Origin of the sequence: Citrobacter sp. NCU1, assembly GCF_010231475.1 — a bacterium.
Classification (GTDB): Bacteria; Pseudomonadota; Gammaproteobacteria; order Enterobacterales; family Enterobacteriaceae; genus Citrobacter_D.
In genome coordinates, this window is record NZ_NRDO01000052.1 from 1 (window position 1) to 57,598 (window position 57,598).

Here is a 57,598-nt window from a genome sequence, read left to right on the forward strand (position 1 = left end):
GAAAATTGCCGACGTGTTTCCGTAAGGCCGGGGGAACCCGCAGGGATGCGGGTTCAGGGCGCGTTTTACAGGGACGTTACCTCGCGCCCGACCCGGTAGCCTGGAGGAATAAACGGAGGGGGACCGCGAAGCGGCAATTTTCCTGCCGGGAGCCGGGATTGTTAAGGGAGCGGCGATAGCTCCCTTAACCCGTTCACGGGGTATGAAATGCCAGAGAAGCGAAGCACATGAAGTGAACGGAACCGTTCGCAAAACCAGCATGTTGCCATTTCAGGGTAAATGCCAATCAGTTTGCCAATGCTTTACCGATTGGCATTACCACAGCATGTGATGGCTTTTATCGAACAACGATCAATTAATAGAAATCACAGGTGGCTTTTTCAGCCTGATCCATCCACACCGGTTTATCACTGGTTTTCGACCAGACACGATGCAGATAGCTATAAAAACGGGCGCGGTCTTTCCAGAACAACATCACCGGCAGCGCCAGTACACCCGCCACAACGGCAAAAGTACGGCGTAACAAGACAATGTGTGCAGGATATTCTTTATAGAGTTCCATACTTTTCTCCCCTTTAACTGGCCGGTGAAACGCACCGGAAAAATGAACTGGGTTAACTGATGAAAATAGTATCGCTTTTCGTGTAATTTTACTACTCATCCGACCACTTATTTTTGGCTATTTAGGCTTTATTTACGTTCTTCGCCGTAATTAAGTTACAAGAAAGTTAAATTAAAACTAACCATTAGTTAAATAATGGTCTTTTTCATTTTTATACTTTTTTTATACTCGCCCCCCGGATTTTTGCGAAATCTTTGCAACCAAAAACCTACCCTCTGGATATCAAAACAAAATGCCACGGGAGGTGCTCTGTGAGTACAGGCGTGATAATCGGCATCGGGCTGGTTTTCTTGTTATTGGTTTATCTGGTGTATGCCTTGATTAATGCGGAGGCATTCTGATGGTTGCTTCAGGATTTTTACTCATTGCCAGCTTTTTACTGGTGCTGTTTGTGGTCGCCAGGCCTTTAGGGGCTGGACTGGCCAGACTTATCAATAATACGCCGCTACCGGGCGTGGGCAGCGTCGAACGCCTGCTCTGGCGGTGTCTGGGTATTTCGACTGAGGAGATGAACTGGCTGCGCTATTTGCAGGCCCTCCTCATGCTGAATTTACTGGGTCTGGCTATCTTATTTTTGATGCTGCTTGGGCAAAACCTGCTGCCGCTCAACCCGCAGCAATTGCCGGGGCTCTCCTGGCATCTGGCGCTGAATACGGCGGTCAGTTTTGTCACCAATACCAACTGGCAGTCTTACAGCGGGGAAACCACCCTGAGCTACTTCAGTCAAATGGTCGGTCTCACGGTACAAAACTTTCTCTCCGCTGCGACCGGTATCGCGGTGATCTTCGCGCTGATCCGCGCCTTTATGCGCCAGAACATCAGCACGCTGGGCAACGCCTGGGTGGATCTGGTCCGCATCACACTGTGGATACTGCTGCCCATTTCACTGCTCATTGCGCTGTTTTTTGTTCAGCAAGGGACACTGCAAAACCTCTCCCCATACCAGCCTTTTGTCACCCTCGAAGGGGTAAAACAGATCTTGCCGATGGGCCCGGTAGCCTCGCAGGAAGCGATAAAAGTACTCGGCACCAACGGCGGTGGGTTCTTCAATGCCAACTCCTCACATCCGTTTGAGAACCCCACAGCACTGACCAACATGGTACAGATGCTGGCGATCTTTTTGATCCCCACCGCGCTGTGCTTTGCGTTTGGCGATGTCGTGGGCGATCGCCGCCAGGGACGCACCCTGCTGTGGGCGATGTCGTTGATTTTTGCGGTCTGCGTGGCGGTGGTGATGTGGGCGGAAGTCCAGGGCAATCCTCATCTGTTGTCGCTGGGCGCTGACAGCAGCATCAACATGGAAGGAAAAGAGAGTCGGTTTGGGATTCTGGCCAGCAGCCTGTTTGCGGTGGTGACAACAGCGGCATCCTGCGGCGCGGTGGTTGCCATGCACGACTCCTTCACCGCTCTGGGCGGTATGGTGCCGATGTGGCTGATGCAGATTGGCGAAGTGGTCTTCGGCGGCGTAGGGTCTGGCCTGTACGGCATGTTGTTGTTTGTGCTGCTGGCGGTATTTATCGCCGGGCTGATGATTGGCCGTACGCCGGAGTATTTGGGGAAAAAAATCGACGTGCGCGAAATGAAAATGACCGCGCTGGCGATTCTGGTCACGCCTGCGCTGGTTTTGCTCGGCACCGCGCTGGCCATGATGACGGACGCCGGACGCAGCGGCATGTTAAACCCGGGTCCGCACGGTTTCAGCGAGGTGCTGTATGCCATCTCGTCTGCCGCAAACAATAACGGTAGCGCCTTCGCAGGCCTGAGCGCCAACACCCCTTTCTGGAACTGCCTGCTGGCTTTCTGCATGTTTATGGGCCGGTTCGGCGTCATTATTCCGGTCATGGCGATTGCCGGTTCGCTGGTGAGTAAAAAAATCCAGCCAGCCAGTCCCGGCACATTACCCACACACGGCGCGTTATTTGTCGGGCTGTTGATCGGTACGGTGCTGCTGGTCGGTGCGTTGACCTTTATTCCTGCTCTGGCGCTGGGTCCAGTGGCAGAACACCTCTCTTTACGTTGAGCGATGTGGAGCACATTGTTATGAGTCGTAAACAACTGGCGCTGTTCGAACCTTCCCTGGTCGCTCAGGCGCTTCTCGATGCCGTGAAAAAGTTAAATCCTCACGCACAATGGCGCAACCCGGTGATGTTCATCGTCTGGATTGGCAGTCTGCTGACTACCCTGATAACGGTGGCCATCGCAACCGGACATATGCCGGGCAACCCGCTATTTACGGGCGCCATCAGCCTGTGGCTATGGGTGACGGTACTGTTCGCCAATTTCGCCGAGGCGCTGGCAGAAGGACGCAGCAAAGCCCAGGCCAATAGCCTGAGAGGCGTCAAAAAAACCGCGTTTGCCCGCAAACTGCGCGAACCGAAATATGGCGCAAAAATGGATCACGTCCCGGCGGATGAACTGCGCAAAGGCGACATTGTGCTGGTAGGAGCAGGCGATATTCTCCCCTGCGACGGAGTGGTGATAGAGGGTGGCGCGTCGGTGGATGAAAGCGCTATCACCGGGGAATCAGCGCCGGTTATCCGTGAGTCTGGCGGCGATTTCGCCTCCGTAACCGGCGGGACGCGTATTCTTTCCGACTGGCTGGTGATTGAATGTAGCGTCAACCCTGGCGAGACATTCCTTGACCGGATGATCGCAATGGTGGAAGGCGCCCAGCGGCGCAAAACGCCCAACGAAATTGCGCTCACCATTCTGCTGATTGCCCTGACCATTGTCTTTTTACTGGCGACAGCCACCCTGTGGCCCTTTAGCGTCTGGGGGGGAAATGCAGTCAGCGTGACGGTACTGGTCGCCCTGCTGGTGTGCCTGATCCCCACCACCATCGGTGGGCTGCTCTCGGCCATCGGGGTCGCAGGGATGAGCCGAATGCTGGGGGCGAATGTGATCGCCACCAGCGGTCGTGCGGTGGAAGGCGCCGGTGACGTAGATGTTTTGCTGCTGGATAAAACCGGCACCATTACCCTCGGCAACCGTCAGGCTTCCGATTTTCTCCCCGCCCAGGGGGTGGACGAAAAAACGCTGGCCGACGCCGCGCAGCTTTCTTCTCTGGCGGATGAAACACCGGAAGGCCGCAGTATCGTCATCCTCGCCAAACAGCGTTTTAATCTGCGCATCCGCGACGTTCAGTCATTGCATGCCACCTTTGTGCCGTTTACCGCTCAAAGCCGCATGAGCGGGATCAATATCGATAACCGAATGATTCGTAAAGGTTCAGTGGATGCGATTCGCCGCCACGTTGAAGCCAACGGCGGTCATTTCCCTGCCGATGTCGAACAAAAGGTGGAAAACGTCGCCCGCCTTGGCGCCACACCGCTGGTGGTTGTCGAAGGCTCCCACGTGCTCGGCGTGATTGCGCTGAAAGATATCGTCAAAGGGGGAATCAAAGAACGCTTCGCCCAACTGCGTAAAATGGGCATCAAAACGGTGATGATCACCGGTGACAACCGTCTGACGGCGGCGGCGATTGCCGCGGAAGCGGGTGTTGATGACTTTCTCGCGGAAGCCACGCCGGAAGCGAAACTGGCGCTGATCCGTCAGTATCAGGCGGAAGGTCGTCTGGTGGCGATGACCGGCGATGGCACCAACGATGCCCCCGCGCTGGCTCAGGCCGACGTCGCGGTGGCGATGAACTCCGGTACCCAGGCAGCGAAAGAAGCGGGCAACATGGTGGATCTGGACTCTAACCCCACCAAGCTGATTGAAGTGGTCCACATTGGTAAACAGATGCTGATGACGCGCGGTTCGCTGACGACGTTCAGTATCGCCAATGACGTAGCGAAGTATTTCGCGATTATTCCGGCGGCTTTTGCTGCGACCTATCCGCAGTTGAATGCCCTTAACGTAATGCACCTGCATTCACCGGATTCCGCGATCCTCAGTGCGGTCATATTTAACGCGCTGATCATTGTTTTTCTGATCCCGCTGGCGCTGAAAGGGGTGAGCTACAAGCCGTTATCCGCTTCAGACATGCTACGCCGCAACTTGTGGATTTATGGTCTGGGCGGTCTGGTTGTGCCTTTTATCGGCATCAAGGTGATTGATTTACTGTTGACCCTGCTGGGTCTGGTGTGAGGTTTCTGATGACTGGGTTACGTCCTGCATTTTCCACATTACTGTTTCTGATCGTTATCACCGGCGGCGTTTATCCGTTGCTGACGACCACCCTGAGCCAGTGGTGGTTCCCTGGCCAGGCCAACGGTTCGCTCATTCGCGATGGCAACAGCGTGCGCGGTTCCGCGCTGATAGGTCAGGCATTTACCGGCACAGGTTATTTTCAGGGACGTCCGTCCGCCACGGCTGAAATGCCCTATAATCCAATGGCTTCGGGTGGCAGCAATCTGGCTGTCAGCAACCCCGAACTGGATAAACAATTGCAGAGCCGTATTGCCGCGTTGCGCGCCGCCAACCCGGATACCAGCCCAACGGTGCCGGTGGAACTGGTGACCGCCTCCGCCAGCGGTCTGGACAACAATCTGACGCCCGCCGCAGTGGCCTGGCAGATCCCGCGCGTCGCGAAAGCGCGTCAGCGTTCTGCTGAGGAGGTGGCGCAACTGGTTGAAAAATATACGCAAAAGCCGCGGGTGAGCTTTATCGGACAACCGGTGGTAAACATTGTTGAACTCAACCTGGCGCTGGATGCGTCACAGGGGCACTAAGCGACATGAACGACGAACCCTTGCGTCCTGATCCGGATCGCCTGCTGGAGCAGACCAGCGCTCCCCACCGGGGAAAGCTGAAAATATTCTTCGGCGCCTGTGCGGGCGTCGGAAAAACATGGGCGATGCTGGCAGAAGCACAGCGGCTACGGGCGCAAGGGCTGGATATCTTGATCGGCGTGGTGGAAACCCACGGACGCAAAGAGACCGCTGCGCTGCTGGAAGGACTCGCCATTCTCCCGCTCAAGCGCCATGCGCATCGTGGCCGGCATATCAGTGAATTTGATCTCGATGCCGCCCTCGCCCGCCGTCCGGCGCTGATATTGATGGATGAACTGGCGCACAGTAACGCGCCAGGCTCACGTCATCCCCGTCGCTGGCAGGATATTGAAGAGTTGCTGGAAGCGGGAATCGACGTTTTTACCACCGTGAACGTTCAGCATCTGGAAAGTCTGAACGATGTCGTCAGCGGCGTGACGGGGATTCACGTCCGTGAAACCGTCCCCGATCCGTTCTTTGATGCAGCCGATGAAGTGGTGATGGTCGACCTCCCTCCTGACGATCTTCGCCAGCGCCTCAACGAAGGCAAAGTCTATATCGCCGGTCAGGCAGAACGGGCGATCGAGCATTTCTTTCGTAAAGGTAATCTCATAGCCCTGCGTGAACTGGCGCTGCGCCGTACCGCCGACCGGGTAGACGACCAGATGCGCGCATGGCGCGACCGTCAGGGGGAAGAAAAGGTCTGGCATACCCGCGATGCCATACTGCTGTGCATCGGACATAATACCGGCAGCGAAAAGCTGGTACGTGCCGCGGCCCGACTGGCCTCACGGCTTGGGAGTATCTGGCATGCAGTGTATGTGGAAACCCCCGCGCTGCACCGGTTGCCGGAAAAAAAACGACGGGCGATCCTCAGCGCCCTGCGACTGGCTCAGGAGTTGGGTGCTGAAACCGCGACGCTCTCCGACCCTGCTGAAGAAAAAGCCGTAGTGCGATATGCCAGAGAACATAATCTCGGCAAAATCGTTATGGGGCGCCCAACCACACGCCGCTGGTGGCGCAGCGACTCCTTTGCCGAGCGACTGGCAAAACGCGCGCCGGACCTGGATCAGGTCATTGTTGCGCTGGATGAACCGCCTGCCCGCACGCTGACGCATACCCATGACACCCGCCCCTTTAAAGACAAATGGCGGGTACAAATCCAGGGCTGCATCGTCGCTGCCGCACTTTGTGCCTTCACTACCCTTATTGCCATGCAGTGGCTGGTGACATTCGACGCCGCTAACCTGGTGATGCTGTATCTGCTGGGTGTGGTGGTGATTGCCCTCTTTTATGGTCGCTGGCCGTCAGTGGTCGCGACCATTATTAACGTTGTCAGCTTTGATCTCTTTTTTATTGCGCCGCTCGGCACCCTCGCCGTGTCAGACGTCCAGTACCTGTTGACCTTTGCCGTGATGCTGACGGTCGGTTTGTTAATAGGGAATCTGACGGCCGGGGTACGTTATCAGGCACGCGTCGCCCGCTACCGGGAACAACGCACCCGCCATCTTTACGAAATGTCGAAAGCGCTGGCCGTCGGGCGTAGCAGGCTGGATATCGCGACCACCAGCGAACAGTTTATCGCCTCCACATTTCAGGCCCGCAGCCAGGTGTTATTGCCCGATGAAAACGGCAAACTAACGCCCCTGACGCTCCAACAGGGTATCACCCCGTGGGATGACGCCATCGCCCAGTGGAGCTTTGATAAAGGCCAACCTGCCGGTGCAGGTACAGATACACTGCCGGGGGTGCCGTATCAGATCCTGCCCTTAAAAAGCGCTGACAAAACGCACGGGTTGATGGTCGTCGAGCCAGACAATCTTCGCCAGTTGATGATCCCTGAACAGCAGCGACTGCTGGAAACATTTACCCTACTGGTCGCCAGCGCGCTTGAACGTCTGACGCTCACGGCCAGGGAAGAACTGGCCCGGCTCGCCAGCGAGCGCGAAAGCCTGCGTAATGCCCTGCTCGCCGCGCTTTCTCATGATTTACGCACACCGTTGACCGTGCTGTTTGGCCAGGCGGAAATCCTGACCCTCGATCTGGCGAGCGAAGGATCACCCCATGCCCGCCAGGCCAACGAGATCCGCCAGCATGTGCTCAACACCACACGGCTGGTCAATAATCTGCTGGATATGGCGCGCATTCAGTCTGGTGGGTTTAATCTTAAGAAGGAATGGCTGACGCTGGAAGAAGTGGTTGGCAGCGCACTGCAAATGCTGGAGCCGGGATTGACCCATCCGATCAATCTTTCGCTGCCGGAGCCGCTCACGCTCATTCATGTAGATGGCCCGCTGTTTGAACGTGTGCTGATCAATCTGCTGGAAAATGCCGTCAAATACGCGGGCGCGCAGGCAACGATCGGCATTGACGCTCACATTGAGGAGGGCCGCCTGACGCTGGATGTGTGGGATAATGGCGCAGGCATCCCGCAAGGGCAAGAGCTCAGCATCTTTGATAAGTTCGCCCGCGGGAATAAAGAGTCCACGGTGCCGGGCGTTGGACTGGGGCTGGCAATTTGTCAGGCGATTGTCGAAATACATGGCGGCACCATTGCGGCGCAGAATCGACCGCAGGGCGGTGCCTGCTTCCGTGTTACACTGCCACAAGAGTCTCCCCCTGAACTTGAAGATTTTCATGAGGATATGTGACAAACGTTCTGATTGTTGAAGATGAGCAAGCCATTCGCCGTTTTCTGCGTACCGCGCTGGAAGGCGACGGGCTGCGTGTCTATGAAGCCGATACGCTGCAGCGCGGCTTGCTGGAGGCCGCAACGCGAAAACCCGACCTGATCATTCTCGATCTTGGCTTACCGGATGGCGACGGTATTGATTTTATTCGCGATCTGCGTCAATGGAGCGTTATCCCCGTCATCGTGCTTTCTGCCCGCAGTGAAGAGAGCGACAAAATCGCCGCGCTGGATGCCGGTGCCGATGATTATCTGAGTAAACCCTTTGGCATTGGCGAACTGCAGGCGCGTTTACGTGTCGCGTTACGTCGCCATTCCGCCAGCCCTTCCCCTGATCCCATCGTCTGTTTTTCCGACGTGAAGGTGGATCTGACCTCAAGACTTGTGCATCACGGCGATGAAGAGATCCACCTGACGCCGATTGAATTTCGCCTGCTGGCGGTGATGTTGAATAACGCGGGCAAAGTGTTAACCCAGCGACAGTTGTTGAATCAGGTCTGGGGGCCAAATGCCGTCGAACACAGCCACTATCTGCGTATTTATATGGGGCATTTACGTCAGAAGCTGGAGCAGGATCCCGCCCGCCCCCGTCACTTTATTACCGAGACGGGAATCGGTTATCGGTTTATGCCATGAGAATGGGATAAAAAAAGGAGCCATATTGGCTCCTTTCTTCGTTTAAGCAATTGTGTGTTTAGGCGTTTTTCAGCACTTCACTCACAATTTCAACGGCTTCTTTCTCGATCTGTTTGCGATGTTCTTCACCGAGGAAACTTTCACAGTAGATCTTGTAAGCGTCTTCAGTACCAGACGGACGCGCGGCAAACCAGCCGTTGTCAGTCATCACTTTCAGACCGCCAATGGATGCGCCATTACCGGGCGCTGCTGTCAGACGCGCCGTGATCGGATCGCCCGCAAGCATGCTGGCGCTGACCATTTCCGGGGACAGTTTGGACAATGCCGCTTTCTGAGCTGACGTTGCACCAGCCTGCAAACGGTTATAGCTCGGCGCGCCAAAGCGAGCCGCCAGTTCGTTGTAGTGCTCTTGCGGGTTTTTACCGGTGACTGCGGTGATTTCCGCCGCCAGCAGACACATAATGATGCCGTCTTTGTCAGTGGACCACGGCGTACCGTCAAAACGCAGGAAAGATGCCCCTGCGCTCTCTTCGCCACCGAAACCGAAGCTGCCGTCGAACAGACCGTCAACAAACCATTTGAAACCGACTGGCACTTCCACCAATTTACGGCCCAAATCGTTCACCACACGGTCAATCATCGCAGAGGACACCAATGTTTTACCAACGGCGACATCTTTGCCCCACTGCGGACGATGCTGGAACAGATAGTTGATGGCGACTGCCAGGTAATGGTTCGGGTTCATCAGCCCTGCCGGAGTAACGATGCCGTGACGGTCATAGTCCGGATCGTTGGCAAACGCCAGATCGAACTTATCGCGCAGTGCCAACAGACCCGCCATCGCACATTCGGAGGAGCAGTCCATACGGATCGCGCCGTCTTTATCCAGGTGCATAAAGCGGAAAGTCTGATCAACCTGATCGTTCACGATGGTCAGGTTAAGCTTGTAATGCTCAGCGATACGCTTCCAGTATTCGATACCAGAGCCGCCCAGCGGATCAACGCCCAGCGTCAGACCCGCTTTCTGAATCGCCGCCATATCGACGATATCCGCCAGCCCTTCAACGAACGGCTGTACCAGATCCTGCTCTTTTACATGGCCGGAGCTCATTGCCGCATCCAGTGACATGCGCTTCACGCCTTTCAGACCATCCGCGAGCAGCGCGTTAGCCCTGTCTTCCACCACTTTGGTGACGTTGGTATCTGCCGGGCCGCCATTGGGTGGATTGTATTTAATACCGCCATCTTCCGGCGGGTTGTGGGACGGCGTAATCACGATGCCGTCAGCCAGCGGACCGCCTTTTTTGTTATGGACCAGGATCGCATTCGAAACTGCAGGCGTCGGCGTAAAGCCGTTGTTTTCCTGAACAATGACATCGACACCGTTCGCCGCCAGCACTTCCAGAACGGAAATAAAGGCAGGTTCGGACAACGCGTGAGTATCTTTACCCACATAGCAAGGGCCAGTGATGCCGTTTTTCGCGCGCTCTTCAGCAATCGCCTGGGCTATGGCCAGGATGTGCAGTTCATTAAAACTATGGCGACCGGCGCTGCCGCGATGCCCGGAAGTTCCGAACTTCACCGCATGCTCCGCATTCCCTGCTTCTGGTTTCAATACATAGTATTGCGCCGTCAGTTGGGCGACATTAATTAAATCACTCTGTTGCGCAGGCTGACCTGCACGCTTATGGATTGCCATTGCCTGGTCCTTTTTATGCAACGATTAGATTGTTCCGCAAACCTTTTCAATCAATTCCGCCGGGAATTGCATTGATTGCATGATGTGTTCAATCATGCTGCATTTGCGGCCGGTGTTAGTGTTGGTGATCACCCAATACGGCGTGCCTAGCACGTGTTTCGGCTTGGTTTGATTACCATTTTTCAGCAGAGTCTGCTCGTCTGCCGCAAAATAGACACGCGTACGACCGTGCAACGAATCCGTCGCTTCAGCAAACGCGTTGTTGTCCAGTGAGTAAAGTGTAGACAGCACCAGCATAAAGCGATTTACCGCTTTCTTCTGCTCCGCGTATTCATCGGACAGCAGAAGCTCACGCATGGCGCGCACTTTATCTTTTACGGGGTTGACCGGCTTCGTTTCAACGATAGCGGGTTGCGCTACGCGCACCTCTTTCGCCGTCGGAGCGACAGGCTGTGATGCGGCGGAAAATTTCAACATACGCCGTAAAATGTCGGATGCGCTCTCGCCAATATGCTTGGTGTGGCTGGCAATATAGCTATAGAGTTCATCATCAACTTCAATCGTTTTCATCTTAATCCAGTACGGTGTCTTATCTGAATACAAGTCGTTGGGATTATAGGGACAAATCCCAACAGCGGATAGCGTCAAGCCAGGCTGTCAGAAAAACTCGGAGTAAACCGTAGTTGTTGCAGCCCCGTGGCAGAATGGTCAACATAATACCCTAACCCGACAGAGCGAAAAAAAGAACTTTGCCATGAAATTGAACATCCGAGCGCAATCTGCACAAAAGCTGCACAATAATTCTCCCATCGTCCTTGTTCACGGCTTATTTGGTAGCCTTGATAACCTCGGCATACTGGCGCGTGATCTTGTACAGGATCACGACATCATCCAGGTTGATATGCGTAACCACGGTCTTTCTCCCCGTTCACCGGAGATGAATTACCCGGCGATGGCGCAGGATCTGCTGGATACTCTGGATGCCGCGAATATCGAAAAAGCCACCTTCATTGGTCATTCAATGGGTGGAAAAGCCGTCATGGCGCTGACCGCACTGGCGCCGGATCGTATTGATCAACTGGTGGCGATTGATATTGCGCCCGTTGATTATCACGTTCGCCGTCACGATGAGATTTTTGCCGCGATCAACGCAGTCACCGAATCTGACGCGCAAACACGCCAGCAGGCGGCGGCAGTCATGCGTCAGCATCTACAGGAAGAAGGCGTTATCCAGTTCCTGTTAAAGTCGTATGTCGATGGCGAGTGGCGCTTTAACGTGCCCGTGTTGTGGGAGCAGTACCCGCATATCGTGGGATGGGAAACCATTCCAGCCTGGGATCATCCGGCATTATTTATCCCTGGCGGCAATTCCCCCTACGTCACCGAAGCCTATCGCAACGACCTACTCACACAATTTCCTCAGGCCCGGGCGCATGTGATTGCGGGCGCCGGCCACTGGGTGCATGCAGAAAAACCGGATGCTGTGCTACGCGCTATACGCCGGTATCTGGCGGATAAGGCTAACTGATTAAAAACTCAGCGTCCGCGCGCGATTACGTGCGTGGGCGTTGGCGTGCCTCACTCGCTGATGTATGATGGCGCGCTATCCATCCGGGCATACGCCTGGCTGATTGTTTCCCCGAAGTCACCAAAATCATGGCCAAAGAACAAACGGACCGTACGACATTAGATCTGTTCGCGCACGAGCGTCGCCCGGGACGACCCAAAACCAATCCGCTTTCGCGTGATGAACAGCTACGCATTAATAAGCGTAATCAGCTTAAACGCGACAAGGTTCGTGGGCTTAAGCGTGTCGAACTGAAGCTAAATGCTGATGCCGTGGATGCGCTTAATGAACTGGCAGATGCACGCAATATGAGCCGCAGTGAGCTCATTGAAGAGATGCTGACAAACCAGCTTATCTCGCTGCGTGGCCAGGGGTCTGTCTGAATTTCTGCTCTAAATCATAAATCGTGTAGCACAGAGTGCAGTCCTGTGTGTTTGCTGTTTCCGCATACCTGACTGATCTGCTATGATTGCCCTTATCCGTGGGCAATACGCCACCACCATTTCAATAAGTTTCAAGAGGTTATTTTACTCATGGCAATCACTGGCATCTTTTTCGGCAGCGACACAGGTAATACCGAAAATATCGCAAAAATGATTCAAAAACAGCTTGGTAAAGACGTTGCCGATGTTCATGACATTGCGAAAAGCAGCAAAGAAGACCTGGAAGGGTATGACATTCTGCTGTTAGGTATTCCGACCTGGTACTACGGTGAAGCCCAGTGCGACTGGGATGACTTTTTCCCGACCCTCGAAGACATTGATTTCAATGGTAAACTGGTAGCTCTGTTTGGTTGCGGCGATCAGGAAGACTACGCAGAGTACTTCTGCGATGCGCTGGGCACCATCCGCGACATTATCGAACCGCGCGGCGCGACCATCGTAGGTCACTGGCCAACCGCAGGCTATCACTTCGAAGCCTCTAAAGGTCTTGCTGATGACGATCATTTTGTCGGTCTGGCTATCGACGAAGACCGTCAGCCAGAATTGACTGCTGAGCGCGTTGAAAAGTGGGTTAAACAGATTTCTGCCGAACTGCATCTCGACGAGATCATCAACGCCTGATTTCGTGCGGCGCAGAAACCATCTGCGCCGCATCAATAGATAAAACCAATCAAAATAATTGCTACAAATTTGTAACTTTCCTGCCCATCCCTGTACAATGTTCGGGTGTTATTCTGGTATTGCACAGTGTGATTGTAGGCAGTACCACGTTTTGATTAATAATATTTGCCCGAGGCTTGCAGTTTTCATTTAGACATGGCAGTTCTATAATGATACGCATTCTCTCAAGTGCAATTTCTGTCACTTCTTTAATGAAGTGAATCGTTTAGCAACAGGACAGATTCCGCATGACTGACAACAATACCGCATTAAAGAAGGCTGGCCTGAAAGTAACGCTTCCTCGTTTAAAAATTCTGGAAGTTCTTCAGGAACCGGAAAACCATCACGTCAGTGCGGAAGATTTGTATAAACGTCTGATCGACATGGGTGAAGAAATTGGTCTGGCGACCGTGTATCGCGTGCTGAACCAATTCGATGACGCCGGTATCGTGACTCGCCATAATTTTGAAGGCGGCAAGTCCGTTTTTGAGCTGACCCAACAGCATCATCATGATCATCTTATTTGCCTCGATTGTGGCAAAGTGATCGAGTTCAGCGATGATTCTATCGAAGCGCGTCAACGTGAGATTGCGGCTAAACATGGTATTCGTTTAACCAACCATAGCCTCTATCTTTACGGTCACTGCGCTGAAGGCGATTGCCGCGAAGACGAACACGCGCACGACGCAAAGTGATGCTCTCTCCCAAAGCGCCAACCCTCTGATTGGCGCTTTTATAGAGATAAAAAAAGACCCGCTATCAACGCGGGTCTTTTTTATCCAGTGAACACATTTACTGCATTGTGTTTTTACTGCGAATTTCTTTCCAGATTTTGTCGCAATCGGCATTTACCGCCTGACCATTGCCCGTGCGTGTAGCCTGAATACATTGCTGGTAGTCCAGTACCCGCACGCTCTCTTCATTAGCAAACTGCTTATGCTGGTCTTCTTTTTTCAGCACATTTAATACGCTTTGACAGGCTTCGATTTTTTCCGGTGAACCTTGCGCGGTATTAATACATGCGCTGTATGCCTCTTTAAGACGACTATCTTCCTTTGGCGCGGGAGATTGCGCGCAGGCCACCAGTCCTGACGCCATAATGGCGATGAGTAGCATTTTTTTCATACAACCGTCCTCAACAGCGCGACAGAGAAACACTCTGCCGCGACTGGCATCAGAAAATGGTGAATGGTGCGATAACCATGAACTTCACGTCACGCTCATCCTGGAAGATGTTGCCATAACCACCGCTCCAGCTCGGAATGTCGGAGTGGTTGTCATACTCGGTGAAGTGCAGTTTAAACATGGTGCCCTTGGCACGCCCATCCTGCAGGGTATACACCGCATCGAGACTGTAGGAAGATTCTTCGATGGTTTTGTTTTTGTCGTAGTAAGCATCCGGGTTACTCTGCCAGGTAGATGGTTTTGCATCCCAGGCATAGACGTACGACGCTCCCAGCGCCCACCCTGGCAGATTCCAGTTCTTCAGATCATACATCGCGCCGAAGAAGACCGCTTTTTCGCCGTTGGCGTTAAAGTCGGAACGGTTATCCCACCAGATATCCAGACGACCGTTTGAGGAAGCGTAGGTCGGCGTCATACGCTGCAAGAAGTAGCCCTGCTGCCCGTCTGCTTTAACCCAGGTTCCTTCCAGACGCAGATCAACCACTTCCGCCACTTTGTAACCGAAAGTCAGAGCCTGCAGCCATGCAGTGCCGTCATAGATGTCGCTCAAACTGCGATCATCAACTTTGTCGCGTGCGCCGTAGAACTGGTAACTGGTGGTAAGTGGATTTCCGCCCAGATCGAGTTTGTAGCTGGCTTTAGCAAAGTACTGATCGACATACCCCTCAGACTGACCAAAAGCAGCCTCAAGAATAAAGTCATTTTTGAAATCGTATTTTGCGCCAACGGAGTGGAGGTAATCGACTTTGGTCTTTTTATCAGCCTGATAGAATTTATCCACTTCAATGTGCCACGGCGCTTTATATTCGTTGGCCCACATGTAGGAGAAACTCAACGCCCCGGCATCACCGTAATCAAAGTTAGCTCCGGCTTCTGCCCCTTGATAGGTACCAGGCATAAAGCTCCAGTGCGGTGCTAACAGCGTCTGTCCGGTCGGCTGAATATACCCGGCACGTGCCCAGGTCGGGCCATACTTAAATTTTGCCGCGGCTTTATAGAGGCTGACGCCACTCTTATCACCCGAGTAATCTTCGTCATAGCCTTTATTTTTTTTCGAGAATGCAATTTCGTTGGGGTGTCCGCTTTCGTCACTTTCCGCCATTTCAATTGCAGTAAACGCTGCAATATCCAGACCGAACATATCCGCCGCATAACCCGACTGGAAATCCAGGTTGGCGTTCCAGGTCGCGTGTGAAAGGTTGGTTTTGTATTTGTCTTCATCAGTGACATCTTTACGGTCTCGCTCACGCTGCCAGTAATAAATGCCACCGGTTAAGGTCGAATCGTCGATAAAGCCCGCGGCGTTTGCCTGCGGCGCACCCATCCAACCCGACATTGCTGTGATACCGGCAATAGCCAGCGCCAGCGTACTACGTTTGCCACTAAACGTACGCATAAGTTGATCCTCTTTGACGTATAAATTGCTGCCACCAAAAGCGAACAGCTAAAAATAAAAAATAGCGCTGAGAAAACCTCATTGACTATAGTGAACAGACTATTTTTCGCGACGCGAATTATCAATCTCTTTCTGTAACCAGAATGTAATACTATGAGCGACCGCACATATTTAATTGCTTTTTGTTACACATTTATCAAATGCGAAAAATTATCATCAGAATACAAAATCACTTTGTTTTCCATGAAGATGAAAACGGTTACAGCGTTAAAAGTAGCCACAGCCCCATCTTCTGAGCACATTCATCAAAAAATCTTTTATCAGATTAATATTTTTTTAGGTGCAATTAATTCGCTCTGCAAACAGAGGATCTGGCGGAAACTAAGCGAAAAAAAACGCCGCGAAGCGCGGCGTTAGTCAGATGGGATTGTGTCGAGTGGCTTATTCGCCGACTTTAGCCCATGTATCACGTAAACCGACTGTACGGTTAAATACCAGTTTGTCAGCCGTTGCATAGCGGCTGTCGAGGCAGAAGTATCCCTCACGCTCGAACTGGAAGGCTTTACCCGCAACTGCAGCCTTCAGCGACGGTTCTGCGTAGCCCTGTTTAATCACCAGCGATTCCGGGTTCATCGCCGACAGGAAATCTTCCGCCGCGCCTGGGTTTGGTACGCTGAAAAGGCGATCGTACAAACGAATTTCAACCGGCAATGCGTGCGCCGCACTCACCCAGTGAATTACGCCTTTTACTTTACGACCGTCAGCCGGATCCTTGCTCAGGGTGTCTGCATCATAGGTACAGAAGATGGTGGTGATATGACCTTCCGCATCTTTCTCTACACGCTCTGCTTTGATGACATACGCATTACGCAGGCGGACTTCTTTCCCCATCACCAAACGTTTGTACTGTTTGTTGGCTTCTTCGCGGAAGTCAGCACGATCGATCCAGATCTCACCGCTGAACGGGACTTCACGGCTGCCCATTTCCGGTTTGTTCGGATGGTTAGGCATGGTGACCATTTCACCTTCGCCCTGGTAGTTTTCGATAACCAGTTTCACCGGATCGATAACCGCCATCGCACGCGGCGCGTTTTCGTTCAGATCTTCGCGGATGCAGGATTCCAGCGACGCCATCTCAATGGTGTTGTCCTGCTTGGTGACGCCGATGCGTTTGCAGAACTCACGAATCGCGGCAGCCGTGTAACCCCGGCGGCGCAGACCAGAAATCGTCGGCATGCGCGGGTCATCCCAGCCTTCTACGTGCTTTTCAGTCACCAGCTGATTCAGCTTACGTTTGGACATCACGGTATATTCCAGATTCAGGCGCGAGAATTCATACTGGCGCGGGTGAACCGGGATTGTGATGTTGTCCAGCACCCAGTCGTACAGGCGACGGTTGTCCTGGAATTCCAGCGTACATAAGGAGTGCGTAATGCCTTCCAGTGCATCGCTGATGCAGTGAGTGAAGTCATACATCGGGTAGATGCACCACTTGCTGCCCGTCTGATGATGATCGGCAAATTTAATGCGATACAGCACCGGATCGCGCATGACGATAAACGGCGAAGCCATATCAATTTTGGCGCGCAGGCACGCGTTACCTTCTTCAAAACCGCCAGCTCGCATTTTCTCAAACAGCGCGAGGTTCTCTTCTACACTGCGATCGCGGAACGGGCTGTTTTTGCCAGGCGCTGTCAGCGTACCGCGGTATTCGCGGATCTCATCAGCAGACAATTCGTCAACATAGGCCAGGCCTTTGTTGATCAGCTCCACGGCATACGCATACAGTTGATCAAAGTAATCTGAGGAGTAGCAGATGTCGCCAGACCAGTTGAACCCCAACCATTGCACATCGTTCTTAATAGATTCTACGTATTCGATATCTTCTTTTACCGGGTTGGTATCATCGAAACGCAGGTTGCATTGACCCTGGTAATCTTGCGCGATACCAAAGTTCAGGCAGATAGATTTGGCGTGACCGATGTGCAGGTAGCCATTCGGTTCCGGCGGGAAACGGGTATGAACTGTGGTGTGCTTACCACTGGCCAGATCTTCATCGATGATCTGACGAATAAAGTTAGTCGGGCGGGCTTCAGCCTCACTCATCGTGGATTCCTCAAAGCGTAAACAACGTATAACGGCATATGATCTTATAAGCCGGACAGACTGACAACCTTTAGTTACTTAAAATACGTATCAGACTGACATTATGGGATCGATTGCTGCAAAAAAAAGCGGCGGAGGTTTCCCCCGCCGCTTAAGCTGTCTTGCTTCGTTTTAGTTTGCCGGATGGCGGCGCTTGCGCCTTATCCGGCCTACAAGCGTTTACTTGCCTTTAATCTCATACAGCGGTGTTTGACCGGCAACGACCTGACCTTGCGCCTGGAGTACCAGACCGCTGAAGTCATCGATGTTGCTGCAAACAACCGGGCTAATCATGGAGCGCGCATTGGCGTTCAGGAAATCCAGATCCATTTCCAGAATCGGCTGACCAGCTACCACTTCAGCCCCCTCTTCCACCAGACGCTTGAAGCCCTGACCACCCAACGCGACAGTATCGATACCCATGTGGACAACGATTTCCGCGCCTTTTTCGGTTTCGAGGCAGAACGCGTGGTTGGTGTTGAAGATCTTCACGATAGTCCCCGCAGCTGGGGAAACCACGGTTTTATCCGTTGGTTTTACCGCTATGCCATCGCCTACGGCTTTACTGGCGAACGCTTCGTCAGGTACCTGCTCAAGTGCAACCACCTCACCGGTCACCGGAGAAACCAGAGCGGCAATAGTCGTTGCGTTTGGCACTGCCTGCGGTTTTGCTGCAGGTGCTGCTGTCGGAGCCGGAGCTGCTTCTGCTGCCGCAACCGGGCCGGTGGTTTTCATTGCATTAGCGATTTTCTCAGCCACAAAGCCAACGATAATCTGTACGCTGGTTTTGTTCAGGCGAATCACACCGGAAGCACCCAGGCGTTTAGCCAGCGCTTCGTTCACCAGTGAAGAGTCTTTCACATTCAGACGCAGACGAGTGATACACGCATCGATACCCGTCAGGTTGTCAGAACCACCAACCGCCGCGATATACTGACGAGCCAGACCTGCAACATCCTGGTCTTTGTCGGCGCTTACATTCATGTCCTGACCATCGGCTTCGCTACCGGCAACCGCCAGCTCACGACCCGGCGTCATCAGGTTGAATTTGGTGATAGTAAAGCGGAACACCACATAGTAGATGGCGAAGAAAACCAGACCCTGCGGGATCAGCATCCACCAGTGAGTCGCCAGCGGGTTACGGGAAGAAAGCACCATATCCACCAGACCCGCACTGAAACCGAAACCGGCAATCCAGTGCATAGAGGCGGCGATGAAGACAGAAATACCGGTCAGAACGGCGTGAATAACATACAGAACCGGCGCCACGAACATGAAGGAGAATTCCAGCGGCTCGGTGATCCCGGTGAAGAACGCCGCGAATGCGCCCGCCATCATGATACCCAGCACTTTCGCCTTATTCTCAGGACGCGCGCAGTGGTAGATGGCCAGCGCCGCACCCGGCAAGCCGAACATCATGATTGGGAAGAAGCCCGCCTGGTAACGACCGGTAATGCCCACAACCGCTTTGCCTGCGTCGATAGACTGCGCGCCGCCGAGGAAGTTAGGAATGTCGTTAATACCCGCCACGTCGAACCAGAACACGGAGTTCAGTGCGTGATGCAGACCAACCGGAATCAGCAAGCGGTTGAAGAAGGCATAGACGCCCGCGCCAACGGAACCCAGTTTCTGGATGTGTTCACCAAAGTTCACCAGACCGTCGAAAATAACCGGCCAGATAAACATCATGATGAAAGCAACAATAATCATCACAAAAGAGGTCAGAATCGGCACCAGACGACGGCCGCTGAAGAAGGAGAGCGCTTTCGGTAACTCAACGCCGCTGAAGCGGTTGTACAGCTCAGCAGAGATGATACCGACCAGAATCCCCACGAACTGGTTACTGATTTTACCGAACGCGGCAGGAACCTGGTCCGCAGGGATCTTCTGAATCATCGCCACCGCAGCCGGAGAACAAAGCGTGGTCAACACAAGGAAGCCCACAAAACCAGTCAACGCCGCAGCACCGTCTTTATCTTTGGACATACCGTAAGCCACACCAATCGCGAACAGTACGGACATATTATCGATGATTGCGGAACCCGATTTAATGAAGAACGCCGCTAGCGCGTTATCTCCACCCCAACCAACGGGATCAATCCAGTAGCCAACACCCATCAATATTGCTGCCGCAGGCAGCGTGGCCACCGGCACCATAAGCGCGCGGCCAACCTTTTGTAAATAACCTAGAATACTCACTTTATTCCCCCTATGAGACCCCGTTTAAGGCGCGTTCTCAGCTGTGTTTTTATTGTGTCACTATGTTAGTGGTTCACTGGCATTCTGAGTGTGTGAAAATTTAATTCGTATCGCAAATTAAAAGCATGTTTTTTGTGAGTCCAGTCACCAAATATCGCTATAACCACTCCCTTTCACTGGCTAACTTCGAAAACTTATTTTATCATTCAAAAAATCAAGACGGATTGCCTCTTGCTGATACAAAAACAGGTTACGCTTGTCTATGTACCCATATTCAATCCGCCAACGTCTACATAAACTTTTGAGGTGAAGAATGAGACTGATCCCCCTGACTACCGCTGAACAAGTCGGCAAATGGGCTGCTCGCCACATCGTTAATCGTATCAACGCATTCAAGCCGACGGCGGATCGTCCGTTTGTTCTGGGGTTGCCTACCGGCGGCACGCCATTAACTGCCTACAAAGCGTTAGTTGAGATGCACAAAGCGGGCCTGGTCAGCTTCAAGCATGTTGTGACCTTCAATATGGACGAATATGTTGGCCTTCCGAAAGAGCATCCAGAAAGTTATCATAGCTTCATGCACCGTAACTTCTTTGATCACGTTGATATTCCGGCAGAAAACATCAACCTTCTCAATGGCAACGCTGCGGATATTGATGCAGAATGTCGTCAGTATGAAGAAAAAATCCGCTCTTACGGCAAAATCCACCTGTTTATGGGCGGCGTAGGCAACGACGGTCATATCGCGTTTAACGAACCGGCCTCTTCTCTGGCTTCCCGCACACGTATCAAAACATTGACCCATGACACTCGCGTGGCCAACTCTCGTTTCTTTGATGGCGACGTAAACCAGGTGCCTAAATATGCGCTGACTGTGGGTGTGGGTACGCTGCTTGACGCAGAAGAAGTGATGATTCTGGTGCTGGGCCATCAGAAAGCGCAGGCGCTCCAGGCGGCGGTAGAAGGCAACGTCAACCACATGTGGACTATCAGCTGTCTGCAACTGCACCCGAAAGCCGTTGTGGTGTGCGATGAGCCTTCCACCATGGAGCTGAAAGTTAAGACGCTGAAATACTTCAACGAGTTAGAAGCCGAAAATATTAAAGGTCTGTAATAGTATCCCCGCCCTGACGAACGTGTTGCAGGGCGGTATTTTTTGAAATCGGGGGTCGGAATGTATGCTTTAACCCAGGGCCGGATTTTTACCGGTCACGAAATTCTTGATGACCATGCGATTGTTGTCGCCAATGGCCTGATTGAAAGAGTCTGTCCAATGGCTGAACTGCCGCCGGAGATCGAGCAACGCTCGCTGAATGGGGCCATTCTCTCCCCCGGTTTTATCGACGTACAGTTAAATGGTTGTGGTGGCGTACAGTTCAACGATACCGCAGAAGCGGTGACCGTTGAAACGCTGGAAATTATGCAAAAAGCCAACGAACGTTCTGGCTGCACCAGCTATTTGCCAACGCTTATCACCACCAGTGATGATCTGATGAAACAGGGCGTTCGCGTCATGCGTGAATACCTGGCGAAATATCCGCATCAGGCATTAGGTCTGCATCTCGAAGGCCCGTGGCTGAATCTGGTCAAAAAAGGGACGCATAATCCGGGTTTTGTCCGCAAGCCTGACGCTGCACTGGTTGATTTCCTGTGCGATAATGCCGACGTCATCACCAAAGTCACCCTGGCGCCAGAAATGGTTCCCGCTGAAGTGATCACAAAACTGGCAGACGCGGGTATTGTGGTTTCTGCCGGGCATTCCAACGCCACGCTGAAAGAAGCAAAAGCCGGTTTCCGTGCTGGAATTACCTTCGCCACCCACCTGTTTAACGCCATGCCGTACATTACCGGCCGTGAACCCGGTCTGGCGGGCGCGATTCTGGATGAAGCCGACATTTATTGTGGCGTGATCGCCGATGGCTTGCATGTTGATTATGCCAACATCCGTAACGCCAAACGCCTGAAAGGCGACAAACTTTGCCTGGTCACAGATGCAACCGCACCGGCAGGCGCAAACATTGAACAGTTCATTTTTGCTGGTAAAACAATATACTACCGCAATGGACTCTGTGTGGATGAGAACGGTACGCTGAGCGGTTCATCTTTAACCATGATTGAAGGTGTCCGTAATCTGGTCGAACATTGCGGTATCGCACTGGATGAAGTTCTGCGCATGGCGACCCTCTACCCCGCCCGCGCGATTGGCGTCGACCAACAACTCGGCAGCATTGCACCGGGTAAAGTGGCCAACCTGACCGCATTCACACACGACTTTAAAATCATCAAGACCATCGTTAATGGCAACGAGGTCGTTACTGAGTAAGAAAAAGTATGACACCTGGCGGACAAGCTCAAATTGGTAATGTTGATCTCGTAAAACAGCTTAACAGCGCGGCCGTTTACCGCCTGATTGATCAACACGGGCCAATCTCTCGAATTCAGATTGCCGAACAAAGCCAGCTTGCCCCCGCCAGTGTAACCAAAATTACACGGCAACTTATTGAACGCGGGCTGATCAAAGAAGTTGATCAGCAGGCCTCTACCGGGGGCCGCCGCGCCATTTCTATCGTCACGGAAACCCGTAACTTCCATGCGATTGGCGTGCGTCTGGGTCGTCACGACACCACGCTGACCCTCTATGACCTGAGCAGTAAAGTCCTGGCAGAAGAGCATTACCCGCTCCCTGAACGTACTCAGGAAACGCTGGAATATGCCCTGCTTAATACCATTGAGACATTTATTGAAAGCTGCCAGCGCAAAATCCGCGAACTGATCGCTATTTCGGTGATCCTGCCGGGGCTTGTCGACCCTGAAAGCGGTGTCATTCGTTACATGCCACATATTCAGGTCGAAAACTGGGGGTTGGTAGAAGCGCTGGAAAAACGTTTTCACGTTACCTGTTTCGTCGGCCATGACATCCGTAGCCTGGCACTGGCTGAGCACTATTTTGGCGCAAGCCAGGATTGTGAAGACTCCATTCTGGTGCGCGTACACCGGGGCACCGGAGCGGGGATCATTTCCAATGGGCGAATTTTTATAGGTCGCAATGGGAATGTCGGCGAGATCGGCCATATTCAGGTCGAACCGCTCGGCGAGCGCTGCCACTGCGGCAATTTTGGTTGTCTGGAAACCATCGCCGCCAACGCCGCCATTGAACACCGTGTGCATAATTTGCTGAAACAGGGCTACCAAAGCCGTGTTCCGCTGGATGACTGCACCATCAAAACCATCTGCAAGGCTGCCAATAAAGGTGATAGCCTGGCGGCAGAGGTGATCGAGCACGTTGGCCGCCATCTGGGAAAAACCATTGCGATTGCGATAAACCTGTTTAATCCGCAAAAAATTGTCATTGCGGGTGAGATAACAGAAGCCGACAAGGTCTTGCTGCCGGCAATTGAAAGCTGCATTAATACGCAGGCATTGAAAGCGTTTCGTAAAAATCTGCCCGTTGTACGTTCAACGCTGGATCACCGTTCCGCCATCGGCGCATTTGCGCTGGTAAAACGCGCCATGCTTAACGGCATTTTGCTTCAACATTTGCTGGAAAATTAATGCGCTTTTATAGTATCGGATTCATAACACATTCCCTGGGTAGTTCATGACCATCAAAAATGTCATTTGTGATATCGACGGCGTGCTAATGCACGACAACATTGCCGTACCTGGTGCGGCTGAATTTTTGACGGGTATTCTGGAAAAAGGTCTGCCACTGGTGCTCCTGACCAATTACCCCTCCCAGACCGGACAAGATCTGGCAAACCGCTTCGCCACTGCAGGCGTAAATGTGCCTGACAGCGTCTTTTATACCTCAGCAATGGCAACCGCCGATTTTCTGCGTCGTCAGGAAGGCAAGAAAGCCTACGTGGTGGGTGAAGGCGCGCTGATTCACGAATTGTATAAAGCGGGTTTTACCATTACCGACGTTAATCCAGACTTCGTGATCGTCGGTGAGACCCGTTCCTATAACTGGGACATGATGCATAAAGCAGCCTTCTTTGTTGCCAACGGCGCTCGCTTTATTGCCACCAACCCGGACACTCACGGCCGCGGCTTCTACCCTGCCTGTGGCGCGCTCTGCGCGGGCATTGAGAAAATTTCGGGTCGCAAACCATTTTATGTGGGCAAGCCAAGTCCGTGGATCATCCGTGCCGCATTGAACAAAATGCAGGCACATTCGGAAGAAACCGTCATTGTCGGCGATAACCTGCGGACCGACATCCTTGCCGGTTTCCAGGCGGGGCTCGAAACGGTTCTGGTGTTGTCTGGCGTCTCCACGCTTGACGATATTGACAGCATGCCGTTCAGACCAAGCTGGATCTACCCTTCCGTGGCCGAGATCGACGTTATCTGAAAACGACGCCATACCTGATGGCGCTTTGCATATCCGGCCTACGGTTCGTATTTCGCAGTAGGCCAGATAAGGCATTCACACATCCCCGTCAAAGTTTCGTTTAATAAAATCGCTATAAAATTGTCGATTCATCAATAAATATGCTCACCACGTAATCTTTTTTCACTAATCTACAATGACTATTGCGTTTTTTCTTTTCTGATCGGCAATTCACTTGCACCCTCTCCTGCTTTGCGGCATTTTCTTTATCAAGCAAACACAAAAAGCACCACGCAACAGATTAACGGAGAAGGTTATGTGTTCTATTTTCGGCGTATTTGATATCAAAACAGACGCGGTTGAACTGCGTAAAAAGGCCCTTGAACTGTCACGCCTGATGCGCCATCGCGGGCCAGACTGGTCCGGCATCTACGCCTGTGACAACGCAATTCTGGCGCATGAGCGTCTGTCAATTGTTGACGTGAACGCCGGTGCCCAGCCACTGTATAACGAGAAGAAAACGCACATCCTGGCCGTAAACGGTGAAATTTATAACCATCAGGCGTTACGTGCGCAATATGGCGATCGCTATACCTTCCAGACCGGTTCCGACTGTGAAGTGATCCTCGCGCTGTATCAGGAGAAAGGGGCGCAATTCCTCGACGATCTGCAGGGAATGTTTGCCTTTGCGCTGTACGACAGCGAGAAAGATGCCTATCTGATTGGTCGTGACCATCTTGGTATCATTCCCCTTTATATGGGGTATGACGAACACGGTAACCTGTATGTCGCCTCCGAAATGAAAGCGCTGGTGCCGGTATGCCGTACCATCAAGGAGTTCCCGGCGGGCAGTTATCTGTGGAGCCAGGAAGGGGAAATCCGCCAGTACTATCAGCGCGATTGGTTCGACTTTGATGCGGTAAAAGAGAATGTTACCGATAAGAATGAACTGCGCCAGGCACTGGAAGATGCCGTCAAAAGCCACCTGATGTCAGACGTGCCCTATGGCGTGCTGCTCTCCGGTGGTCTGGATTCATCGGTCATTTCCGCTATCACCAAGAAATATGCCGCGCGTCGTGTGGAAGATGGGGAGCGTTCAGAAGCCTGGTGGCCACAGTTACACTCTTTTGCTGTCGGTCTCGAAGGCTCTCCGGACCTGAAAGCCGCGCAGGAAGTCGCAAATCACCTGGGAACTGTGCATCACGAAATCCACTTCACGGTACAGGAAGGTCTGGATGCGATCCGTGATGTGATTTATCACATCGAAACCTACGATGTCACGACCATTCGCGCCTCGACGCCGATGTATTTAATGTCGCGTAAAATCAAGGCGATGGGCATTAAAATGGTGCTGTCTGGTGAAGGGTCTGACGAAGTGTTCGGCGGTTATCTCTACTTCCATAAAGCGCCAAATGCCAAAGAATTGCATGAAGAGACGGTACGCAAACTGCAAGCGTTGCACATGTTTGACTGCGCACGTGCCAACAAAGCGATGTCCGCCTGGGGCGTAGAAGCACGAGTCCCGTTCCTGGATAAGAAATTCCTTGATGTGGCAATGCGTATTAACCCACAGGATAAAATGTGCGGCAACGGTAAAATGGAAAAGCATATCCTGCGCGAATGTTTTGAATCTTACTTACCGGCAAGCGTCGCATGGCGTCAGAAAGAGCAATTCTCTGATGGTGTCGGTTATAGCTGGATCGACACGCTGAAAGAAGTGGCCGCAGAACAGGTTTCTGACCAACAACTGGAAACAGCCCGCTTCCGCTTCCCGTACAACACGCCGTCCTCTAAAGAAGCGTACTTGTACCGTGAGATCTTTGAAGAGCTGTTCCCGGTTCCCAGCGCCGCAGAATGCGTGCCTGGCGGTCCGTCCGTCGCCTGTTCTTCTGCGAAAGCTATCGAGTGGGATGAGGCGTTTAAGACCATGAACGATCCTTCCGGTCGTGCGGTGGGTGTCCACCAGTCCGCCTATAAATAAGCGAAAAGTATAAAAGAGCCCTCAGGGGCTCTTTTTGTATTGTAATAATCCTTACAAAAACGATTAATAACCAATAATTGCCGAATATTGCGTCATGCTGTTCGCAACCTAACCAAACAGTCACATTCCGGCCATTTTCAATGAAAAAGGGGTTGACGCTTCAAGGCTCAATACGCATAATGCGCCCCGCAACGCCGATAAGGTAACGCGAAAAAAAGATGGCTACGTAGCTCAGTTGGTTAGAGCACATCACTCATAATGATGGGGTCACAGGTTCGAATCCCGTCGTAGCCACCATCTTTTTTTGCGGGAGTGGCGAAATTGGTAGACGCACCAGATTTAGGTTCTGGCGCCGCAAGGTGTGCGAGTTCAAGTCTCGCCTCCCGCACCATTCACCCGTAAGCGTTGCACGGATGGGGTATCGCCAAGCGGTAAGGCATCGGTTTTTGATACCGGCATTCCCTGGTTCGAATCCAGGTACCCCAGCCATTTTTTTCTTCGATATCGCGGTTCACCGCAACGGTCATTGGGGTATCGCCAAGCGGTAAGGCACCGGTTTTTGATACCGGCATTCCCTGGTTCGAATCCAGGTACCCCAGCCATCGAAGAAAAACAATTTGGCTACGTAGCTCAGTTGGTTAGAGCACATCACTCATAATGATGGGGTCACAGGTTCGAATCCCGTCGTAGCCACCATATTTAAGATGTATCGATTCATTTCGATAAATCCAAAAAATTGTTGGGGTATCGCCAAGCGGTAAGGCTCTGGTTTCTGATACCAGCATTCCGAGGTTCGAATCCTCGTACCCCAGCCAATTTCAAAGACGTTTACGTTGTAGACGCACCCGTTGGGGTATCGCCAAGCGGTAAGGCTCTGGTTTCTGATACCAGCATTCCGAGGTTCGAATCCTCGTACCCCAGCCACATAAAAAAGCTCGCTTCGGCGAGCTTTTTGCTTTTCTGCGTTTATTGCCCGATGGCGCTACGATCGTAGGCCGGGTAAGGCATCGCCACCACCCGGCATTACATTTACAGCCCTAACGCATATTTCAACGCCTGACGCTTAAGTATCCTGGCACGCTCTGCTGCCATCAGCCCAATATTGCGCATAATCCTTAGCGGTTGCAGATTATTGCTGAACCCGGCATAGAAGAGATCCATCCCACTCTGCATGATGAAATTATCGGTCATGCGGCGCGTCTGATAGCGTTTCAGTACCTGATGGCTGGACCAGGATTCACCGTAGCTCCGCGCATTCGTCAGTACATCGATCAACGCATCAACGTCCCGGTAGCCTAAATTCACCCCTTGCCCTGCAAGAGGATGAATGGTGTGCGCCGCATCCCCTACCAACGCCAGTCCTGGCTGAACGTACTGCAAAGCATGCCGGCGCGTGAGTGGAAACGCCCCTGCCGCGATGGGTGTGACGCTCCCCAACCGCGAGGGAAAATGTTTTTCAATCTCGAGCTGTAACTGCGGCATGCTCAGGCTCTGTAACTGGCGAATGCGGGCTGGCGTGTCATACCACACCAGCGACGCCCAATTGTCGAACAAGGGCAGAAAGGCCCGTGGGCCGTCTGGCGTAAATTGTTGCCAGGTGCTGTCACCGGGATCGCTGTCACAACGTACGCTGATCAACATGCAGGATTGATCATATTGCCAGGCATGGATCCCGATGCCCGCCATTTGCCGAATCCGCGAGTTAGCGCCATCTGCACCCACCACCAGTTTTGCCGTGATTATCTCGCCATCGGCCAGTTCCAGTTCGTGACGGTCATTGTGACGATGCAAAGCAATAAGGGAGGCGGGAACACGTAGCGTGACTTTCGGATGCGCCTCCAGCGCCTGCCAGAGTGCGCGTTGCAGAACGTTGTTCTCCACCATATAACCCAGCAGCGGTAATTTAAGCTCGGCGGCATCGAACATCACATGGGCATTTTCCCACTCCCAGGTTTCCAGACGGCGGTAAGGGTGGCTGCGCATCCCTTGTACCGTATCCCAGACACCCAAACCTTTGAGTAACGACACTGAGGCTGCGCTTATCGCCGAAATACGCACATCGGGTTGGCTGTCAGTAACAAATGGCGCAGGAACGGCATGTTCTATGACCGTCACCGAAAATCCTTGTTGCGCCAGCCCCAGCGCCAGCGCGCCGCCGACCATCCCAGCGCCGACAATGGCTACTTCCGTTGGTTGATTTGTCATGGTCAATCATCCTGTTATCAATATGCTTTAAGTTTACAGGATTTTTTACCCCTTGAGGCTGATAACGGTCATACTGGTCACAACCGCGTCAAAGCATTACACTATGCGCCCTGCATTCCTGGCTACTATTTCGCAAGAGCAAGTCGATGACCAAAAAACTCCATATTAAAACCTGGGGCTGTCAGATGAACGAGTACGATTCATCGAAGATGGCCGATCTGCTGGACGCTACCCACGGGTATCAACTGACCGATGTGGCGGAAGAAGCGGATGTGCTGCTGCTGAATACCTGCTCAATCCGCGAGAAGGCTCAGGAAAAAGTCTTCCATCAATTAGGCCGCTGGAAGCTCTTAAAAGAGAAAAACCCGGAGCTGATTATCGGCGTCGGCGGTTGCGTGGCTTCCCAGGAAGGCGATCATATTCGTCAACGTGCGCACTATGTCGACATCATTTTTGGGCCGCAGACGCTGCATCGCCTGCCTGAAATGATCAACTCCGTGCGCGGCAACCGTAGCCCGGTCGTGGATATCAGCTTCCCGGAGATCGAAAAGTTTGACCGTCTGCCGGAACCGCGTGCAGAAGGCCCAACGGCATTTGTCTCCATCATGGAAGGCTGCAACAAATATTGTACTTACTGCGTAGTACCCTACACCCGTGGTGAGGAAGTCAGCCGTCCGTCGGATGACATTCTGTTTGAAATCGCCCAGCTTGCTGCCCAGGGCGTCCGCGAAGTGAATCTGCTCGGCCAGAACGTTAACGCATGGCGTGGCGAGAACTACGACGGCACGCCGGGTTCATTCGCTGATTTGCTGCGCCTGGTCGCCGCGATTGATGGCATTGACCGCATTCGTTTCACCACCAGCCATCCGATCGAGTTCACCGATGATATTATTGAAGTCTACCGTGATACCCCTGAGCTGGTGAGCTTCCTGCATCTGCCGGTGCAAAGTGGGTCAGATCGCGTACTGAATTTGATGGGGCGTACCCACACGGCGCTGGAGTACAAAGCGATCATCCGTAAACTGCGCGCAGCGCGTCCAGACATTCAGATAAGTTCCGATTTCATCGTCGGCTTCCCTGGCGAAACGACGCAAGATTTCGAGCAGACCATGAAGCTGATTGCCGACGTGAACTTCGACATGAGCTACAGCTTTATCTTCTCTGCCCGCCCGGGTACCCCCGCTGCCGATATGGTTGACGACGTCCCGGAAGCAGATAAAAAACAGCGTTTGTATATCCTGCAAGAGCGTATTAATCAACAAGCGACGGCCTGGAGCCGCCGTATGCTCGGCACCACTCAGCGTATTCTGGTGGAAGGGACATCACGCAAGAGCATTATGGAGCTGTCGGGTCGCACCGAAAATAACCGGGTCGTGAACTTTGAAGGGTCGCCGGACATGATCGGTAAGTTTGTTGATGTAGAAATCACTGACGTCTGGACAAACTCCCTGCGCGGTAAAGTTATCCGCACAGAAGACGAAATGGGCCTGCGTATTGCAGAGAGCCCGGAATCAGTGATTGCCCGTACCCGTAAAGAGAACGACTCAGGCGTTGGATTCTACCAGCCTTAATCCTCAAGGCCTGCCACCGGGCAGGCCTTGTAATTCCCCTCTTTGTCCCCATCTTCATTGTAATGCTTGCGCCTTTATCCTGTGGCGTGAATAATTTCCTTACAGGCCGGGAATGTTCATCTTCCGGCGCCCTATGCATAAGAGGAACAGTTTGAACATAGACACTCGCGAAATCACCCTTGAGCCTGCAGACAATGCCCGCCTGCTGAGCCTTTGCGGCCCGTTTGATGACAACATTAAACAGCTGGAGCGCCGTCTCGGCATTGAGATTAACCGCCGTGACAACCACTTTAAACTGACGGGTCGCCCGATTTGCGTGACTGCTGCAGCAGATATTTTGCGCAGTCTGTATGTCGATACCGCTATGGTACGTGGTCAAACGCAGGATATTGAGCCGGAACAGATCCACCTCGCCATCAAAGAAGCGCGGGTGCTGGAACAAAGCGCGGAGAGCGTGCCGGAGTACGGCAAAGCGGTGAACATCAAAACCAAACGCGGCGTGATTAAGCCCCGTACGCCAAACCAGGCGCAATACATCGCCAATATTCTTGATCACGATATCACCTTTGGGGTTGGCCCTGCCGGTACAGGGAAAACGTACCTTGCCGTCGCCGCTGCCGTCGATGCCCTTGAACGTCAGGAAATTCGCCGTATTCTGCTGACCCGTCCGGCGGTGGAAGCCGGTGAAAAACTGGGATTCCTGCCAGGCGATCTGAGCCAAAAAGTCGATCCGTATTTGCGTCCATTGTATGACGCCCTGTTCGAGATGTTAGGTTTTGAAAAGGTTGAAAAACTGATTGAACGTAACGTGATTGAAGTCGCACCGCTGGCCTATATGCGTGGTCGTACCCTGAACGACGCCTTTATCATTCTCGATGAAAGCCAGAACACCACCATCGAACAGATGAAAATGTTTCTGACACGTATCGGTTTTAATTCTAAAGCGGTGATCACAGGCGATATCACTCAGATTGATTTACCGCGTAGTACCAAGTCAGGTCTGCGCCACGCCATTGAAGTGCTCTCTGAAGTTGATAAGATCAGTTTTAATTTCTTCCACAGTGAAGACGTTGTACGCCACCCGGTGGTCGCGCGGATCGTTACCGCCTATGAAGCCTGGGAAGAAGCAGAACAAAAACGAAAAGCAGAACTGGCTGCCGCTCGTAAGCATGAAGCCCAGGAGCAAGGACAAAAATGAGTCAGGTTATTCTCGATTTACAACTCGCCTGTGAAAACAACACAGGCCTACCGGAAGAAAGTCAGTTTCAGACGTGGCTGAATGCGGTCATACCACAGTTTCAGGAAGAGTCAGAAGTCACCATTCGTCTGGTGGATGAAGCCGAAAGCCACGATCTTAACCTGACGTACCGTGGCAAAGACAAGCCAACCAACGTGCTCTCTTTCCCGTTTGAAGCACCACCGGGCATCGAGATGCCGCTGTTGGGCGATTTGATCATCTGCCGCCAGGTGGTTGAGCAAGAAGCAAAAGAACAGGGTAAACCACTGAATGCCCACTGGGCGCATATGGTGGTACACGGTAGCCTGCATTTATTGGGCTACGATCATATCGAAGATGACGAAGCGGAAGAGATGGAATCCCTTGAAACAGAGATTATGCTTGCTCTGGGCTATGAGGATCCGTACATTGCCGAGAAGGAATAAGTGACCGGGCTGATGCCCGGTAGCTTCCCGCAATGCCGTGCGCTGAATATACGCGTGACGGGCGCCCCATTAATTAACATGAGAACCCATACGACGCCATGAGCGACGACAATTCACACAGTAGTGACACATTAAACAGCAAAAAGGGATTTTTCTCCCTGTTACTGAGCCAACTGTTCCACGGAGAACCAAAAAACCGTGATGAACTGCTGGCGCTGATCCGTGATTCCGGGCAGAACGAGCTTATCGATGAAGATACGCGAGATATGCTCGAAGGGGTGATGGACATTGCGGACCAACGCGTTCGTGACATCATGATCCCCCGCTCTCAGATGATTACCCTGAAACGCAACCAAACTCTGGACGAGTGCCTTGATGTCATCATCGAGTCTGCTCACTCGCGTTTTCCGGTGATCAGCGAAGACAAAGATCACATTGAAGGGATTCTGATGGCGAAGGATTTACTGCCGTTTATGCGCAGCGATGCCGACGCTTTCAGCATGGAAAAAGTGTTACGCCAGGCAGTTGTCGTACCTGAGAGTAAGCGTGTTGATCGCATGCTGAAAGAGTTTCGCTCTCAGCGTTACCATATGGCGATCGTCATTGACGAATTCGGCGGTGTTTCGGGTCTGGTGACCATTGAAGATATTCTCGAACTGATTGTCGGTGAAATTGAAGACGAGTACGACGAAGAAGACGATATCGACTTCCGTCAACTCAGTCGCCACACCTGGACCATTCGCGCGCTGGCGCCCATTGAAGACTTCAACGAAGCCTTCGGCACCCACTTTAGCGATGAAGAGGTCGACACTATTGGTGGACTGGTGATGCAGGCGTTTGGTCATCTGCCAGCGCGTGGTGAAACCATCGACATTGATGGTTACCAGTTCAAAGTGGCGATGGCCGATAGCCGTCGTATTATTCAGGTTCATGTCAGAATTCCGGATGACTCACCTCAGCCGAAACTGGACGAATAAAACCAGGATTGGACTTAACATGGCATTTGCCTCATTGATTGAACGCCAGCGCATTCGCCTGCTGCTGGCGTTATTATTCGGCGCCTGCGGGACGCTGGCCTTTTCTCCGTATGATCTCTGGCCTGCCGCGATAGTATCGCTCATGGGTTTGCAGGCCCTAACCTTAAATCGCCGTCCGCTTCAGTCTGCCGCCGTAGGTTATTTCTGGGGACTGGGACTCTTTGGCTCTGGTATTAACTGGGTTTACGTTAGCATCGCGCAGTTTGGCGGTATGCCCGGTCCGGTCAACGTCTTTCTTGTGGTGTTGCTGGCTGCCTATCTCTCGCTTTATACCGGGCTTTTTGCCGGCGTATTATCACGCTTGTGGCCAAAAACCACCTGGCTGCGCGTGGCGATTGCTGCCCCCGTTGTCTGGCAAATCACTGAATTCCTGCGCGGCTGGGTATTAACCGGCTTCCCGTGGCTGCAGTTCGGTTATAGCCAGATTGACGGTCCGCTGAAAGGGCTGGCGCCGGTCATGGGTGTGGAAGCCATTAACTTCCTGTTGATGATGGTTAGCGGTCTGTTAGTCCTGTCCATCGCCACTCGCCACTGGCGTCCCTTTGTCGTGGCGGCGGTGCTTTTCGCCCTCCCCTTCCCACTGCACTATATCCAGTGGTATACCCCAGTGCCGGAAAAGACCATTCAGGTTTCCATGGTGCAGGGAGACATCCCTCAATCATTGAAGTGGGATGAGAATCAGCTGATCAACACGCTAAAAATCTATCTCGATGCTTCACAGCCTGAACTCGGGAAATCGCAGTTGATTATCTGGCCTGAGTCCGCCATTCCGGATCTGGAAATGAATCAGCAGCGTTTTCTTGGCATGATGGATGGCCTGTTGAAATCGAAAAACAGTACGCTGATTACCGGCATTGTTGATGCGCGTCTGAACAACAAAAACCGTTACGACACGTACAACACCATCATCACGCTAGGTAAAGACAGTCCGTATAGCTACGACTCAACCAATCGCTACAATAAAAACCACCTTGTCCCGTTTGGCGAGTTTGTGCCGTTGGAATCGATTCTGCGCCCACTTGCGCCGTTCTTCGACCTGCCGATGTCGTCATTCAGTCGTGGACCGTATGTGCAGCCGCAACTGCATGCACACGGCTTCAAACTGACCGCCGCCATTTGCTACGAAATTATTCTCGGAGAACAGGTTCGCGACAACTTCCGCCCCGATACCGATTACCTGCTGACCATCTCGAATGATGCCTGGTTTGGTAAATCGATAGGTCCGTGGCAGCACTTCCAGATGGCGCGCATGCGTTCACTGGAGCTGGCGCGTCCGCTGTTGCGCAGTACCAATAACGGTATTACGGCAGTTATTGGGCCGCAAGGTGACATCCAGGCGATGATCCCACAGTTTACCCGCGAGGTATTGACCACCAGCGTCACGCCAACGACGGGCCTGACGCCCTACGCCCGCACCGGCAACTGGCCGCTGTGGATTATCACTGCGTTGTTGGGCTTTGGTGCGGTGATCATGAGCCTGCGCCAGCGTCATAAGTAATCGCCTTCCCTTTTGCCCGGTGGCGCTTCGCTTACCGGGCCTACAATTCTTCTCCCATACTCCATTCTGGCACGCCTATTGCTTTGTTATACAACATGAATGCGTTTTCGGCCGAATGTGCAACCCGGTCGCACCAACTCTGTTCGCGGGTAGCGCCAAAATAGTGCAATGACAAATTTTTGCCTCTAAACGGTGCGGCGCACTTCGCAAAAACAAACAATAACGCAGCAAAATCTTTACATTAAGCCAGACTAAATGTTAACAAACAGTCATAACACTGCACATTAAAGTTGCAGGTGATAACAACACAAACACTCACAATGGGTATCAATGCGTTTTTGACGCAGACGATAAGGAGTTGGATATGCAATTACGTAAGCTGGCCACAGCAATGCTGGTGATGGGAATGTCTGCCGGTCTGGCGCATGCAGAAGATGCAGCACCCGCCGCAGGTAGCACGCTGGACAAGATCGCGAAAAACGACGTCATCGTCGTCGGTCATCGCGAATCCTCAGTGCCGTTCTCTTATTATGACAACCAGCAGAAAGTGGTGGGTTATTCACAGGCCTACTCCAACGCCATCGTTGAAGCCGTGAAGAAAAAACTCAACAAACCTGACCTGCAGGTGAAGCTGATCCCAATCACCTCTCAGAACCGCATTCCGCTACTGCAAAACGGCACATTCGACTTTGAATGTGGCTCCACGACCAACAACCTTGAGCGTCAGAAACAAGCGGCCTTCTCCGACACCATTTTCGTTGTCGGTACACGTCTGCTGGCGAAAAAAGGCGGCGATATTAAAGACTTCCCGGATCTGAAAGGGAAAGCGGTCGTCGTCACCTCCGGTACGACCTCCGAAGTACTGCTGCATAAACTGAATGAAGAACAAAAAATGGACATGCGCATCATCAGCGCGAAAGACCATGGCGATTCCTTCCGTACTCTGGAAAGCGGTCGCGCGGTTGCCTTTATGATGGATGACGCATTGCTGGCTGGCGAACGTGCGAAAGCGAAGAAACCGGATAACTGGGAAATCGTCGGCAAGCCGCAATCTCAGGAAGCCTACGGCTGTATGCTGCGTAAAGACGATCCCGAGTTTAAAAAGCTGATGGATGACACGATCGCCAAGGCGCAGACCTCAGGTGAAGCGGAGAAATGGTTTGCCAAGTGGTTTAAAAACCCGATCCCACCGAAGAACCTGAATATGAATTTTGAACTGTCTGAACAAATGAAAGCTCTGTTCAAAGAACCGAATGATAAAGCGCTTAACTAACTAAAATAATGGGAGGTTTTCCCTCCCTCTCGATTGCTGCTCAGCACGGACAGACTATATGTCAGGTGGTCGTTCCCCACCTGGCCTGAAAACCGCAAATCGCCGGGCAACAATCTTCGAGGGTAGCGCTGCTACCCTTTTTTTTCTGGAGTAGATTTATGTCAATAGACTGGAACTGGGGGATTTTTTTACAACAAGCCCCGTTCGGCAACACCACCTATCTCGGCTGGCTCTGGAGCGGCTTTCAGGTCACCGTTGCGTTATCCATTAGCGCCTGGATTATTGCTTTCCTGGTCGGCTCCTTGTTCGGCATCCTGCGCACCGTGCCTAACCGTTTCCTCTCCAGCCTCGGCACGCTGTATGTAGAACTGTTTCGTAACGTTCCGCTGATTGTTCAATTTTTCACCTGGTATTTGGTTATCCCTGAACTGCTGCCCGAAAATATCGGCATGTGGTTCAAGGCTGAGCTGGACCCCAACATTCAATTCTTTCTCTCTTCCCTGTTTTGTCTGGGGTTATTTACTGCTGCACGTGTTTGCGAACAGGTTCGTGCCGCTATCCAGTCACTGCCGCGCGGGCAAAAAAATGCCGCTCTGGCCATGGGCCTGACGCTGCCGCAGGCTTACCGTTATGTTTTGCTGCCGAATGCGTATCGTGTGATTGTGCCGCCAATGACGTCAGAGATGATGAACCTGGTGAAAAACTCAGCGATCGCGTCCACGATTGGGCTGGTAGATATGGCCGCACAAGCGGGTAAGCTGCTGGATTACTCCGCTCACGCCTGGGAATCGTTTACCGCCATTACACTGGCGTATGTGTTGATTAACGCCTTCATCATGCTGGTGATGAGTCTGGTGGAACGCAAAATCCGCCTGCCTGGCAATATGGGAGGCAAATAATGTACGAGTTTGACTGGAATTCCATTGTTCCCTCCATGCCTTATCTGCTGGCGGGACTGGTCATTACCCTGAAGATTACCGTCACTGCCGTTATCATCGGGATTGTCTGGGGAACCGTTCTCGCGGTCATGCGACTCTCCAGCTTTGCGCCTGTTGCCTGGTTTGCTAAAGCCTACGTTAACGTATTCCGCTCAATCCCACTGGTGATGGTACTGCTGTGGTTTTACCTGATTGTACCAGGGCTACTTCAGGATGTTCTGGGACTCTCGCCGAAAACCGATATTCGGTTGATTTCAGCGATGGTCGCGTTTTCCATGTTTGAAGCGGCATATTATTCAGAGATTATCCGTGCCGGTATCCAGAGTATTTCACGCGGCCAGTCCAGTGCGGCACTGGCATTAGGCATGACACACTGGCAGTCGATGAAACTGATCATATTGCCGCAGGCGTTTCGCGCGATGGTGCCATTGCTGCTTACCCAGGGCATTGTGCTCTTCCAGGATACTTCCCTGGTCTACGTATTGAGTCTGGCGGACTTCTTCCGTACCGCCTCTACCATTGGCGAGCGCGACGGTACGCAGGTCGAAATGATCCTGTTCGCGGGCGCCGTCTATTTTGTTATTAGCCTGAGCGCGTCGTTGTTGGTCAGCTATCTGAAGAAAAGGACAGTTTAATGATTACCCTGAAAAATGTTTCTAAATGGTATGGTCACTTTCAGGTGCTGACCGACTGCTCCACAGAAGTGCAAAAAGGGGAAGTGGTGGTCGTGTGCGGCCCTTCGGGTTCCGGCAAATCGACGCTTATCAAAACGGTAAACGGACTGGAGCCTGTTCAACAGGGGGAAATTACCGTAGACGGCACCGTCGTTAATGATAAAAAAACCGATTTGGCGAAACTACGCTCTCGTGTCGGGATGGTTTTCCAGCATTTTGAACTGTTCCCACACCTGTCCATCATTGAAAACCTGACGCTGGCGCAAGTGAAAGTCCTGAAGCGTGAGAAAGAACCAGCCCGCAAGAAAGCCCTGAAACTGCTTGAGCGTGTGGGACTTTCTGCGCATGCCGATAAGTTTCCGGCGCAGCTTTCCGGGGGTCAGCAGCAGCGTGTGGCGATCGCCCGAGCCTTGTGCATGGATCCCATCGCGATGCTGTTTGATGAACCGACGTCCGCACTTGATCCGGAAATGATCAATGAAGTGCTGGATGTCATGGTGGAGTTGGCGCATGAAGGTATGACCATGATGGTGGTGACCCACGAGATGGGTTTTGCCCGCAAAGTGGCCAATCGGGTTATTTTTATGGATGAAGGCAAAATCGTCGAAGACTCAGAAAAAGAGGCCTTCTTTGCCAACCCGAAATCAGAACGCGCTAAAGATTTCCTCGCTAAAATTCTGCATTAATCTTGCTGGCAGAGAGGTTCACTTTTTACGCCTGAACGATGCCGGATGGCGCTAACGCTTATCCGGCCTACGCAACAGTTCATTTGTAGGCCGGATAAGACGCGTTAGCGTCGCCATCCGGCACAATGCATTACGGTTCAAACGGCCTGCGCTGGAACTGATCGTGACCACATTTCGGGCACAGAGGTAGCACATCCGGGGTGTAGACGGCTAAATGGAAATGGCATTTTTCACAGACCAGATTGCCAAGCCCTACCACCTCTCCACTGTGATAGACACCGTGGTGGCTCAAATCCTGAAAAACTTCACGCCATTCAAGCTGCGTTTTGTCGGTGATGTCAGCCAGTTCCTGCCAGATGCTCTCTTTGATCACCCGCATAAAAACGCTGTCGGTTTCCTCGCTCTGACTCTCCTCGTAGCTCATGGCGAACTCTTCCAGGTCGCGTCTGACAGCCCGTGTCAGTTCGTCCACCTCCGTTCGTGTTAACTCCCCTGCTTGCAACACTCGTTGACGCGCCTGTGCTACCAACGCGTCAATATCTCGTTCGCCATTTCGCAAGCGTTCGCTTAATGACGCCACCAGTTCACGGTAATATTGAGCAACCTTGTTCATCACTTCGCCTCCTGGGTCGTTAACTGTCTATAATAATAGACGTTATTTGCGCGCCACTCTGCAAGAGTGCCCACAGAGTATGTAAATTCGTGCAAGAATTGTCCTTACGGGAATTCAGCGCAGAATGCGCGAAAGGCTGTTTTGACGCGGGCGTTTGGGCTATGCTATGCGGATCTGAAACACCACCTCTAAGGCTACGTTTGTAGCTGTATTGAAAACAGGACCACTGGCTGCCATGCAAGAGCAATACCGCCCGGAAGAGATAGAATCCAAAGTACAGCTTCACTGGGATGAGAAGCGCACATTTGAAGTAACCGAAGACGAGAGCAAAGAGAAGTATTACTGCCTGTCTATGCTTCCCTATCCTTCTGGTCGACTACACATGGGCCACGTACGTAACTACACCATTGGTGACGTGATCGCCCGTTACCAGCGCATGCTGGGCAAAAACGTCCTGCAGCCTATCGGCTGGGATGCGTTCGGTCTGCCTGCAGAAGGCGCAGCGGTGAAAAATAACACCGCCCCGGCCCCGTGGACGTATGACAACATCGCCTACATGAAAAACCAGCTCAAAATGTTGGGCTTCGGTTATGACTGGAGCCGCGAGCTGGCGACCTGTACCCCGGAATACTACCGTTGGGAACAAAAATTCTTCACCGAGCTGTATAAAAAAGGGCTGGTGTATAAGAAAACGTCGGCGGTGAACTGGTGCCCTAACGACCAGACCGTCCTGGCGAACGAACAGGTGATCGACGGCTGCTGCTGGCGCTGCGATACCAAAGTTGAGCGTAAAGAGATCCCTCAGTGGTTTATTAAAATTACCGCTTACGCTGACGAACTGCTGCGCGATCTGGACAACCTGGATCACTGGCCAGACACCGTTAAGACCATGCAGCGTAATTGGATTGGTCGTTCTGAAGGCGTAGAAATCACCTTCAACGTGACCGGTTATGACAACACGCTGACCGTCTATACCACCCGTCCTGACACCTTCATGGGCGCCACATATCTGGCGGTTGCTGCAGGTCATCCTCTGGCACAGAAAGCGGCCGAGAATAACCCACAACTGGCTTCCTTTATCGACGAATGCCGTAATACCAAAGTTGCCGAAGCAGATATGGCGACCATGGAGAAAAAAGGCGTTGATACTGGCTTTAAAGCGGTTCATCCGTTAACGGGTGAAGAGATCCCGGTGTGGGCGGCAAACTTTGTCCTGATGGAATACGGTACTGGCGCCGTAATGGCGGTTCCTGGTCACGACCAGCGCGATTACGAGTTTGCTTCAAAATACGGTATGAATATTAAACCGGTTATCCTGGCGGCGGATGGTTCCGAGCCGGATCTTTCTGCACAAGCGCTGACCGAGAAAGGCGTGTTGTTTAATTCTGGTGAATTCAGCGGCCTGAGCTTTGAAGAGGCCTTCAATGCTATCGCCGACAAATTAACCGCACTGGGCGTGGGTGAGCGTAAAGTTAACTACCGTCTGCGCGACTGGGGCGTTTCCCGTCAGCGTTACTGGGGCGCGCCGATCCCAATGGTGACACTGGAAGACGGTACTGTACTGCCGACTCCGGAAGATCAACTGCCGGTGATTCTGCCGGAAGATGTGGTGATGGACGGTATCACCAGCCCGATCAAAGCTGACCCTGAGTGGGCAAAAACCACCGTTAACGGCCAGCCAGCGCTGCGCGAAACGGACACTTTCGACACCTTTATGGAGTCCTCCTGGTACTACGCGCGTTACACCTGTCCGCAGTACAACGACGGTATGCTGGACCCGGAAGCGGCAAACTACTGGTTGCCGGTTGACATCTACATCGGTGGTATTGAACACGCCATCATGCACCTGCTCTATTTCCGCTTCTTCCACAAGCTGATGCGCGACGCAGGCATGGTCAACTCTGACGAACCGGCTAAGCAGTTGCTGTGTCAGGGTATGGTGCTGGCAGACGCGTTCTACTACGTTGGCGAGAACGGCGAGCGTAACTGGGTTTCTCCGGTTGATGCTATCGTTGAGCGCGACGAAAAAGGCCGTATTGTTAAAGCCAAAGACGCCGCGGGCCATGAGCTGGTGTATACCGGCATGAGCAAAATGTCCAAGTCCAAGAATAACGGTATCGACCCGCAGGTGATGGTTGAACGTTACGGCGCGGACACTGTGCGTCTGTTTATGATGTTTGCATCCCCGGCTGATATGACGCTGGAGTGGCAGGAGTCCGGTGTTGAAGGGGCAAACCGCTTCCTGAAACGTGTCTGGAAACTGGTTTACGAACATACTTCTCAGGGCGATGTTGTCGCGCTGAATGTCGAAAGCCTGAGCGAAGATCAGAAAGCACTGCGCCGTGACGTGCATAAAACGATTGCGAAAGTGACGGATGATATTGGCCGTCGTCAGACCTTCAACACCGCGATTGCCGCGATTATGGAGCTGATGAACAAGCTAGCGAAAGCCCCGACAGAAAGCGAGCAGGACCGTGCACTGATGCAGGAAGCGCTGCTGGCAGTTGTCCGTATGCTCAACCCGTTCACACCGCATGCTTGTTTCACCTTGTGGCAGGCGCTGAAAGGCGAAGGCGATATCGATAACGCACCGTGGCCAGTGGCTGACGAAAGCGCTATGGTTGAAGACTCCACGCTGGTTGTGGTTCAGGTCAACGGTAAAGTCCGTGGCAAAATCACCGTTCCGGTGAATGCTACTGAAGAGCAGGTTCGCGAACGTGCTGGCCAGGAACATCTGGTGGCAAAATATCTTGATGGGGTTACCGTGCGTAAAGTGATTTACGTTCCGGGTAAACTTCTCAATCTGGTCGTTGGCTAAGCGCGGGAGGAAGCGTGCGATTTCTGACAACATTGGTGTTATCTCTGGCGGTGCTGACCACCGCCGGGTGTGGCTGGCACCTGCGTAATACCACGCAGGTACCAACCGCGATGAAAACCATGATTCTGGACTCAGGCGATCCAAACGGTCCGTTAAGCCGTGCGGTGCGTAATCAGTTACGTCTGAATGATATCGAATTGCTTGATAAAAATACGATGCGTCAGGATGTTCCGTCATTACGCCTGGGCCGGGTGAGTATCGCAAAAGATACAGCCTCTGTTTTCCAGGATGGTCAAACGGCGGAGTATCAAATGATAATGACCGTTAACGCCAGCGTATTGGTTCCCGGGAATGACATTTATCCTATCAGTGTGAAGGTATATCGTTCGTTCTTCGATAACTCGCAGATGGCGCTGGCGAAGGATAACGAAGAGGAGATGATCATCAAAGAGATGTACGACAAAGCAGCCGAACAGTTGATTCGTAAACTGCCGAGCGTTCATGTTGCTGATGTTCAGTCATCCAAAGAAGACGACACGACCGTTGAGAGTTCAACCGTCGCTCCGGCAACTTCATCGTCACGCGTCACTACCACGCTGGGTAACTGATGCTTAAGTTGTACCCTGAACAACTCCGCGCACAGCTCAATGAAGGGCTGCGCGCGGCGTATTTATTACTGGGCAACGACCCGCTCCTGTTGCAGGAAAGCCAGGATGCTATTCGTCAGGTCGCTGCCGGAAACGGATTTGAAGAACACCACACCTTCACGATCGATACCAATACCGACTGGGATTCACTTTTCTCGTTATGTCAGGCCATGAGTCTGTTTGCCAGCCGGCAAACACTCCTTTTACTGCTCCCCGAGAATGGCCCCAACGCCGCCATCAACGAGCAACTCGCGACACTGACCACTCTGCTGCATGACGATCTCCTGTTGATCGTTCGGGGCAATAAGCTCACCAAAGCCCAGGAAAATGCGACCTGGTATACCGCGCTGGCAGCGGCTGGAGTGCAAGTCAGTTGCCAGACACCGGAGCAAGCTCAGCTTCCACGCTGGGTTGCCGCCCGGGCAAAACAAAATGGTCTACAACTGGATGACGCAGCAAATCAGCTGCTGTGTTACTGCTACGAAGGTAACCTGCTGGCGCTGGCGCAAGCGCTAGAACGGCTGTCATTGTTATGGCCCGACGGGAAACTCACTCTGCCACGCGTGGAGCAAGCCGTTAACGATGCGGCCCATTTTACCCCTTTCCATTGGGTGGACGCCTTGTTGATGGGTAAAAGCAAACGCGCGCTGCATATCCTGCAACAGCTACGGCTTGAAGGCAGTGAACCCGTGATTCTGCTGCGCACAATACAGCGTGAGTTACTATTACTGGTTAACCTGAAACGACAATCTGCGCATACGCCGTTGCGCGCCTTATTTGACAAGCATCGGGTCTGGCAAAATCGTCGGGGCATGATTGGCGATGCGCTGAATCGCCTGAGCCAGACGCAACTTCGCCAGGCGGTACAGTTACTGACACGTACAGAAATTACGCTTAAACAAGATTATGGTCAGTCGGTGTGGGCTGAGCTGGAAGGACTCTCTCTCCTGCTCTGTCATAAAGCACTGGCCGATGTATTTATTGATGGTTGATATGAAATCACTGCAGGCTCTGTTTGGTGGCACCTTTGATCCGGTGCATTATGGTCATCTCAAACCCGTAGAGACACTGGCCAATTTGATCGGCTTATCCCGTGTCATTATCATGCCCAACAACGTGCCGCCACATCGCCCGCAACCAGAAGCCTCAAGTGTCCAGCGCAAACACATGCTTGAACTGGCTATCGCCGACAAACCGTTATTTACCCTGGACGAACGAGAACTGAAGCGTCCCACCGCCTCTTACACCGCGCAAACGCTGCGCGAATGGCGGATTGAACAGGGCCCTGAATGCCCTCTGGCCTTTATCATCGGCCAGGACTCACTGCTCACCTTTCCCTCCTGGCATGACTACGAAACCATTCTGGACAATACCCATTTGATTGTCTGTCGGCGTCCGGGATACCCGCTGCAGATGGCTAATGAGCAACATCAGCAATGGCTGGAACGCCATCTTACGCTTGTGCCAGATGATTTACACCAGCAACCTGCGGGCAAAATCTATCTGGCAGAAACGCCATGGTTCAATATCTCCGCAACGTTAATTCGTGAACGTCTGGAAAAAGGTGAGCCCTGCGATGATTTGATGCCAGAATCGGTATTGAACTACATCAATCAGCAGGGGTTGTATCGGTAAACACGCTGCTTAACGCAGCGATCACCCGGTCATTCTCCTCGCAGCCACGAATCGCCACCCGGTAAAAACGGGCATCAAGTCCTGGGTAGTTGGCGCAGCTGCGAATCAAGATATGTCGCTCCAGCAAAGCCTGCTGTAAATCAATACCCTTCCGATCACACCGTAACAGAAGATAATTCGCCTGGCCGGGATACACCGTCAGTCCCGGTAATGCCTGCAAAAGTGCATAAAATCGCTGCCCCTCTTGCGCCAGCCACCGCCATGTCGCCTGTTGATAAGCGGTATCCTGCAAAATAATCTCGCCAGCAAGCGCCGCAAACGCATTGATAGACCACGGCATTTGCTGATGACGCAGCTTTGCCACGGCACTTTCATCACTGTTGACCAGATACCCCAGACGCAGACCCGGTATGGCGTAAAATTTGGTCAGCGAGCGTAGTACCCAGATGTGAGGATGTTTTTCCAGCAGCGGAATAAATCCCTGTTGATCAGGAATAAAATCAATGAACGCTTCGTCCAGGATCAGGGCGATCCCTAATGTTTTACAACGTTCGGCGATCGACAAGATCAAAGAAGGATCAGGCAGCAGTCCGGTCGGATTGTTGGGTGTACAGAGAAAGAGACAATCCAGCTCAGCGGTTAACGCATCAAGGATCGCATCAGTCAACTGCCAGCCATCGGCTTCGCGTAGTGCAAACTCATGAATCTGACATTCTCCCCACTGTAGCGCCCGACGGTATTCGGCAAATCCGGGGGTCACAATCATCGCGTGGCGCGGTCTGAGACCTTTTACCAGCGTAAAAATAGACTCCGTTTCGCCATTGCCCGCCAGAATCCACGCTGCAGGAATGCGATGATGTCGCGCCAGCGCCTGGTGCAAACTGAAATATTCCACATCAGGATATTTCTCTGCACCGGCAAGATTGTCGATGATCGCGCGTTTTAGGCTTTCAGGCATACCCAGGGGATTGATATTTGCGCTAAAATCCAACAGCTGTTCAGGCAAGATGCCCAACAATGCGGCGGCTTCCCGGGTGTTACCGCCATGTTCACTCTTCAGTAGAGACATCGTGCCGCTCCGGTTAAAGCATCTAGTTTATTGAAAAAACCTTGCGCAATCAGGGCGAATATCATGTTTTGCGTGAATAGGTATCAAGAGGGGAAAAATGCGACTCTGGTTAGTACGTCATGGGGAAACCGAAGCTAACGTAGCCGGGCTATACAGTGGCCATGCTCCCACACCACTGACAGACAAAGGAATAGCACAGGCTACCACCTTGCATACATTGCTGCGTGATGTCCCTTTCGAAAAGGTGTTTTGCAGTGAGCTGGAGCGCGCCCGCCACACCGCCCGGTTGGTTCTGCACGAACGCGACGTTCCGCTACGTGTTTTGCCAGAGCTTAATGAGATGTTTTTTGGCGACTGGGAAATGCGCCACCACCGCGATCTGACACGTGAAGACGCGGAAAGCTACGCCGCCTGGTGTGCAGACTGGCAAAACGCCATTCCCACCAATGGCGAAGGTTTCCAGGCATTTTCTCAGCGCATCGAGCGTTTCATCGCGCAATTATCTGATTACAAAGAATATAATAACTTACTGGTAGTCAGCCATCAGGGCGTGTTGAGCCTGTTGATTGCGCGGCTATTATCCATGCCAGCCACCTCGATATGGCATTTTCGGGTCGATCAGGGCTGCTGGAGTGCCATTGATTTCTGTGAAGATTTTGCCACGTTAAAGGTATTGAATAGTCGGGCAGTCTGGAAGCTGGGTGAGTAAATCTCGCTTTTTTCACCTCAGCGGTGTCGCGATCATTGACACCCCCTGACAGGCTGATATCCTCCGCAGCCAGACTTTTTTCGTCATTCAGAGCTTCGCAGAAATTGTTTTACAAAAATGGCGATGCATTCTGTTGCGTGGGGTGGGATGATAGCCCACTTTCTAAAGCCTGTTCGGTGACTTTTGTCCCGACATCGCCTCTGGTTCAGGTATACTAACGGGCCTTTTTATCTCTATTCATGCTCCCAGGGGGAAAACTTGCAGGGTAAAGCACTCCAGGATTTTGTTATTGACAAAATTGATGACCTGAAAGGTCAGGACATCATCGCCTTAGACGTTCAGGGTAAATCCAGTATTACTGACTGCATGATTATCTGCACCGGTACATCCAGCCGTCATGTTATGTCCATCGCCGACCACGTGGTACAGGAATCTCGCGCTGCCGGCATGCTGCCGCTCGGCGTTGAAGGTGAAAACGTCGCCGACTGGATCGTCGTTGACCTGGGCGACGTCATCGTTCATGTCATGCAGGAAGAGAGCCGTCGTCTGTACGAACTGGAAAAACTCTGGAGTTAATGCGTGAAGCTTCAACTTGTCGCTGTTGGAACCAAAATGCCGGACTGGGTACAAACGGGATTTACGGAGTACCTTCGGCGTTTTCCAAAAGACATGCCTTTTGAGCTGATAGAAATTCCAGCGGGAAAGCGCGGCAAGAACGCAGACATTAAACGCATACTCGATAAAGAGGGTGAACAGATGCTGGCCGCCGCAGGCAAAAACCGCATCGTCACCCTCGATATTCCGGGCAAACCCTGGGATACGCCGCAACTGGCGACAGAACTGGAACGCTGGAAGCTGGACGGTCGCGACGTCAGCCTGCTGATTGGCGGCCCGGAGGGATTATCTCCTGCCTGTAAAGCCGCGGCAGAACAAAGCTGGTCCCTCTCTGCGTTAACGCTTCCCCACCCTCTTGTTCGGGTACTGGTCGCAGAGAGTCTGTACCGGGCGTGGAGCATTACCACCAATCACCCTTATCACCGTGAGTGATCGTTTAGCCTTGAGTAGATTAAGCAGCGGATGAAACTACAGAATTCTTTTCGCGACTATACGGCTGAGTCCGCGCTGTTTGTGCGCCGGGCGCTGGTTGCCTTTTTGGGCATATTGCTGCTGACCGGCGTGCTCATCGCTAACCTTTATAATCTGCAAATCGTGCGTTTTACCGATTACCAGACCCGCTCAAATGAAAACCGTATAAAACTGGTGCCTATTGCCCCCAGTCGCGGGATCATATACGACCGTAACGGGATTCCCTTAGCCCTTAACCGCACCATTTATCAGATAGAAATGATGCCGGAAAAAGTGGATAACGTTCAGGAAACGCTGGATGCGCTGCGTAATGTCGTCGATTTAAGCGATGACGATATCGCGGCCTTCAAAAAAGAGCGCGCACGCTCCCACCGCTTTACCTCTATTCCCGTTAAAACGAATCTGACAGAAGTTCAGGTGGCGCGTTTTGCCGTCAATCAGTACCGTTTTCCCGGCGTGGAAGTGAAAGGCTACAAACGTCGCTACTACCCGTATGGTTCTGCACTAACCCACGTTATTGGCTACGTCTCGAAGATTAACGACAAAGATGTCGACCGCCTTGATAAAGACGGCAAACTGGCCAACTATGCTGCAACACATGATATCGGTAAGCTCGGTATTGAGCGTTATTACGAAGAGGTTCTGCACGGTCAGACGGGTTATGAAGAAGTTGAAGTCAACAACCGCGGTCGCGTGATCCGCCAACTCAAAGAGGTGCCGCCGCAGGCCGGGCACGACATCTACCTGACGTTGGACCTTAAACTTCAGCAATATATCGAAACGCTGCTGGCGGGCAGTCGCGCCGCCGTCGTGGTGACCGATCCCCGAACGGGCGGCGTACTGGCAATGGTTTCCATGCCAAGTTACGACCCTAACCTCTTTGTCGATGGCATCTCCAGCAAAGATTATTCAGGCTTGCTCAACGATCCGAATACCCCGCTGGTTAACCGCGCCACCCAGGGCGTTTATCCCCCTGCCTCGACGGTGAAACCGTATGTGGTGGTCTCTGCGCTCAGTGCTGGCGTGATCAACCGCAATACCGGTCTGTTTGACCCAGGATGGTGGCAATTACCGGGTTCCGAGAAGCGCTACCGCGACTGGAAAAAATGGGGTCATGGCCACCTTAACATCACTAAATCACTGGAAGAGTCGGCGGATACGTTTTTCTATCAAATAGCCTATGACATGGGGATAGACCGCCTCTCCGAGTGGATGAGTAAGTTTGGCTACGGTCACTATACCGGGATTGACCTCGCCGAAGAGCGTTCCGGCAACATGCCAACCCGTGAGTGGAAGCAAAAGCGCTTTAAGAAACCGTGGTATCAGGGCGATACCATTCCGGTGGGTATCGGCCAGGGATACTGGACAGCGACGCCTATCCAGATGAGTAAAGCGCTGATGATTCTGATCAACGACGGTGTGGTGAAGGTTCCCCATCTCCTGATGAGTACAACAGAAAACGGTAAGCAGGTTCCCTGGGAGCAACCGCCAGAAAAACCGGTCGGTGATATCCATTCTGGTTACTGGGAACTGGCTAAAGATGGGATGTATGGCGTGGCAAACCGTGGGAACGGTACTGCGCATAAATACTTTGCCAGCGCGCCTTACAAAATTGCCGCAAAATCCGGTACCGCGCAGGTCTTTGGTCTGAAAGCCAATGAAACCTACAATGCGCACAAAATTGCCGAGCGTTTACGTGACCATAAACTGATGACGGCCTTCGCGCCGTACAACAATCCCCGGGTCGCCGTTGCCATGATCCTTGAAAACGGCGGTGCAGGTCCGGCGGTGGGTACGATCATGCGTCAAATCCTCGACCATATTATGTTGGGTGACAACAACACCAATTTGCCAGCGGAAAACCCAGCGGTTACAGCGGCGGAGGACCAATAATCATGACGGATAATCCGAACAAACGCACATTCTGGGACAAGATTCATATCGATCCCACCATGATGCTTATTCTGTTGGCGCTGCTGGTATACAGCTCACTGGTTATCTGGAGCGCCAGCGGCCAGGACATTGGCATGATGGAGCGAAAAATAGGGCAAATCGCCATGGGTCTGGTGGTCATGGTGGTCATGGCGCAGATCCCCCCGCGTGTCTACGAAGGCTGGGCGCCTTACCTGTATATTTTTTGTATTATTTTGCTGGTGGCGGTCGATGCCTTTGGCGCCATCTCCAAAGGGGCGCAACGCTGGCTTGATCTTGGCATCGTGCGCTTTCAACCCTCTGAGATTGCAAAAATAGCGGTTCCCCTGATGGTCGCGCGCTTTATCAACCGTGACGTCTGTCCGCCATCATTAAAGAACACGGCGATAGCGCTGGTATTGATCTTCATGCCCACGCTGCTGGTGGCCGCACAGCCCGACCTTGGCACCTCAATTCTGGTCGCGCTTTCCGGTCTGTTCGTGCTGTTCCTTTCCGGCCTGAGCTGGCGATTGATTGGCGTTGCCGTGGTGCTGGTCGCCGCGTTTATCCCCATCTTGTGGTTCTTCCTGATGCATGACTATCAGCGTCAACGCGTGATGATGCTTCTTGATCCGGAAACCGACCCTCTGGGTGCGGGTTATCACATTATCCAGTCTAAAATTGCTATTGGCTCTGGTGGACTGCGCGGTAAAGGCTGGTTACACGGTACTCAGTCGCAGCTGGAATTCTTGCCCGAACGCCATACCGACTTTATCTTCGCGGTGCTGGCGGAAGAGCTCGGTCTGGTTGGCATATTAATTCTACTGGCGCTTTATATTTTACTGATCATGCGCGGGTTGTGGATTGCCGCCAGGGCGCAAACCACCTTTGGCCGGGTCATGGCTGGCGGTTTGATGTTGATATTATTCGTTTATGTTTTCGTAAATATTGGTATGGTGAGCGGTATTCTGCCTGTTGTCGGAGTTCCACTCCCGCTGGTCAGTTACGGTGGCTCCGCACTGATAGTGCTGATGGCCGGGTTCGGGATTGTTATGTCGATCCACACCCACAGAAAAATGTTGTCGAAAAGCGTGTAAGGGGTACGCAATGCGTAAGCAGTTGCCTGGAGTCTGCGTCGCAGCAGGAATTATGCTGCTCGCGGCATGTACGAGTGATGATGGTCAGCAACAAATGACCGTCGCACCGCAGCCAGCGGTATGTAATGGGCCGATTGTTGAAATCAGCGGGGCCGATCCGCGATTTGAACCGCTCAACCCAACGGCTAATCAGGATTATCAGCGCGATGGTAAAAGCTACAAAATCGTGCAGGATCCTTCCCGCTTTAGCCAGGCTGGGCTCGCCGCTATTTATGATGCTGAGCCGGGTAGCAACCTGACCGCGTCAGGCGAAGCGTTCGACCCTATGCAGCTTACCGCAGCGCACCCAACGTTGCCGATCCCCAGCTATGCGCGAATCACTAACCTGGCTAACGGTCGCATGATTGTCGTTCGCATCAACGATCGCGGTCCTTACGGTAATGATCGGGTCATTTCACTCTCCCGTGCCGCTGCCGATCGCCTGAACACGTCGAACAACACCAAAGTGCGGATTGACCCTATTATTGTGGCTCAGGATGGCTCGCTCTCCGGACCCGGTATGGCGTGTACGACCGTTGCGAAACAAACTTACGCCCTGCCCTCTCGCCCTGACCTCAGCGGCGGTATGGGGAGTACCTCTTCCGCACCAGACTCAACACCGCCGCAAGATGATGTACGCGCGATCAGTAACTCGACACTAAAAAGTGATGACGTTGCAGGCGCGCCTGTCAGCAGCAGCGGTTTCCTTGGCGCACCCACCACGTTAGCGCCAGGCGTACTGGAAGGTAGCGAACCCACGCCGACACCTGCGCCCGCCACGACGACCTCACCCGTCGCCGCACTTACATCAAGCGCGGCAGTAACGCCCGTCTCACCAGCGTCTACCAGCGGTCGCTTTGTGGTTCAGGTCGGCGCCGTGAGCGATCAGGCTCGCGCAAAACAGTATCAACAGCGCTTAAGCCAGCAGTTTGGCGTGCCGGGCCGCGTGATGCCAAACGGTGCCGTCTGGCGTATTCAACTCGGGCCGTTCGCCAGTAAAAACGAAGCCAGTACCTTGCAACAACGTTTGCAATCCGAAGCACAATTACAGTCCTTTATTACCGGCGCGTAGCTGTGTAATGCAGGCATCTGAACTGTATTTTTTGTCAATGACGTTAACAAAGTCATGCCGAAAGTCAGATGCCTGTGGGTATAGCATTTGCTATAGTAGGGCACTTTTTTTAATTCCATCACGGACGTCGTAGTTCAGACCATGAAGACCACTTTTTCCGCTCGTTTCCTGCAGCGCATGGCGCTCACCACGGCTCTTTGCGCAGCCTCCATATCTGCTGTGCATGCCGATGACCTGAATATTAAAACCATGATCCCGGGTGTTCCGCAGATCGACGCGGAGTCATACATACTGATCGATTACAATTCCGGAAAAGTCCTGGCAGAGCAGAACGCTGACATGCGCCGCGACCCGGCTAGTCTGACGAAGATGATGACCAGCTATGTGATTGGTCAGGCAATGAAAGCCGGTAAATTTAAAGAAACGGATCTGGTTACTGTCGGTAACGACGCCTGGGCGACAGGCAACCCGGTATTTAAAGGCTCATCCCTGATGTTCCTGAAACCTGGTATGCAGGTTCCGGTTTCACAGTTGATCCGTGGTATTAATCTGCAATCCGGCAACGACGCCTGCGTCGCGATGGCTGATTTCGCCGCTGGAAGCCAGGACGCCTTTGTCGGCCTGATGAACAGCTACGTTAGCGCGCTGGGCTTGCAAAATACCCATTTCCAGACTGTTCATGGTCTTGATGCTGACGGTCAATACAGCTCTGCGCGCGACATGGCGCTGATCGGTCAGGCTTTGATCCGCGACGTTCCTAACGAATACGCTATCTACCGGGAAAAAGAGTTTACCTTTAACGGTATTCGTCAGTTAAACCGTAACGGTCTGCTTTGGGATAACAGCCTGAAGGTCGACGGTATCAAAACGGGTCACACAGACAAAGCAGGTTATAACCTTGTCGCCTCTGCAACCGAAGGCCAGATGCGTTTGATTTCTGCGGTGATGGGCGGTCGGACTTACAAAGGCCGTGAAACAGAAAGCAAAAAACTGCTGACCTGGGGCTTCCGGTTCTTTGAAACCGTAAACCCATTGAAAGTCGGCAAAGAGTTTGCTTCTGAACCCGCCTGGTTTGGTGATACCGATCGCGCCTCGTTAGGTGTGGATAAAGACGTCTACCTGACGATCCCACGCGGTCGAATGAAAGACCTGAAAGCCAGCTATGTTCTGAACACCACCGAATTACATGCTCCGCTGCAGAAAAACCAGGTGGTCGGCACAATCAACTTCCAGCTTGATGGTAAAACCATTGAACAGCGCCCGCTGGTGGTGTTGCAGGAAATTCCTGAAGGAAACTTCTTTAGTAAGATCGTTGATTACATTAAGTTAATGTTCCATCACTGGTTTGGTTAATAATTGAGCACTTGAAAGTGTGATTTCCATCCCCATATACTAAGCATCAGTAAAACTCCCGCCCTTTGGCGGGAGTTATTATTTATTTACGTTACGCCGGAGCTGACATGAAAACCAAACTTAACGAACTGCTTGAATTCCCTACACCATTTACTTACAAAGTAATGGGGCAGGCGTTGCCTGAGCTGGTTGATCAGGTGGTTGAAGTGGTACAGCGCCATGCGCCAGGTGATTACTCCCCGACGGTAAAACCAAGCAGCAAAGGCAATTACCACTCGGTTTCTATCACCATCAATGCGACTCACATTGAGCAAGTCGAAACACTGTATGAAGAATTAGGTAATATCGACATCGTTCGTATGGTGCTGTAAGCCGTATTACCGTGGTTACCCGGCGTCGTCCGGGTAACAGCGTTCCCCTCTGTGTTATACTTTCCCCCTCTTTTATTCCTTCTCTACGGAGATGCCGTTTTGTATCAGGATAAAATTCTTGTCCGCCAGCTCGGTCTTCAGCCTTACGAGCCCGTTTCCCAGGCTATGCATGAATTCACCGATACCCGCGATGAAAACAGCAATGATGAAATTTGGCTGGTTGAGCACCATCCTGTCTTCACGCAAGGTCAGGCCGGTAAAGCAGAGCACGTATTAATGCCGGGAGATATTCCCGTAATCCAGAGCGATCGTGGCGGGCAAGTGACTTACCACGGCCCTGGCCAGCAGGTGATGTATGTCCTGTTGGATCTTAAGCGCCGTAAGCTGGGCGTACGTGAGCTGGTCACGTTGCTGGAACAAACTGTCGTCAATACCCTTGCAGAGCTGAATATCGATGCGCATCCGCGTGCCGATGCGCCTGGTGTTTATGTTGGCGAAAAGAAAATTTGCTCCCTGGGTTTGCGCATCCGTCGCGGCTGTTCATTTCATGGTCTGGCTCTTAACGTCAATATGGATCTCTCTCCTTTTTTGCGTATCAACCCTTGTGGCTACGCAGGAATGGAAATGGCCAAAATATCTCAATGGGATAGCCAGGCGACAACCGATAATGTACGCCCCCGATTACTGGCGAACATGTTAGCTTTACTTAACAATCCAGAGCACGAATATATCCAGGCTTAATTCGTGAAAATATAATGACCCAGATATTCATGGGTCATTAACTATATATTCTTTGAATGCTTTACTTCTCCGCCCACTTTCTATATTTTCAGTCAATAAACCATAGCATCTTTATGGATTACCCCTAATCCAACTGCATGATGAAATGGCGTGCCATATGAAAAAAGAATATTTTATCGACTCTCTTCTTAAAAGAAATGCAGAATGAAATATTGATTTATTTTCAATCTAAAACATAAATTAAAAACATTATATTTATTACATCATTCATATAACGAATGATTTCGGAGCAAACACGTGAATGACAATAATCTGCCTGAAAAACAGCCCCCCGAACATCAATTAAATGAAAAGCCTCAAATATTCAAGACACTAAGGAATATCGACCTTAATCTTTTGACCATTTTTGAAGCAGTTTATGTCCATAAAGGCATTGTTAACGCCGCCAAAATTCTTAATCTGACGCCGTCTGCAATTAGCCAGTCGATTCAAAAACTACGGACGATATTCCCGGACCCATTATTTATCAGAAAGGGTCAGGGCGTTACACCTACCACTTATGCCACGCATCTGCATGAGTATATTAGCCAGGGTCTGGAATCAATTCTTGGGGCATTGGATCTGACGGGCAGTTACGATAAGCAGCGCACGATTACCATAGGAACAACCCCTTCGGTCGGCGCGCTGGTCATGCCAGAAATCTACAAAGCCATCAGAGCACGCTACCCGCAACTTCTGCTGCGCAACATTCCCGTCAGCGACGCGGAAAACCAACTGACCCAGTTTCAGACTGACCTGATCATCGACAACCACATCTATAACAATCAGGCGATACACCGCCACGTCTTGTTTACAGACACTATGAAGCTCGTCTGTCGTCAGGATCACCCTTTGCTGTCGACATCATTTAGTGACGGCAATCTGAAGAATGCTGAGCATACCCTGCTGATGCTGGAAGGTCAGAATCTGCACCTGTTACGTCAACGCGTGCAAGAGATGTTCCCGGAACGGCAAGTCAGCTTTAGCAGCTACAACATCTTTACTATCGCGTCGATGATTGCGAACAGCGACGTGATAGGCATGATGCCAGCACGCTTTTACACATTGTTCAGCCATTGCTGGTCGCTTAAAAATATTCCATACGCTGCACTCAACGATGAGGAAATTGCATTTTCGCTGCATTACAACAAAGTGAGTATGCGCGATCCTATTCTTGAGAACGTTATCGACATCATACGCGATGCTTTCCGATGCGAAGATATTGCTGCCTAGCCGCCAGGGAGGGGGGATGAAGAGCACAAAACAACAACTATTTTACATTTTGCCGGCTACTCAGGCTGCTTTATGGCCCGTTTCAATGATATACTGCGTATAGATAATTCAAAAATAGTTGATAAATACAACATTTCCTTGAATTGAAACGCTTTCCTTCGTTATTCGCAACTGGAACACGCACGCTATGAGTAAACCCATTGTGATGGAACGCGGTGTTAAATACCGCGATGCCGATAAGATGGCCCTTATCCCGGTTAAAAATGTGGCAACAGAGCGTGAAGCCCTGCTGCGTAAACCGGAATGGATGAAAATAAAGCTTCCAGCGGACTCCACTCGTATTCAGGGCATCAAAGCAGCAATGCGCAAGAATGGCCTGCATTCTGTCTGCGAGGAAGCCTCCTGCCCTAACCTGGCTGAATGTTTCAATCACGGTACCGCGACGTTCATGATCCTCGGCGCGATTTGTACCCGCCGTTGCCCGTTCTGTGACGTTGCGCATGGACGTCCGGTCGCCCCGGACGCTAACGAACCATCAAAACTGGCTCAAACGATTGCCGATATGGCGTTGCGCTATGTTGTCATCACCTCCGTTGATCGTGACGATCTCCGTGATGGCGGCGCCCAGCACTTTGCTGATTGTATTACGGCGATTCGCGAGAAAAACCCGACGATCAAAATTGAGACGCTGGTTCCGGACTTCCGTGGCCGTATGGATCGCGCGCTGGAGATTCTCACAGCAACGCCGCCGGATGTATTTAACCACAACCTTGAAAACGTTCCGCGTATCTATCGCCAGGTGCGCCCGGGGGCTGACTACAATTGGTCTCTGAAGTTACTGGAACGTTTCAAAGAAGCGCATCCGGAGATTCCAACCAAATCGGGCCTGATGGTCGGTCTGGGTGAAACCAACGCTGAAATCATTGAGGTTATGCGCGATTTACGTCGTCATGGCGTGACTATGCTGACGCTGGGTCAGTATCTGCAACCAAGTCGTCACCACCTGCCAATACAGCGTTATGTCAGCCCCGATGAGTTTGAGGAGATGAAAGCGGAAGCAATGGCGATGGGCTTCACCCATGCAGCCTGTGGACCGTTTGTTCGCTCTTCTTACCATGCAGACCTACAGGCAAAAGGGCTGGAAGTTAAGTGATCGCGTAACACTCACTTACATTTCAGACAAAAAAAACCGGCAAATCGCCGGTTTTTTTCTCTGTAGAGTATAACGTGCGGACATCCTGCTCCGGGTATTTACTCTTTATGAGAGAGTTTTTCCGCCTGAACGTCGCCGCTTGCGTCTTTCTTCGCTCCGGCATCGTCATCGTTCATCGCTTTCTTGAAGCCTTTAATTGCCGATCCCAGGTCTCCACCCAGCGTACGTAACTTCTTGGTACCAAACAGCAGAACAACCAGTGCGGCAACCACCAGCAGTTTGGTAATACTAATCTCACCCATAGATACCTTCTTAACTTAAAACAGGCTGCGTAACGCGCCGTATTAACCTGAAAATTTTAACGGCCTTTTGGCGCGCGCACACAATAGCAATCTGTAACAAGGTGAATCAAGCATTGTTTAAAAAAACGTCATAATAATTGCGGTGGCGCAAATCGGCGGTTATGTAACACCGGGAGCTGCGCCCGGACCTGACGAACCCGTTGTGCGGAAACCTCCGCCATAATCAATGCCGGCGTCTCGGCGGCAGCGGCTATCGTGACGCCAAACGGATCGATAATACGGCTTTGGCCAATATTTTTATTGCCGCACTCCCCTGCTGCAATCATATAGCATGTGGTGTCCAGCGCTCTGGCAGCTAATAAAGTCGACCAGTGATGCTCCTTAAGCGTCCCTCTGACCCACGCAGCAGGGAGCACCAGCATTTCCGCCCCTTGCAGTGCCTGCGCCAATGCCAGCTCCGGGAAGCGCAAATCGTAACAGGTCATCAAGCCAACCTTCATATCATCAACCTCCAGCAGCGGCGCAATGGCGTCTCCTGCATCCACATTACGGGATTCTTGTATCGCGAAGGCATCGTAAAGATGAAGTTTTGCGTAATGCGCGACAATCTCGCCTGCCCGTAGCGCGACCAGCATATTAAATGCCCGTCCCGGCGTGGAGGGAACATGAAGGGTCAGAATGGTCGTCATGGCATTTTGGGCGCTCTCACGTAATAAACGGGTCACAAAGCCCCCTTCCAGAAGTTGTGCCGATTTTACCGATAAGTCGGGGTCAAGATCGTCACGAGCCAATAACGCCTCTGGCAACACCAACAACGCTGCCCCATTATCTGCCGCCTGAGACATTAAAGAGACGCATGTTTCCGCATTTTTCTCCCACAGGGGACTCACTGCAAACTGCCCTGCTGCAACGAACATATTCCCTCCACTTACGTTTGTTGAACTCGCCAAAGAGGATTATTCAGCGTTACACTCACCCCTATACCAATCAAATAGCAGGATTGTGTTGTGTTACAACTTCTTTTAGCAGTTTTTATTGGTGGCGGTACAGGTAGCGTTGCTCGCTGGCTGTTGAGTATGCGTTTTAACCCGCTGCATCAGGCGATCCCGGTTGGCACTCTCGTGGCTAACTTATTGGGTGCTTTTATCATTGGTATGGGGCTTGCCTGGTTCAATCGCATGACCCAAATCGACCCGATATGGAAAGTGCTCATCACCACGGGCTTTTGCGGCGGCTTAACGACATTCTCTACGTTCTCAGCTGAAGTCGTTTTTCTGCTACAAGAAGGGCGTTTTGGCTGGGCGATGCTCAATGTGCTGGTCAACCTGTTAGGGTCTTTTGCAATGACGGCAATGGCTTTCTGGCTTTTTTCAACGTCTACAGCGCACTAGGAACGAAAAAAAACCCGCAATTAAGCGGGTTTTGAATTCTTGCTGTCGTATGCTTACAGAGCGGTTACGTTTGCAGCAGAAGGGCCTTTGGCACCGTTAGTGATTTCGAACTCTACGCGCTGACCTTCAGCCAGAGTTTTAAAACCATTGGTCTGGATTGCAGAGAAGTGTACGAACACGTCTTTGCTGCCATCTTCCGGAGTAATGAAACCGAATCCTTTGGACTCATTAAACCACTTAACGTTACCTTTAATCTTAGACATCAAAATTACCTTTACATGAAAAATAGACACAAATGCTGTGTCGGGTATCAGTACATCAATTGTGGTGCATTTTGTCCAGTCGAACTTTGCCAAAAAGTGATAAATGTCGCGTTATTTTTTGGCGCAATGCCATTACACATTGTTTTTATTGATATTTTTAGCTTAGGAAAAGTCCGGAATTCAGGCATCAGAACTGAAAGCGCATCCATGCAAAGTAGACATTCCCGTTGTTGTAAGTCCCGGGGATG

Annotated in this window: 54 protein-coding genes, 7 tRNA genes and 1 pseudogene; 48 read left to right on the top strand and 14 right to left on the bottom strand. The window is 52.1% G+C overall.

All coding sequences use genetic code 11. From position 1 onward, the window contains the following. Positions 1-355: 355 nt before the first annotated feature. A complete protein-coding gene (locus CJP72_RS17030) occupies positions 356-562 on the bottom strand; it encodes a YbfA family protein (RefSeq protein ID WP_162382539.1) in 207 nt (68 codons plus the stop codon). Between the two features lie 311 nt (positions 563-873). Between CJP72_RS17030 and kdpF the strand changes: the two genes are divergently transcribed. From kdpF to kdpE, 6 genes are read left to right on the top strand one after another with little or no spacing between them, the layout of a single operon-like run. Further along, positions 874-963, top strand: a complete 90-nt coding sequence (kdpF, locus tag CJP72_RS17035; RefSeq protein ID WP_162382540.1) for a K(+)-transporting ATPase subunit F — start codon at positions 874-876, stop codon at positions 961-963. Then, a complete protein-coding gene (gene kdpA, locus CJP72_RS17040; protein WP_162382541.1) occupies positions 963-2,642 on the top strand; it encodes a potassium-transporting ATPase subunit KdpA in 1,680 nt (559 codons plus the stop codon). The genes kdpF and kdpA overlap by 1 nt, the downstream gene beginning before the upstream one ends. A gap of 20 nt (positions 2,643-2,662) precedes the next feature. Continuing rightward, on the top strand, positions 2,663-4,711 hold the full coding sequence (gene kdpB, locus CJP72_RS17045) for a potassium-transporting ATPase subunit KdpB (RefSeq protein ID WP_162382542.1): 2,049 nt from the start codon (positions 2,663-2,665) through the stop codon (positions 4,709-4,711). An 8-nt stretch (positions 4,712-4,719) separates the two neighbouring features. Continuing rightward, the gene (kdpC, locus tag CJP72_RS17050; RefSeq protein WP_162382543.1) at positions 4,720-5,295 is read left to right on the top strand and encodes a potassium-transporting ATPase subunit KdpC; all 576 of its coding nucleotides are present in this window, start codon (positions 4,720-4,722) and stop codon (positions 5,293-5,295) included. 5 nt (positions 5,296-5,300) lie between these two features. Beyond that, on the top strand, positions 5,301-7,985 hold the full coding sequence (gene kdpD / locus CJP72_RS17055; RefSeq protein WP_162382544.1) for a two-component system sensor histidine kinase KdpD: 2,685 nt from the start codon (positions 5,301-5,303) through the stop codon (positions 7,983-7,985). Further along, positions 7,982-8,659: a two-component system response regulator KdpE gene (gene kdpE / locus CJP72_RS17060; protein WP_162382545.1), complete on the top strand. Its 678-nt coding sequence runs from the start codon at positions 7,982-7,984 to the stop codon at positions 8,657-8,659. Before kdpD ends, kdpE begins: the two co-directional genes overlap by 4 nt. Positions 8,660-8,717: 58 nt before the next feature. Here kdpE and pgm read toward each other — a convergent pair whose 3' ends face one another. Together pgm and seqA are read right to left on the bottom strand one after the other, a co-directional pair. Then, positions 8,718-10,358 carry a phosphoglucomutase (alpha-D-glucose-1,6-bisphosphate-dependent) gene (pgm, locus tag CJP72_RS17065; protein WP_162382546.1) on the bottom strand — a complete coding sequence of 547 codons (1,641 nt, stop codon included), beginning with the start codon at positions 10,356-10,358 and terminating at the stop codon, positions 8,718-8,720. A 24-nt stretch (positions 10,359-10,382) separates the two neighbouring features. Further along, positions 10,383-10,928 carry a replication initiation negative regulator SeqA gene (seqA, locus tag CJP72_RS17070; RefSeq protein ID WP_162382547.1) on the bottom strand — a complete coding sequence of 182 codons (546 nt, stop codon included), beginning with the start codon at positions 10,926-10,928 and terminating at the stop codon, positions 10,383-10,385. Between the two features lie 184 nt (positions 10,929-11,112). On the opposite strand from seqA, the gene ybfF reads away from it, so the two are divergent. The 5 genes and pseudogenes from ybfF to fur all read left to right on the top strand — a co-directional run bounded on the left by ybfF (position 11,113) and on the right by fur (position 13,723). Next, a complete protein-coding gene (gene ybfF / locus CJP72_RS17075; protein ID WP_162382548.1) occupies positions 11,113-11,886 on the top strand; it encodes an esterase in 774 nt (257 codons plus the stop codon). Positions 11,887-12,014: 128 nt separating this feature from the next. After that, positions 12,015-12,308, top strand: a complete 294-nt coding sequence (gene ybfE, locus CJP72_RS17080; RefSeq protein ID WP_162382549.1) for a LexA regulated protein — start codon at positions 12,015-12,017, stop codon at positions 12,306-12,308. 150 nt (positions 12,309-12,458) lie between these two features. Next, positions 12,459-12,989, top strand: coding sequence for a flavodoxin FldA (gene fldA, locus CJP72_RS17085; RefSeq protein ID WP_167456047.1), 531 nt, complete (start codon positions 12,459-12,461; stop codon positions 12,987-12,989). Between the two features lie 209 nt (positions 12,990-13,198). After that, positions 13,199-13,284, top strand: a pseudogene (locus CJP72_RS25260) (fur leader peptide). After that, positions 13,277-13,723 (top strand): ferric iron uptake transcriptional regulator, encoded by a 447-nt coding sequence (fur, locus tag CJP72_RS17090; RefSeq protein WP_046477500.1) that lies wholly within the window; start codon positions 13,277-13,279, stop codon positions 13,721-13,723. The pseudogene CJP72_RS25260 and the gene fur overlap by 8 nt, the downstream one beginning before the upstream one ends. Positions 13,724-13,820: 97 nt before the next feature. Here the strand turns inward: fur and chiQ are convergent, their stop codons facing one another. From chiQ to nagE, 4 genes are all read right to left on the bottom strand, one after another. Further along, positions 13,821-14,153 carry a ChiQ/YbfN family lipoprotein gene (chiQ, locus tag CJP72_RS17095; RefSeq protein ID WP_162382550.1) on the bottom strand — a complete coding sequence of 111 codons (333 nt, stop codon included), beginning with the start codon at positions 14,151-14,153 and terminating at the stop codon, positions 13,821-13,823. 49 nt (positions 14,154-14,202) lie between these two features. After that, positions 14,203-15,609 carry a chitoporin ChiP gene (gene chiP / locus CJP72_RS17100; protein WP_162382551.1) on the bottom strand — a complete coding sequence of 469 codons (1,407 nt, stop codon included), beginning with the start codon at positions 15,607-15,609 and terminating at the stop codon, positions 14,203-14,205. A 441-nt stretch (positions 15,610-16,050) separates the two neighbouring features. Beyond that, positions 16,051-17,715 (bottom strand): glutamine--tRNA ligase, encoded by a 1,665-nt coding sequence (gene glnS, locus CJP72_RS17105; protein ID WP_162382552.1) that lies wholly within the window; start codon positions 17,713-17,715, stop codon positions 16,051-16,053. 219 nt (positions 17,716-17,934) lie between these two features. Next, positions 17,935-19,953, bottom strand: a complete 2,019-nt coding sequence (nagE, locus tag CJP72_RS17110) for an N-acetylglucosamine-specific PTS transporter subunit IIBC (protein ID WP_162382553.1) — start codon at positions 19,951-19,953, stop codon at positions 17,935-17,937. Between the two features lie 313 nt (positions 19,954-20,266). Between nagE and nagB the strand changes: the two genes are divergently transcribed. The 12 genes from nagB (at position 20,267) to CJP72_RS17170 (ending at position 27,188) form a co-directional block, all read left to right on the top strand. After that, positions 20,267-21,067 carry a glucosamine-6-phosphate deaminase gene (gene nagB, locus CJP72_RS17115; RefSeq protein WP_162382554.1) on the top strand — a complete coding sequence of 267 codons (801 nt, stop codon included), beginning with the start codon at positions 20,267-20,269 and terminating at the stop codon, positions 21,065-21,067. A gap of 60 nt (positions 21,068-21,127) precedes the next feature. After that, positions 21,128-22,276 (top strand): N-acetylglucosamine-6-phosphate deacetylase, encoded by a 1,149-nt coding sequence (gene nagA / locus CJP72_RS17120; RefSeq protein WP_162382555.1) that lies wholly within the window; start codon positions 21,128-21,130, stop codon positions 22,274-22,276. Between the two features lie 8 nt (positions 22,277-22,284). Then, the gene (nagC, locus tag CJP72_RS17125; protein ID WP_162382556.1) at positions 22,285-23,505 is read left to right on the top strand and encodes a DNA-binding transcriptional regulator NagC; all 1,221 of its coding nucleotides are present in this window, start codon (positions 22,285-22,287) and stop codon (positions 23,503-23,505) included. Between the two features lie 46 nt (positions 23,506-23,551). After that, positions 23,552-24,304 (top strand): ribonucleotide monophosphatase NagD, encoded by a 753-nt coding sequence (nagD, locus tag CJP72_RS17130; protein ID WP_162382557.1) that lies wholly within the window; start codon positions 23,552-23,554, stop codon positions 24,302-24,304. A gap of 295 nt (positions 24,305-24,599) precedes the next feature. Beyond that, entirely contained in the window at positions 24,600-26,264 is a 1,665-nt protein-coding gene (gene asnB / locus CJP72_RS17135; RefSeq protein ID WP_162382558.1) for an asparagine synthase B, read from the top strand. A gap of 220 nt (positions 26,265-26,484) precedes the next feature. After that, a tRNA-Met gene (locus CJP72_RS17140) sits at positions 26,485-26,561 on the top strand. Between the two features lie 9 nt (positions 26,562-26,570). After that, positions 26,571-26,655 (top strand) — tRNA-Leu (locus CJP72_RS17145). Between the two features lie 23 nt (positions 26,656-26,678). Next, positions 26,679-26,753 (top strand) — tRNA-Gln (locus tag CJP72_RS17150). A 38-nt stretch (positions 26,754-26,791) separates the two neighbouring features. Beyond that, a tRNA-Gln gene (locus tag CJP72_RS17155) sits at positions 26,792-26,866 on the top strand. A 17-nt stretch (positions 26,867-26,883) separates the two neighbouring features. Next, a tRNA-Met gene (locus CJP72_RS17160) sits at positions 26,884-26,960 on the top strand. Positions 26,961-27,004: 44 nt separating this feature from the next. After that, positions 27,005-27,079, top strand: a tRNA-Gln gene (locus tag CJP72_RS17165). A gap of 34 nt (positions 27,080-27,113) precedes the next feature. After that, positions 27,114-27,188: transfer RNA gene (locus CJP72_RS17170), tRNA-Gln, on the top strand. A gap of 105 nt (positions 27,189-27,293) precedes the next feature. Here CJP72_RS17170 and ubiF read toward each other — a convergent pair. Continuing rightward, on the bottom strand, positions 27,294-28,469 hold the full coding sequence (gene ubiF / locus CJP72_RS17175) for a 3-demethoxyubiquinol 3-hydroxylase (protein WP_162382559.1): 1,176 nt from the start codon (positions 28,467-28,469) through the stop codon (positions 27,294-27,296). A gap of 146 nt (positions 28,470-28,615) precedes the next feature. Here ubiF and miaB point away from each other — a divergent pair, with 146 nt between their 5' ends. From miaB to gltL, 9 genes are all read left to right on the top strand, one after another. Continuing rightward, on the top strand, positions 28,616-30,040 hold the full coding sequence (gene miaB, locus CJP72_RS17180; RefSeq protein WP_162382560.1) for a tRNA (N6-isopentenyl adenosine(37)-C2)-methylthiotransferase MiaB: 1,425 nt from the start codon (positions 28,616-28,618) through the stop codon (positions 30,038-30,040). Between the two features lie 151 nt (positions 30,041-30,191). Then, entirely contained in the window at positions 30,192-31,238 is a 1,047-nt protein-coding gene (locus CJP72_RS17185; RefSeq protein WP_193568761.1) for a PhoH family protein, read from the top strand. Next, positions 31,235-31,702 (top strand): rRNA maturation RNase YbeY, encoded by a 468-nt coding sequence (gene ybeY, locus CJP72_RS17190; protein WP_162382562.1) that lies wholly within the window; start codon positions 31,235-31,237, stop codon positions 31,700-31,702. Before CJP72_RS17185 ends, ybeY begins: the two co-directional genes overlap by 4 nt. A gap of 98 nt (positions 31,703-31,800) precedes the next feature. Beyond that, on the top strand, positions 31,801-32,679 hold the full coding sequence (gene corC / locus CJP72_RS17195) for a CNNM family magnesium/cobalt transport protein CorC (RefSeq protein ID WP_162382563.1): 879 nt from the start codon (positions 31,801-31,803) through the stop codon (positions 32,677-32,679). A gap of 19 nt (positions 32,680-32,698) precedes the next feature. Then, entirely contained in the window at positions 32,699-34,237 is a 1,539-nt protein-coding gene (gene lnt, locus CJP72_RS17200) for an apolipoprotein N-acyltransferase (RefSeq protein WP_162382564.1), read from the top strand. Between the two features lie 364 nt (positions 34,238-34,601). Further along, complete coding sequence (locus CJP72_RS17205) at positions 34,602-35,510, top strand: amino acid ABC transporter substrate-binding protein (RefSeq protein WP_162382565.1); 909 nt, start codon at positions 34,602-34,604, stop codon at positions 35,508-35,510. 158 nt (positions 35,511-35,668) lie between these two features. Beyond that, positions 35,669-36,409 (top strand): glutamate/aspartate ABC transporter permease GltJ, encoded by a 741-nt coding sequence (gene gltJ / locus CJP72_RS17210; RefSeq protein WP_162382566.1) that lies wholly within the window; start codon positions 35,669-35,671, stop codon positions 36,407-36,409. Next, the gene (gltK, locus tag CJP72_RS17215; RefSeq protein WP_162382567.1) at positions 36,409-37,083 is read left to right on the top strand and encodes a glutamate/aspartate ABC transporter permease GltK; all 675 of its coding nucleotides are present in this window, start codon (positions 36,409-36,411) and stop codon (positions 37,081-37,083) included. The genes gltJ and gltK overlap by 1 nt, the downstream gene beginning before the upstream one ends. After that, a complete protein-coding gene (gene gltL, locus CJP72_RS17220; RefSeq protein WP_162382568.1) occupies positions 37,083-37,808 on the top strand; it encodes a glutamate/aspartate ABC transporter ATP-binding protein GltL in 726 nt (241 codons plus the stop codon). The genes gltK and gltL overlap by 1 nt, the downstream gene beginning before the upstream one ends. 130 nt (positions 37,809-37,938) lie before the next feature. On the opposite strand, the gene CJP72_RS17225 is transcribed toward gltL, so the two are convergent. Then, positions 37,939-38,421: a zinc ribbon-containing protein gene (locus tag CJP72_RS17225; protein ID WP_162382569.1), complete on the bottom strand. Its 483-nt coding sequence runs from the start codon at positions 38,419-38,421 to the stop codon at positions 37,939-37,941. Between the two features lie 235 nt (positions 38,422-38,656). On the opposite strand from CJP72_RS17225, the gene leuS reads away from it, so the two are divergent. Genes leuS through nadD form a run of 4 tightly spaced genes read left to right on the top strand, consistent with a single transcriptional unit; the run spans position 38,657 to position 43,521 of the window. Then, positions 38,657-41,239, top strand: coding sequence for a leucine--tRNA ligase (gene leuS, locus CJP72_RS17230; protein WP_162382570.1), 2,583 nt, complete (start codon positions 38,657-38,659; stop codon positions 41,237-41,239). A 14-nt stretch (positions 41,240-41,253) separates the two neighbouring features. Further along, positions 41,254-41,847 carry an LPS assembly lipoprotein LptE gene (lptE, locus tag CJP72_RS17235; RefSeq protein ID WP_162382571.1) on the top strand — a complete coding sequence of 198 codons (594 nt, stop codon included), beginning with the start codon at positions 41,254-41,256 and terminating at the stop codon, positions 41,845-41,847. Further along, positions 41,847-42,878, top strand: a complete 1,032-nt coding sequence (gene holA / locus CJP72_RS17240; protein WP_162382572.1) for a DNA polymerase III subunit delta — start codon at positions 41,847-41,849, stop codon at positions 42,876-42,878. Before lptE ends, holA begins: the two co-directional genes overlap by 1 nt. Before the next feature lies 1 nt (position 42,879). Next, positions 42,880-43,521 carry a nicotinate-nucleotide adenylyltransferase gene (gene nadD, locus CJP72_RS17245; RefSeq protein WP_162382573.1) on the top strand — a complete coding sequence of 214 codons (642 nt, stop codon included), beginning with the start codon at positions 42,880-42,882 and terminating at the stop codon, positions 43,519-43,521. On the opposite strand, the gene cobD is transcribed toward nadD, so the two are convergent. Continuing rightward, positions 43,496-44,590: a threonine-phosphate decarboxylase CobD gene (gene cobD / locus CJP72_RS17250; protein ID WP_162382574.1), complete on the bottom strand. Its 1,095-nt coding sequence runs from the start codon at positions 44,588-44,590 to the stop codon at positions 43,496-43,498. The two genes, nadD and cobD, sit on opposite strands and share 26 nt — an antisense overlap. 97 nt (positions 44,591-44,687) lie before the next feature. On the opposite strand from cobD, the gene CJP72_RS17255 reads away from it, so the two are divergent. The 11 genes from CJP72_RS17255 to lipA all read left to right on the top strand — a co-directional run bounded on the left by CJP72_RS17255 (position 44,688) and on the right by lipA (position 55,394). Then, positions 44,688-45,299 (top strand): adenosylcobalamin/alpha-ribazole phosphatase, encoded by a 612-nt coding sequence (locus CJP72_RS17255; protein WP_162382575.1) that lies wholly within the window; start codon positions 44,688-44,690, stop codon positions 45,297-45,299. A 258-nt stretch (positions 45,300-45,557) separates the two neighbouring features. After that, entirely contained in the window at positions 45,558-45,875 is a 318-nt protein-coding gene (rsfS, locus tag CJP72_RS17260; protein WP_162382576.1) for a ribosome silencing factor, read from the top strand. Positions 45,876-45,878: 3 nt separating this feature from the next. Then, positions 45,879-46,346 (top strand): 23S rRNA (pseudouridine(1915)-N(3))-methyltransferase RlmH, encoded by a 468-nt coding sequence (gene rlmH, locus CJP72_RS17265; protein WP_003022725.1) that lies wholly within the window; start codon positions 45,879-45,881, stop codon positions 46,344-46,346. Positions 46,347-46,376: 30 nt separating this feature from the next. Then, complete coding sequence (gene mrdA, locus CJP72_RS17270; protein ID WP_162382577.1) at positions 46,377-48,278, top strand: peptidoglycan DD-transpeptidase MrdA; 1,902 nt, start codon at positions 46,377-46,379, stop codon at positions 48,276-48,278. Positions 48,279-48,280: 2 nt separating this feature from the next. Continuing rightward, a complete protein-coding gene (gene mrdB, locus CJP72_RS17275; RefSeq protein ID WP_162382578.1) occupies positions 48,281-49,393 on the top strand; it encodes a peptidoglycan glycosyltransferase MrdB in 1,113 nt (370 codons plus the stop codon). 10 nt (positions 49,394-49,403) lie between these two features. Continuing rightward, a complete protein-coding gene (gene rlpA, locus CJP72_RS17280; protein WP_162382579.1) occupies positions 49,404-50,504 on the top strand; it encodes an endolytic peptidoglycan transglycosylase RlpA in 1,101 nt (366 codons plus the stop codon). A gap of 141 nt (positions 50,505-50,645) precedes the next feature. Then, the gene (dacA, locus tag CJP72_RS17285) at positions 50,646-51,857 is read left to right on the top strand and encodes a D-alanyl-D-alanine carboxypeptidase DacA (RefSeq protein WP_162382580.1); all 1,212 of its coding nucleotides are present in this window, start codon (positions 50,646-50,648) and stop codon (positions 51,855-51,857) included. A gap of 107 nt (positions 51,858-51,964) precedes the next feature. Then, positions 51,965-52,228, top strand: a complete 264-nt coding sequence (gene ybeD / locus CJP72_RS17290; protein WP_000850547.1) for a DUF493 family protein YbeD — start codon at positions 51,965-51,967, stop codon at positions 52,226-52,228. 99 nt (positions 52,229-52,327) lie between these two features. Next, entirely contained in the window at positions 52,328-52,969 is a 642-nt protein-coding gene (gene lipB, locus CJP72_RS17295; protein ID WP_162382581.1) for a lipoyl(octanoyl) transferase LipB, read from the top strand. 297 nt (positions 52,970-53,266) lie between these two features. Further along, positions 53,267-54,241: a YbeF family transcriptional regulator gene (locus tag CJP72_RS17300; RefSeq protein ID WP_162382582.1), complete on the top strand. Its 975-nt coding sequence runs from the start codon at positions 53,267-53,269 to the stop codon at positions 54,239-54,241. 187 nt (positions 54,242-54,428) lie between these two features. Then, entirely contained in the window at positions 54,429-55,394 is a 966-nt protein-coding gene (gene lipA, locus CJP72_RS17305) for a lipoyl synthase (RefSeq protein ID WP_162382583.1), read from the top strand. A 98-nt stretch (positions 55,395-55,492) separates the two neighbouring features. Here lipA and tatE read toward each other — a convergent pair whose 3' ends face one another. Together tatE and CJP72_RS17315 are read right to left on the bottom strand one after the other, a co-directional pair. Continuing rightward, complete coding sequence (tatE, locus tag CJP72_RS17310; RefSeq protein ID WP_162382584.1) at positions 55,493-55,696, bottom strand: twin-arginine translocase subunit TatE; 204 nt, start codon at positions 55,694-55,696, stop codon at positions 55,493-55,495. Positions 55,697-55,824: 128 nt separating this feature from the next. Then, positions 55,825-56,613, bottom strand: a complete 789-nt coding sequence (locus CJP72_RS17315; RefSeq protein WP_162382585.1) for a deaminated glutathione amidase — start codon at positions 56,611-56,613, stop codon at positions 55,825-55,827. Between the two features lie 90 nt (positions 56,614-56,703). Here CJP72_RS17315 and crcB point away from each other — a divergent pair, with 90 nt between their 5' ends. After that, the gene (crcB, locus tag CJP72_RS17320; protein ID WP_162382586.1) at positions 56,704-57,087 is read left to right on the top strand and encodes a fluoride efflux transporter CrcB; all 384 of its coding nucleotides are present in this window, start codon (positions 56,704-56,706) and stop codon (positions 57,085-57,087) included. Positions 57,088-57,140: 53 nt separating this feature from the next. On the opposite strand, the gene cspE is transcribed toward crcB, so the two are convergent. Together cspE and CJP72_RS25590 are read right to left on the bottom strand one after the other, a co-directional pair. Next, complete coding sequence (cspE, locus tag CJP72_RS17325) at positions 57,141-57,350, bottom strand: transcription antiterminator/RNA stability regulator CspE (RefSeq protein WP_000034826.1); 210 nt, start codon at positions 57,348-57,350, stop codon at positions 57,141-57,143. Positions 57,351-57,397: 47 nt separating this feature from the next. Beyond that, the coding region (locus CJP72_RS25590) for a hypothetical protein (protein ID WP_238340097.1) at positions 57,398-57,598 on the bottom strand (201 nt) is incomplete at its 5' end.

Excerpts from the sequence above, each read along its gene's own strand:
- rlpA (WP_162382579.1), top strand. The coding sequence starts at position 49,404 with ATGCGTAAGCAGTTGCCTGGAGTCTGCGTCGCAGCAGGAATTATGCTG.
- holA (WP_162382572.1), top strand. The coding sequence starts at position 41,847 with ATGCTTAAGTTGTACCCTGAACAACTCCGCGCACAGCTCAATGAAGGG.
- glnS (WP_162382552.1), bottom strand. The coding sequence starts at position 17,715 with ATGAGTGAGGCTGAAGCCCGCCCGACTAACTTTATTCGTCAGATCATC.
- pgm (WP_162382546.1), bottom strand. The coding sequence starts at position 10,358 with ATGGCAATCCATAAGCGTGCAGGTCAGCCTGCGCAACAGAGTGATTTA.
- cspE (WP_000034826.1), bottom strand. The coding sequence starts at position 57,350 with ATGTCTAAGATTAAAGGTAACGTTAAGTGGTTTAATGAGTCCAAAGGA.
- mrdB (WP_162382578.1), top strand. The coding sequence starts at position 48,281 with ATGACGGATAATCCGAACAAACGCACATTCTGGGACAAGATTCATATC.
- lipA (WP_162382583.1), top strand. The coding sequence starts at position 54,429 with ATGAGTAAACCCATTGTGATGGAACGCGGTGTTAAATACCGCGATGCC.
- ybfF (WP_162382548.1), top strand. The coding sequence starts at position 11,113 with ATGAAATTGAACATCCGAGCGCAATCTGCACAAAAGCTGCACAATAAT.
- corC (WP_162382563.1), top strand. The coding sequence starts at position 31,801 with ATGAGCGACGACAATTCACACAGTAGTGACACATTAAACAGCAAAAAG.
- lnt (WP_162382564.1), top strand. The coding sequence starts at position 32,699 with ATGGCATTTGCCTCATTGATTGAACGCCAGCGCATTCGCCTGCTGCTG.
- seqA (WP_162382547.1), bottom strand. The coding sequence starts at position 10,928 with ATGAAAACGATTGAAGTTGATGATGAACTCTATAGCTATATTGCCAGC.
- nagC (WP_162382556.1), top strand. The coding sequence starts at position 22,285 with ATGACACCTGGCGGACAAGCTCAAATTGGTAATGTTGATCTCGTAAAA.
- ybeY (WP_162382562.1), top strand. The coding sequence starts at position 31,235 with ATGAGTCAGGTTATTCTCGATTTACAACTCGCCTGTGAAAACAACACA.
- nagB (WP_162382554.1), top strand. The coding sequence starts at position 20,267 with ATGAGACTGATCCCCCTGACTACCGCTGAACAAGTCGGCAAATGGGCT.
- fur (WP_046477500.1), top strand. The coding sequence starts at position 13,277 with ATGACTGACAACAATACCGCATTAAAGAAGGCTGGCCTGAAAGTAACG.
- ubiF (WP_162382559.1), bottom strand. The coding sequence starts at position 28,469 with ATGACAAATCAACCAACGGAAGTAGCCATTGTCGGCGCTGGGATGGTC.
- nadD (WP_162382573.1), top strand. The coding sequence starts at position 42,880 with ATGAAATCACTGCAGGCTCTGTTTGGTGGCACCTTTGATCCGGTGCAT.
- nagD (WP_162382557.1), top strand. The coding sequence starts at position 23,552 with ATGACCATCAAAAATGTCATTTGTGATATCGACGGCGTGCTAATGCAC.
- asnB (WP_162382558.1), top strand. The coding sequence starts at position 24,600 with ATGTGTTCTATTTTCGGCGTATTTGATATCAAAACAGACGCGGTTGAA.
- ybfE (WP_162382549.1), top strand. The coding sequence starts at position 12,015 with ATGGCCAAAGAACAAACGGACCGTACGACATTAGATCTGTTCGCGCAC.
- dacA (WP_162382580.1), top strand. The coding sequence starts at position 50,646 with ATGAAGACCACTTTTTCCGCTCGTTTCCTGCAGCGCATGGCGCTCACC.
- miaB (WP_162382560.1), top strand. The coding sequence starts at position 28,616 with ATGACCAAAAAACTCCATATTAAAACCTGGGGCTGTCAGATGAACGAG.
- leuS (WP_162382570.1), top strand. The coding sequence starts at position 38,657 with ATGCAAGAGCAATACCGCCCGGAAGAGATAGAATCCAAAGTACAGCTT.
- chiQ (WP_162382550.1), bottom strand. The coding sequence starts at position 14,153 with ATGAAAAAAATGCTACTCATCGCCATTATGGCGTCAGGACTGGTGGCC.
- CJP72_RS17030 (WP_162382539.1), bottom strand. The coding sequence starts at position 562 with ATGGAACTCTATAAAGAATATCCTGCACACATTGTCTTGTTACGCCGT.
- kdpC (WP_162382543.1), top strand. The coding sequence starts at position 4,720 with ATGACTGGGTTACGTCCTGCATTTTCCACATTACTGTTTCTGATCGTT.
- CJP72_RS17225 (WP_162382569.1), bottom strand. The coding sequence starts at position 38,421 with ATGAACAAGGTTGCTCAATATTACCGTGAACTGGTGGCGTCATTAAGC.
- kdpB (WP_162382542.1), top strand. The coding sequence starts at position 2,663 with ATGAGTCGTAAACAACTGGCGCTGTTCGAACCTTCCCTGGTCGCTCAG.
- CJP72_RS17255 (WP_162382575.1), top strand. The coding sequence starts at position 44,688 with ATGCGACTCTGGTTAGTACGTCATGGGGAAACCGAAGCTAACGTAGCC.
- CJP72_RS17205 (WP_162382565.1), top strand. The coding sequence starts at position 34,602 with ATGCAATTACGTAAGCTGGCCACAGCAATGCTGGTGATGGGAATGTCT.
- nagA (WP_162382555.1), top strand. The coding sequence starts at position 21,128 with ATGTATGCTTTAACCCAGGGCCGGATTTTTACCGGTCACGAAATTCTT.
- fldA (WP_167456047.1), top strand. The coding sequence starts at position 12,459 with ATGGCAATCACTGGCATCTTTTTCGGCAGCGACACAGGTAATACCGAA.
- kdpA (WP_162382541.1), top strand. The coding sequence starts at position 963 with ATGGTTGCTTCAGGATTTTTACTCATTGCCAGCTTTTTACTGGTGCTG.
- gltK (WP_162382567.1), top strand. The coding sequence starts at position 36,409 with ATGTACGAGTTTGACTGGAATTCCATTGTTCCCTCCATGCCTTATCTG.
- tatE (WP_162382584.1), bottom strand. The coding sequence starts at position 55,696 with ATGGGTGAGATTAGTATTACCAAACTGCTGGTGGTTGCCGCACTGGTT.
- ybeD (WP_000850547.1), top strand. The coding sequence starts at position 51,965 with ATGAAAACCAAACTTAACGAACTGCTTGAATTCCCTACACCATTTACT.
- gltJ (WP_162382566.1), top strand. The coding sequence starts at position 35,669 with ATGTCAATAGACTGGAACTGGGGGATTTTTTTACAACAAGCCCCGTTC.
- cobD (WP_162382574.1), bottom strand. The coding sequence starts at position 44,590 with ATGTCTCTACTGAAGAGTGAACATGGCGGTAACACCCGGGAAGCCGCC.
- CJP72_RS17315 (WP_162382585.1), bottom strand. The coding sequence starts at position 56,613 with ATGTTCGTTGCAGCAGGGCAGTTTGCAGTGAGTCCCCTGTGGGAGAAA.
- mrdA (WP_162382577.1), top strand. The coding sequence starts at position 46,377 with ATGAAACTACAGAATTCTTTTCGCGACTATACGGCTGAGTCCGCGCTG.
- chiP (WP_162382551.1), bottom strand. The coding sequence starts at position 15,609 with ATGCGTACGTTTAGTGGCAAACGTAGTACGCTGGCGCTGGCTATTGCC.
- gltL (WP_162382568.1), top strand. The coding sequence starts at position 37,083 with ATGATTACCCTGAAAAATGTTTCTAAATGGTATGGTCACTTTCAGGTG.
- kdpD (WP_162382544.1), top strand. The coding sequence starts at position 5,301 with ATGAACGACGAACCCTTGCGTCCTGATCCGGATCGCCTGCTGGAGCAG.